The 57671-nt window shown below is 73.1% G+C and carries 46 protein-coding genes and 1 pseudogene (2 of these 47 cut by a window edge); 19 read left to right on the top strand and 28 right to left on the bottom strand.

The genetic code is table 11. The features are described from left to right. Positions 1-318 carry the final stretch of an RDD family protein gene (locus ACFYSC_RS09020; protein WP_389958777.1) on the top strand. 648 nt of this gene lie to the left of the window's left edge, so only the last 318 of its 966 coding nucleotides appear in the window; its start codon lies beyond the left edge, outside the window; its stop codon occupies positions 316-318. Between the two features lie 234 nt (positions 319-552). On the opposite strand, the gene ACFYSC_RS09015 is transcribed toward ACFYSC_RS09020, so the two are convergent. After that, positions 553-1965: an LVIVD repeat-containing protein gene (locus ACFYSC_RS09015; RefSeq protein WP_389958774.1), complete on the bottom strand. Its 1413-nt coding sequence runs from the start codon at positions 1963-1965 to the stop codon at positions 553-555. Positions 1966-2151: 186 nt separating this feature from the next. Here ACFYSC_RS09015 and ACFYSC_RS09010 point away from each other — a divergent pair, with 186 nt between their 5' ends. Then, positions 2152-2796 (top strand): DUF305 domain-containing protein, encoded by a 645-nt coding sequence (locus tag ACFYSC_RS09010; protein WP_389958771.1) that lies wholly within the window; start codon positions 2152-2154, stop codon positions 2794-2796. 7 nt (positions 2797-2803) lie between these two features. On the opposite strand, the gene ACFYSC_RS09005 is transcribed toward ACFYSC_RS09010, so the two are convergent. From ACFYSC_RS09005 to ahcY, 4 genes are all read right to left on the bottom strand, one after another. Further along, the gene (locus ACFYSC_RS09005; RefSeq protein WP_389958768.1) at positions 2804-4033 is read right to left on the bottom strand and encodes a cellulose binding domain-containing protein; all 1230 of its coding nucleotides are present in this window, start codon (positions 4031-4033) and stop codon (positions 2804-2806) included. A 112-nt stretch (positions 4034-4145) separates the two neighbouring features. Beyond that, a complete protein-coding gene (locus ACFYSC_RS09000; RefSeq protein WP_389958764.1) occupies positions 4146-5564 on the bottom strand; it encodes a cellulose binding domain-containing protein in 1419 nt (472 codons plus the stop codon). A 586-nt stretch (positions 5565-6150) separates the two neighbouring features. Beyond that, the gene (locus ACFYSC_RS08995; protein WP_389958762.1) at positions 6151-7437 is read right to left on the bottom strand and encodes an adenosylhomocysteinase; all 1287 of its coding nucleotides are present in this window, start codon (positions 7435-7437) and stop codon (positions 6151-6153) included. Between the two features lie 181 nt (positions 7438-7618). Beyond that, positions 7619-9046, bottom strand: a complete 1428-nt coding sequence (gene ahcY / locus ACFYSC_RS08990) for an adenosylhomocysteinase (protein WP_389958759.1) — start codon at positions 9044-9046, stop codon at positions 7619-7621. Positions 9047-9238: 192 nt separating this feature from the next. Here ahcY and ACFYSC_RS08985 point away from each other — a divergent pair. Continuing rightward, positions 9239-9568 (top strand): annotated as a pseudogene (locus tag ACFYSC_RS08985) (MerR family DNA-binding transcriptional regulator); the annotation flags it as partial. Positions 9569-9775: 207 nt separating this feature from the next. Then, positions 9776-11251 (top strand): Fic family protein, encoded by a 1476-nt coding sequence (locus ACFYSC_RS08980; RefSeq protein WP_389958757.1) that lies wholly within the window; start codon positions 9776-9778, stop codon positions 11249-11251. Between the two features lie 214 nt (positions 11252-11465). Here ACFYSC_RS08980 and ACFYSC_RS08975 read toward each other — a convergent pair whose 3' ends face one another. From ACFYSC_RS08975 to ACFYSC_RS08955, 5 genes are read right to left on the bottom strand one after another with little or no spacing between them, the layout of a single operon-like run. After that, on the bottom strand, positions 11466-12470 hold the full coding sequence (locus tag ACFYSC_RS08975; RefSeq protein WP_389958754.1) for a cation diffusion facilitator family transporter: 1005 nt from the start codon (positions 12468-12470) through the stop codon (positions 11466-11468). Between the two features lie 49 nt (positions 12471-12519). Then, a complete protein-coding gene (locus ACFYSC_RS08970) occupies positions 12520-13626 on the bottom strand; it encodes an SIS domain-containing protein (RefSeq protein WP_389958751.1) in 1107 nt (368 codons plus the stop codon). Further along, a complete protein-coding gene (locus ACFYSC_RS08965; RefSeq protein WP_362929114.1) occupies positions 13623-13796 on the bottom strand; it encodes a Trm112 family protein in 174 nt (57 codons plus the stop codon). Before ACFYSC_RS08965 ends, ACFYSC_RS08970 begins: the two co-directional genes overlap by 4 nt. Before the next feature lie 4 nt (positions 13797-13800). Further along, positions 13801-15153 carry a phosphomannomutase/phosphoglucomutase gene (locus tag ACFYSC_RS08960; protein WP_389958748.1) on the bottom strand — a complete coding sequence of 451 codons (1353 nt, stop codon included), beginning with the start codon at positions 15151-15153 and terminating at the stop codon, positions 13801-13803. 49 nt (positions 15154-15202) lie between these two features. Then, positions 15203-15571: a DUF3499 domain-containing protein gene (locus tag ACFYSC_RS08955; RefSeq protein WP_179819439.1), complete on the bottom strand. Its 369-nt coding sequence runs from the start codon at positions 15569-15571 to the stop codon at positions 15203-15205. A gap of 402 nt (positions 15572-15973) precedes the next feature. On the opposite strand from ACFYSC_RS08955, the gene ACFYSC_RS08950 reads away from it, so the two are divergent. After that, positions 15974-16369 (top strand): metallopeptidase family protein, encoded by a 396-nt coding sequence (locus ACFYSC_RS08950; RefSeq protein WP_389958745.1) that lies wholly within the window; start codon positions 15974-15976, stop codon positions 16367-16369. A 98-nt stretch (positions 16370-16467) separates the two neighbouring features. On the opposite strand, the gene ACFYSC_RS08945 is transcribed toward ACFYSC_RS08950, so the two are convergent. The 4 genes from ACFYSC_RS08945 to ACFYSC_RS08930 form a co-directional block, all read right to left on the bottom strand. Beyond that, positions 16468-17892: a DUF5719 family protein gene (locus ACFYSC_RS08945; RefSeq protein WP_389958743.1), complete on the bottom strand. Its 1425-nt coding sequence runs from the start codon at positions 17890-17892 to the stop codon at positions 16468-16470. Continuing rightward, positions 17889-20999 carry a glycosyltransferase gene (locus ACFYSC_RS08940; RefSeq protein WP_389958740.1) on the bottom strand — a complete coding sequence of 1037 codons (3111 nt, stop codon included), beginning with the start codon at positions 20997-20999 and terminating at the stop codon, positions 17889-17891. The genes ACFYSC_RS08945 and ACFYSC_RS08940 overlap by 4 nt, the downstream gene beginning before the upstream one ends. A 453-nt stretch (positions 21000-21452) precedes the next feature. Further along, positions 21453-21713 (bottom strand): WhiB family transcriptional regulator, encoded by a 261-nt coding sequence (locus ACFYSC_RS08935; protein ID WP_179819442.1) that lies wholly within the window; start codon positions 21711-21713, stop codon positions 21453-21455. 229 nt (positions 21714-21942) lie between these two features. Further along, positions 21943-24210, bottom strand: a complete 2268-nt coding sequence (locus ACFYSC_RS08930; protein ID WP_389958737.1) for a hypothetical protein — start codon at positions 24208-24210, stop codon at positions 21943-21945. Between the two features lie 237 nt (positions 24211-24447). Between ACFYSC_RS08930 and cofD the strand changes: the two genes are divergently transcribed. The 5 genes from cofD to ACFYSC_RS08905 all read left to right on the top strand — a co-directional run bounded on the left by cofD (position 24448) and on the right by ACFYSC_RS08905 (position 29353). Next, complete coding sequence (gene cofD, locus ACFYSC_RS08925) at positions 24448-25506, top strand: 2-phospho-L-lactate transferase (RefSeq protein WP_389958734.1); 1059 nt, start codon at positions 24448-24450, stop codon at positions 25504-25506. Continuing rightward, a complete protein-coding gene (locus ACFYSC_RS08920) occupies positions 25503-26825 on the top strand; it encodes a coenzyme F420-0:L-glutamate ligase (RefSeq protein WP_389958731.1) in 1323 nt (440 codons plus the stop codon). Before cofD ends, ACFYSC_RS08920 begins: the two co-directional genes overlap by 4 nt. 180 nt (positions 26826-27005) lie before the next feature. Continuing rightward, positions 27006-27836, top strand: a complete 831-nt coding sequence (locus ACFYSC_RS08915; protein WP_389958728.1) for a formate/nitrite transporter family protein — start codon at positions 27006-27008, stop codon at positions 27834-27836. 129 nt (positions 27837-27965) lie between these two features. Beyond that, positions 27966-28595: a helix-turn-helix domain-containing protein gene (locus ACFYSC_RS08910; protein ID WP_362929096.1), complete on the top strand. Its 630-nt coding sequence runs from the start codon at positions 27966-27968 to the stop codon at positions 28593-28595. Beyond that, positions 28595-29353, top strand: coding sequence for an SRPBCC domain-containing protein (locus ACFYSC_RS08905; RefSeq protein WP_389958725.1), 759 nt, complete (start codon positions 28595-28597; stop codon positions 29351-29353). Before ACFYSC_RS08910 ends, ACFYSC_RS08905 begins: the two co-directional genes overlap by 1 nt. A gap of 121 nt (positions 29354-29474) precedes the next feature. Here the strand turns inward: ACFYSC_RS08905 and ACFYSC_RS08900 are convergent, their stop codons facing one another. Beyond that, positions 29475-30191 (bottom strand): RloB family protein, encoded by a 717-nt coding sequence (locus tag ACFYSC_RS08900; RefSeq protein ID WP_389958722.1) that lies wholly within the window; start codon positions 30189-30191, stop codon positions 29475-29477. Between the two features lie 130 nt (positions 30192-30321). Continuing rightward, complete coding sequence (locus ACFYSC_RS08895) at positions 30322-31596, bottom strand: ATP/GTP-binding protein (RefSeq protein WP_389958719.1); 1275 nt, start codon at positions 31594-31596, stop codon at positions 30322-30324. Between the two features lie 152 nt (positions 31597-31748). On the opposite strand from ACFYSC_RS08895, the gene ACFYSC_RS08890 reads away from it, so the two are divergent. From ACFYSC_RS08890 to ACFYSC_RS08880, 3 genes are all read left to right on the top strand, one after another. Beyond that, positions 31749-31892: a hypothetical protein gene (locus tag ACFYSC_RS08890; protein WP_389958716.1), complete on the top strand. Its 144-nt coding sequence runs from the start codon at positions 31749-31751 to the stop codon at positions 31890-31892. Positions 31893-31987: 95 nt separating this feature from the next. After that, positions 31988-32530, top strand: a complete 543-nt coding sequence (locus tag ACFYSC_RS08885; RefSeq protein WP_389958713.1) for an RNA polymerase sigma factor — start codon at positions 31988-31990, stop codon at positions 32528-32530. Further along, complete coding sequence (locus ACFYSC_RS08880; protein WP_389958711.1) at positions 32527-33396, top strand: hypothetical protein; 870 nt, start codon at positions 32527-32529, stop codon at positions 33394-33396. The genes ACFYSC_RS08885 and ACFYSC_RS08880 overlap by 4 nt, the downstream gene beginning before the upstream one ends. An 89-nt stretch (positions 33397-33485) precedes the next feature. On the opposite strand, the gene ACFYSC_RS08875 is transcribed toward ACFYSC_RS08880, so the two are convergent. The 6 genes from ACFYSC_RS08875 to ACFYSC_RS08850 form a co-directional block, all read right to left on the bottom strand. Next, positions 33486-36077 carry a bifunctional FO biosynthesis protein CofGH gene (locus ACFYSC_RS08875; protein ID WP_389959257.1) on the bottom strand — a complete coding sequence of 864 codons (2592 nt, stop codon included), beginning with the start codon at positions 36075-36077 and terminating at the stop codon, positions 33486-33488. A 324-nt stretch (positions 36078-36401) separates the two neighbouring features. After that, positions 36402-37478, bottom strand: coding sequence for a DNA-3-methyladenine glycosylase family protein (locus ACFYSC_RS08870; RefSeq protein ID WP_389958708.1), 1077 nt, complete (start codon positions 37476-37478; stop codon positions 36402-36404). A 30-nt stretch (positions 37479-37508) separates the two neighbouring features. Next, positions 37509-38603, bottom strand: coding sequence for a sugar phosphate nucleotidyltransferase (locus tag ACFYSC_RS08865; protein WP_389958706.1), 1095 nt, complete (start codon positions 38601-38603; stop codon positions 37509-37511). A 17-nt stretch (positions 38604-38620) separates the two neighbouring features. Further along, positions 38621-39751, bottom strand: coding sequence for a glycosyltransferase family 4 protein (locus ACFYSC_RS08860; RefSeq protein WP_389958703.1), 1131 nt, complete (start codon positions 39749-39751; stop codon positions 38621-38623). Between the two features lie 213 nt (positions 39752-39964). Beyond that, positions 39965-40960 carry a YbhN family protein gene (locus ACFYSC_RS08855; RefSeq protein WP_389958701.1) on the bottom strand — a complete coding sequence of 332 codons (996 nt, stop codon included), beginning with the start codon at positions 40958-40960 and terminating at the stop codon, positions 39965-39967. 79 nt (positions 40961-41039) lie between these two features. After that, positions 41040-41927: a methyltransferase domain-containing protein gene (locus ACFYSC_RS08850; protein ID WP_389958698.1), complete on the bottom strand. Its 888-nt coding sequence runs from the start codon at positions 41925-41927 to the stop codon at positions 41040-41042. Positions 41928-42160: 233 nt separating this feature from the next. Here ACFYSC_RS08850 and ACFYSC_RS08845 point away from each other — a divergent pair, with 233 nt between their 5' ends. Next, positions 42161-43144 (top strand): lysylphosphatidylglycerol synthase domain-containing protein, encoded by a 984-nt coding sequence (locus ACFYSC_RS08845; protein WP_389958695.1) that lies wholly within the window; start codon positions 42161-42163, stop codon positions 43142-43144. Here the strand turns inward: ACFYSC_RS08845 and ACFYSC_RS08840 are convergent. The 5 genes from ACFYSC_RS08840 to ACFYSC_RS08820 form a co-directional block, all read right to left on the bottom strand. Next, positions 43099-44172 carry a glycosyltransferase family 4 protein gene (locus ACFYSC_RS08840; protein ID WP_389958692.1) on the bottom strand — a complete coding sequence of 358 codons (1074 nt, stop codon included), beginning with the start codon at positions 44170-44172 and terminating at the stop codon, positions 43099-43101. The genes ACFYSC_RS08845 and ACFYSC_RS08840 overlap by 46 nt on opposite strands. Then, positions 44173-45066, bottom strand: a complete 894-nt coding sequence (locus ACFYSC_RS08835) for a glycosyltransferase family 2 protein (protein ID WP_389958689.1) — start codon at positions 45064-45066, stop codon at positions 44173-44175. A 202-nt stretch (positions 45067-45268) separates the two neighbouring features. Continuing rightward, positions 45269-45505 carry a type II toxin-antitoxin system Phd/YefM family antitoxin gene (locus ACFYSC_RS08830; protein ID WP_389958686.1) on the bottom strand — a complete coding sequence of 79 codons (237 nt, stop codon included), beginning with the start codon at positions 45503-45505 and terminating at the stop codon, positions 45269-45271. 52 nt (positions 45506-45557) lie between these two features. Beyond that, a complete protein-coding gene (locus ACFYSC_RS08825) occupies positions 45558-46391 on the bottom strand; it encodes a permease-like cell division protein FtsX (RefSeq protein ID WP_389958683.1) in 834 nt (277 codons plus the stop codon). Positions 46392-46459: 68 nt separating this feature from the next. Continuing rightward, positions 46460-48655 carry a hypothetical protein gene (locus ACFYSC_RS08820; RefSeq protein WP_389958680.1) on the bottom strand — a complete coding sequence of 732 codons (2196 nt, stop codon included), beginning with the start codon at positions 48653-48655 and terminating at the stop codon, positions 46460-46462. A 336-nt stretch (positions 48656-48991) separates the two neighbouring features. Here ACFYSC_RS08820 and ACFYSC_RS08815 point away from each other — a divergent pair, with 336 nt between their 5' ends. From ACFYSC_RS08815 to ACFYSC_RS08795, 5 genes are all read left to right on the top strand, one after another. After that, positions 48992-50581, top strand: a complete 1590-nt coding sequence (locus tag ACFYSC_RS08815) for a hypothetical protein (RefSeq protein WP_389958677.1) — start codon at positions 48992-48994, stop codon at positions 50579-50581. Between the two features lie 155 nt (positions 50582-50736). Then, complete coding sequence (locus ACFYSC_RS08810; RefSeq protein ID WP_389958674.1) at positions 50737-52314, top strand: LCP family protein; 1578 nt, start codon at positions 50737-50739, stop codon at positions 52312-52314. Between the two features lie 420 nt (positions 52315-52734). Further along, on the top strand, positions 52735-54939 hold the full coding sequence (locus ACFYSC_RS08805) for an acyltransferase family protein (protein WP_389958671.1): 2205 nt from the start codon (positions 52735-52737) through the stop codon (positions 54937-54939). Positions 54940-54988: 49 nt separating this feature from the next. Further along, a complete protein-coding gene (locus ACFYSC_RS08800) occupies positions 54989-56107 on the top strand; it encodes a glycosyltransferase (RefSeq protein ID WP_389958669.1) in 1119 nt (372 codons plus the stop codon). Between the two features lie 269 nt (positions 56108-56376). Then, a complete protein-coding gene (locus ACFYSC_RS08795) occupies positions 56377-57141 on the top strand; it encodes an acetoacetate decarboxylase family protein (protein ID WP_389958666.1) in 765 nt (254 codons plus the stop codon). On the opposite strand, the gene ACFYSC_RS08790 is transcribed toward ACFYSC_RS08795, so the two are convergent. Next, on the bottom strand, positions 57138-57671 hold the 3' portion of the coding sequence (locus tag ACFYSC_RS08790) for a hypothetical protein (RefSeq protein ID WP_389958664.1). Its footprint extends 897 nt past the window's final position; 534 of the gene's 1431 nt are visible here — the last part of the coding sequence; its start codon lies beyond the right edge, outside the window — the gene reads right to left on this strand; it ends in the stop codon at positions 57138-57140. The two genes, ACFYSC_RS08795 and ACFYSC_RS08790, sit on opposite strands and share 4 nt — an antisense overlap.

Genomic DNA, 57671 nt, shown 5'->3' with positions numbered 1-57671 from the left:
TCCCCTCCCCCGCCGCCCGGCGTCCCGCCGTTCGCCTACCTGACCGCCGTCCTGGCCGAGCGCCGCCGCCGCGACCAGGCGCGGCTGTCCGGGCGGGGCGGCGCACCCGGGCACCCGCCGCACGCCGCGCCCTTCCCAGCCGCCTATCCGCCCGCCGCCTATCCGCCGCCCTCCGCCCAGCCGCCCGCCGCGCCGTACGGCCCTCCGGCCGCCGCGCCGTACGGCCGGCCGCCCGCGGTGCGGGACCGGCCCCCGGCGCCGCCTCAGGGAGGTCCGGCTTCCGGGACGACCCCCGGCGGGTTCGTCCCTCCGGCCTGACCGGGCCGGCACACCGCCGTACCACCGGCGTCCCGCGCGAGGGCCGTACGGCACGCACGGACCGGGGCCCGGCACGCGCGACCCGAGGACGCGGTGCGCCGTACGGCACGTGCCCCGCGGGTGCGGTGCGGACGGCCCGCGGGCGCGGCGCGCCGTACGGCGCGCGAAGGGGGCGGCGGGATCACTCCCACCGCCCCCTCGGCGTTCGCTCAGGAAGAGCCGTCAGGCACGCGGTCAGTGACCGTGACCGTAGGAAGGCTGGGTCTGGGCGTTGAAGATGTCCATCTTGACGCTCCTGGCCTGGTTCGTCCGCGGGTCGTTGAGCCGCAGGACGTCGAAGCCGAGGTTGAAGTCACTGCCGTAGATGTAGCCGTTGTAGTAGTAGGCCGACCAGAAGCCGCCGCTCAGCGGAGGAGCGGTGTTGTCGGGGCCGCGCTCGAAGAACGCGATCTCGTGCGGGTTGGCCGAGTCGGTGAAGTCGACGACCGAGATGCCGCCCTGGTACCACGCCTGGACCATGATGTCCTTGCCCTTGACCGGGATCAGCGAGCCGTTGTGCGCGACGCAGTTCTCGGTGTCGGCCTGGTGACGCGGGATCTTGAAGTAGCTCCGGAACGTCAGCGCGGTGCCGGAGATGTCGTAGTAGGCGTTGGCGCCGCGGTTCGGGCCGATCGCCTCGTTGCAGGTGGCCGCGCCGCCGCCACCGAGCTCGTCGGTGAAGATGACCTTGGTGCCCTCGTTGTTGAAGGTCGCCGAGTGCCAGAACGCGAAGTTCTCGTCGTCACGGACGGTCGAGGTGACCTTCGGGTTCACCGGGTCGGAGATGTCCATCAGGATGCCCTCGCCCATGCAGGCGCCGGCCGCGATGTTCTTCTCCGGGTAGGAGGTGATGTCGTGGCAGCCGGTGGTCGCCGACGTGCGGTAGGGGTACTGCTTGTCCGGCTCGCCGGGGTTGCCTCCGTCCGGGAAGAGCACCGGGGTGTTGACGACCGCCGCGTCCGCCGGCTTCTCCAGCGGCACCTTGATGATGGAGATCTTGTCGTGCGGCGTCTTGCAGTCCGGGAAGTTGTCGTTCGGGCCGTAGGAGGAGACGTAGACGTAGACGTTGCGCCGGTCACGTCCCTTGCCGGGCACCAGGGTCAGGGTGTGCGAGCCGCAGTTGGTCTCGACCGCCTTGACGTATCTGGGGTTCTTCTTGTCGCTGACGTCGAAGATCCGGATGCCCTCCCACGAGTCCTTGTTCGCCGCGCTCTGGCCGGTGCTGCTGCAGGAGTCGTTGTTGCGGGAGGAGTCGACGGCGCCGAAGAGGAGATTCCCGTAGACGGCCATGTCCATCTGGCCACCGGGGCAGACCACCGAGCTGACCACCGAGGTCCGCTTGGGGTGCTTGACGTCGTAGATGGAGAAGCCGCTGTAGTTGCCCACGTAGGCGTAGTCGCCCTGGAAGGCGATGTCGGTGTTGATGTCCGTCAGCGCCGCGGGCTTCGGAACGTTGGTGACATGCTCGATGTTCGAGCTCATGACGATCTCGCCAGGGGCGGGGATGTCAGCGGCCTGAGCGGGCACGGTGGACAGCGACAGCGCCGCCGCCGCGCCCACCGCGACGAGGAAGCGGCCGGTCAGACCCTTCCCACGGGGGGTGAACACTGATGAACCTCCTTGCCATATGCGCCATAAAAGTCGCATAAATGCCTGAATCGTTCATCCCAGACCGATGATCGGACAAGCCTTCACAGTGTCAGCAAGTTTTTCCGTTTTGCTCTATTTACCTACCCCTTATGGGCATATTAGGGTGTTCCGACGTTGCTACCGGGATACGTTTGAGGAGGTCGGGTGCGCGGAGCGCTGGTCGCCGTGGCCGCCGTCCTGTGCCTGAGCGCGTGCAGCGTGGGCGCCGACCGCCCCTCCGTCCAGGCGGCGCAGCAGACGGCGCCGATCATCGCGCCCGGCCGCCCCGGCGAGCCCGCCCGGACGCTCAGCCCCGGTGAGGCCGCCACCGCCGTGCCCTCCCCCACCGCCAACGCCGCCGACGTCGAGTACGTGCAGGACATGATCGTCCACCACCGGCAGGCGCTCGACATGGCGTCCCTGGCCCCCGAGCGGGCCCGGAACGCCAAGGTCAAGGGACTGGCCGCGCGCATCAAGGACGCCCAGGGCCCGGAGATCCAGTACATGGCCGCCTGGCTGCAGCAGCAGGGCCAGCGGGTCCCCGACCAGCACGGCGACCACGCCGCCATGCCCGCCATGCCGGGGATGGCCACCCCCGAGCAGATGGCGGCACTCAGGGCCGCCTCCGGAGAGGACTTCGACCGGCTCTTCCTGGAGCTCATGACCGCCCACCACCGCGGCGCCCTCACGATGTCGGAGCAGGTCCTGGTCGACGGCTCGCACATCAAGATCGAGGAGCTGGCCAACGAGGTCTCCGTCGGCCAGACCGCCGAGATCAACAGGATGCGGGAGATCCTCGCCGGGCTCTGAGCCGCCGCTATCGCAGGTACGCCGCGAGGCCGAGCCGCTGGTCGCGCACCGCCCCGGCGACGAGGCCGGCGATCTGCCGGGCCCCGGCGGCCTCGAAGTGGGTGTGGTCGTCGGCGAAGAAGGCTCCGACCGGGCCGGAGGTGTAGTCGCCGTTGAACGGGCAGAAGCGCAGGCTGTTGTAGAGCGTGTAGCTCAGCCTGTGCAGGTCGACGACCGGCGCGCCGGTGGCCGTGCCCACGGCGAATGTGTCGGTGACGAACCCGCGGTTGGGTGTGGCCGTGCTTCCGCTGCAGGTCAGGGCGGCCACGGGGGTCACGAGCACGGGGTTGGCGCCGCGCTGCCGGGCCGCGCCGACCATCGCGGTGAGCAGCTCCCGGTACCTGGCGGCGCCGACGTGGCGGGGGCAGGTGGCGGAGCCGTCGTTGATGCCGAACTGGATGAACAGATAGTCGCCGGCCTTCATCCCGGTCGACGCGTCGAGCATGGCCTGCCAGCGGGAGGCATAGGCGGTCGAGCTGAGGACGCACTCGCCGGCGGAGTTCATGCGGTCGGTGACGGCCGACTCGTACAGCCAGGTCTGGACGCTCCGCCCTCCCACGGCGCTGTTGACCACGGTGGCGTTCGCGGTGAGGTACTGGCCGAGCTCCCTGCCCCAGCCGACGATGGAGGCGCTGGAGCTGTTGGCGACGGTGGAGTCACCGGCCAGCCAGACCGTGATCCGGCTCGATGTCGGGGTACTGCTCGGCGTCGGGGTGCCGCTCGGCGTCGGGCTGGAGCCGGGGCCGGAGGGGCTCGGGGACGGTGAGGCCGTACCGGCCGCCCCGGTGCAGGGGCTGCCGTTGAGCGTGAAGGAGGCGGGCACCGGATTGCCGGCGCTCCAGGCGCCGTTGAACCCGAAGTTGACCGATCCGCCTGTCGCGATGGTCCGGTTGTAGTCGACGTTCCTCGCGGTGACGCCGGCGCCGCTCTGGACGACCGTGGCGTTCCACGCCTGTTCGACGCGCTGGCCCGCCGTGAAGGTCCAGGCCAGCGTCCACCCGTTGACGGCGTCACCGAGGTTGGTCACGGTCACGTCCGCGCCGAACCCGCCGGTCCACTGATCGGTGACGCGGTAGCTGACGGCGCATCCGACGGCGGCACCGGCGGCCGGCGCCCCGGCCGCCCAGGTCAGCGCTCCGGTCAACGCCGCCAGAGCCGAAGCGATCAGGGCGGTGGCCCGTCGCCGGAACATGTTCATCCGCGGTCTCACTTTCCGGGGGTCCGCCGGCTCCGGGCCGGTCCGCGTGGCCGAAACCGTGCACTCGGGTGGTTCGGTTCGCCGGGCCGGCGGGCGGCCCGCGGAAGCGCCGTCAGGTGACCCGGCACCCGGCGCCGTCGAGGGTGAAGGAGGCCGGTACTCCGTTGACGCCGTTCCATGTCGCGGTGAAGCCCACGGTCGCGGAGGCGCCGGGGGCGAGTGACGTGGCCCAGTCCGGGCCGCTGACGGCGACGGACGCCCCGGCCTGGGCGAACGTGCCGTTCCAGCCCTGGCCGATCTGCTGGCCGTCGGCGAACGTCCAGCGCAGCGTCCACGGGTCGAGGGTGCGGCCGCCGGTGTTGGTGACCCGTACATCGCCCTGGAAGCCGCCGGCCCACTGGTTGGTCACGGTGTAGCGCACTTCGCAGCTGAGCGCCGCCCCGCTCGGCGTGGGGGTGGGTGACGCCGAGGGCGTGGGGCCGGGCGGTACGGAGGGCGTCGGGGTCGGGGTGGGGCTCGGAGCGAGGTGCCCGGCCACGATCGGCGCCAGCGCGGCCGCGATCGCGCGGTGCCCGGCGTCATTGGGGTGGACGCTGTCGGACAGTCCGTCGGGCGGCACCCATCCGTCCGTGTCGACGAAGAAGACGTTGCGGTCACCGGCGTCGTTGACGGTCTGGACCGCGGCCTGGGTCTGCGCGGCGTACCGCCCGCGGAAGGTCCGCAGGGCCAGGATCGCGGCCCGCGGATACCTGCTCCGGACGGTGCGCAGCAGCCCGGCGTAGGACGTCTGGAACTGCGTCGAGGACACGCCGTGCCCGACGTCGTTGGTGCCGAGGTTGATCACGACGACGTCCGCCTGGTATCGGGAGAAGTCGTGGTCGGCGGCCCCGTCGACGGCGCTGACCTTCACGAAGCGGCGGTCCAGGCCGACACAGCCGTCGGCGGTGGTGACCAGGCAGGCGCCTCCCTGGGCCACCTGCGTGTGATCCAGCCCGAGTCGCTCGCCGACGAGCCATCCGTAGGCGGTGAGGGCGTTCTTGGAGGTGGTGGTCCCGACCGTGATGGAGTCGCCGACGAACTCCACCATGCCGCGGGCCGGCCGGGCCGGCAGGGTGTGCGCGCCCGGGTCGAGCACCAGCCCCTGGAACACCGCGTCGCCGTGGTAGGAGCCGGCCACCACGCGGTAGGACACGCGCAGGGTGTGGTCGCCGGCGGGCAACGGCTTCGGCGTCAGGTCGACCGTGCCACGCACGTTCTGCAGGTACACGTCGGGGCCCGCGTCGATGCTGTAGTAGAGGTCGATGGTGTCGCGCTGCCTCAGCTTGACGGTGGTGCCAGTGAAGCCGGTCGTGAGGTAGGCGCCGGCCCAGCCCGGGACGTAGGCGCCGGCGGCGCGGGTGTCCCAGCGGCCGACGAAGCGGATGTTCGGATCGGCCGGCGTCCCGTCCCCGGTGGCGGCCCCGGCGCCGGGCGACGCCGCGAGCACGGCCGCGAGGGTGGTGGCCACGGCGGCGAGGCGCATGAGTCTCATCGCGGTCCTTTTCTCCTGCGGCGGGGTGACCGCACGGCGACCGCTCCGGGAACCACCGCGCACGGCGCCGCCGGGCACTGCCCGGCTCCGCGCCGGATGTTCGGACCGCCTCGTCGACGGCCCCGCGGTGTGGCCGGTTCCGCGTGGTCCTCCGGGGCCGTGCCATCGGCCCCGGTCGCATGCCGGCCGCTCTTTTCCGAACGTCGCACAGCGATTACCGAATCGCTACCGTAAAACGATTCAGACCGTAAGAACGGAAAAGCACCCCGTCAACCCACCCGTCGGCCCACACTCGGATTTCATCACCGCCGTCAACGGTGTTCCCGCAGCTCAGGAGAATGGCGATCCCGCGGGGACCGGCCACGGTGAATGTGAAAATTTCACGGTCCGAACGCCTGCCGAGGCTTTTCGAAAAGCGCTGGAAATCGAGATGCCGCGCGTCCCGCCGACGGACGAGCCAATCGGTGACGACGCGTGGACGGCGGCGGCATGGCGCGCCGTCACCGCGTCGGGCGGACGCCTCCGGCCGACGCGGCCGTCCGTCCGCGGGCCTCCTCCCGAAAGGAGATCGTGGCCTCGTGGAACGTCAGGAGCCGAGCCGCCAGGAGTGGAGATACTTCTCCTGTTCGCCGGTGAGGACGTCCACCTCGATCCCGGCGGCGGCCAGCCGCAGCCGCGCCACCTCCACGTCCACCTCCTCCGGCACGTCGTAAACGCCGGGCGCCAGTTCCGCGCCCTCCCGGGCCAGCCACTCGACCGCGAGTGCCTGCGCGGAGAAGGACATGTCCATGACGGCGGCCGGGTGCCCCTCGGCGGCGGTCAGGTTGACCAGGCGGCCCTCCGCCAGCAGCAGGAGCCGCCGGCCGTCGGCGAGGACGTACTCGTCGGTGCTGGGCCGTACGCCGTGGTGCACGGCCATGGCCATGTCGTCCAGGGCCCGCACGTCGATCTCCACGTCGAAGTGCCCGGCGTTGGCGAGGATCGCGCCGTCCTTCATCGCCGCCAGGTGCTCGCTCCTGATCACGTCGCGGTTGCCGGTGACGGTGACGAACACGTCTCCCGCCGGGGCCGCCTCGCGCATCGGCCGCACCTCGTAGCCCTGCAGCGAGGCGTCCAGCGCCTTGACCGGGTCGATCTCGGTGACCACCACCCGGGCGCCCAGCCCCTTGGCCCGCTCGGCCACGCCCCGGCCGCAGTAGCCGAACCCGGCGACCACCACGGTCTTGCCTGCCAGCAGGGTGTTGGTGGCGCGCATGATGCCGTCGATCGTGGACTGGCCGGTGCCGTAGCGGTTGTCGAACATCCGCTTGGTCCGGGTGTCGTTGACCGCGACGACGGGGAACCGCAGGGCCCCCTCGGCCGCCATCTGCCGCAGCCGGATGATCCCGGTGGTGGTCTCCTCGCAGCCCGCGGTGACCCCGTCGAGCAGTTCCGTCCGCTCGGTGTGCAGGATGTTGACCAGATCGCAGCCGTCGTCGAGGACGATGTCCGGGCCGATGTCGAGCGCCCGGTGGATGTGCCGGTAGTACGCCGCGCGGTCCACCCCGGCCAGCGCGTGCACGGCCACGTCGTATCCGGCCAGGGCGGCGGCGACGTCGTCCTGGGTGGACAGCGGGTTGGAGGCGGCCAGCGCGACCTCGGCCCCGCCCGCCCGCAGCGCGCCCATGAGCACCGCGGTCTCGGCGGTCACGTGCAGGCACGCGGCGATCCGCAGGCCGTCGAGGGGCCGCTCGGCGGCGAACCGCTCTCCGAGGGCGGTGAGCACCGGCATCGCCCGCGCCGCCCAGCCGATCCGCCGTTCTCCGGCGGCCACGAGCTCGCTGTCCACGTCTCTCCCCACCTGCCCGAAACCCCGTGCGTCCCGGAACCCCATGCGCCCTGGAGCCCCGTGTGCCTCGAAGCCCCACGCGCGCAGAGCCCTGTACGTCCGGATCCCCGTACGCCCGGAGCCCCATGTGCCCGAAGGCCCCCGCGGTTCGCCGCGGGGGCCGGAGGACCTGTCACCGGATCATCTCCGCCCGGCCCCGGGGGCCGGGGAGGGAGTCCCGGAAGTCCTAGTAGCGGTAGTGGTCGGGCTTGTAGGGGCCCTCGACGTTCACGCCGATGTAGTCGGCCTGGGACTTGGTGAGCGTGGTCAGCTTGACGCCGAGCGCGTCGAGGTGGAGGCGGGCGACCTTCTCGTCGAGGTGCTTGGGCAGCACGTAGACGCCGATCGGGTACTGCTCGGTCTTCGTGAACAGCTCGATCTGGGCGATCACCTGGTTGGTGAAGGAGTTCGACATCACGAACGAGGGGTGGCCGGTGGCGCAGCCGAGGTTCATCAGGCGGCCCTCGGCGAGCACGATGATGGCGTGGCCGTCGGGGAAGGTCCAGGTGTGGACCTGCGGCTTGACCTCGGTCTTGACGATGCCGGGGGTCTTCGCCAGCCCGGCCATGTCGATCTCGTTGTCGAAGTGGCCGATGTTGGACACGATCGCGTTGTGCTTCATCTTCGCCATGTGGGCGGCGGTGATGATGTTGAAGTTGCCCGTCGTGGTGACGAAGATGTCGGCGATCCCGACGACGTCGTCCAGCGTGGTGACCTGGAATCCGTCCATGGCCGCCTGCAGGGCGCAGATCGGGTCGATCTCGGTGACGATGACGCGGGCGCCCTGGCCGCGGAGGGCGTCGGCGCAGCCCTTGCCGACGTCGCCGTAGCCGCACACGACCGCGACCTTGCCGCCGATGAGGACGTCGGTGGCGCGGTTGAGGCCGTCGATGACGGAGTGGCGGCAGCCGTACTTGTTGTCGAACTTCGACTTGGTGACCGAGTCGTTGACGTTGATCGCCGGGAAGAGCAGCGTGCCGGCCTTGAACATCTCGTACAGGCGGTGGACGCCGGTCGTGGTCTCCTCGGTGACACCCTTGATCTGCGAGGCGATCTTCGTCCACCGCTTCTCGCCGGAGACGGTACGGCGGAGCAGGTCGAGGATGACCTGCCACTCCTCCGGGTCGTCCTCGGCGGCGCTGGGAACGGCGCCGGCCTTCTCGTACTCGGCGCCCTTGTGGACGAGCAGGGTGGCGTCGCCGCCGTCGTCGAGGATCATGTTGGGGCCGTCACCGCCGGGCCAGGCCAGCGCCTGCTCGGTGCACCACCAGTACTCCTCCAGGGTCTCGCCCTTCCAGGCGAAGACCGGGACGCCCTTGGGGTCGTCGACGGTGCCCTCGGGGCCCACGACGACGGCCGCGGCGGCGTGGTCCTGGGTGGAGAAGATGTTGCAGCTGACCCAGCGGACCTCGGCGCCGAGCGCGACCAGGGTCTCGATGAGCACGGCGGTCTGGATCGTCATGTGCAGCGAGCCCATGATCTTCGCACCCGCCAGGGGCTGGGCCTCGGCGTACTCCTTGCGGATCGCCATCAGGCCCGGCATCTCGTGCTCGGCGAGCTGGATCTCCCTGCGCCCGAAGGCGGCAAGGGAAAGGTCGGCGACCTTGAAGTCCATGTGTTACCCCTTTGATCAGTGGTCGCGTTCGTCCCGGGCCCCGCCGCGCCCGGCGGCCCCGCTTCGCTCGGGGGCCCGGCTCGCCACTCGGTCGGAAAGCCGTCGGTCCGAGTTTAGGCGGCCGATCCGGCCGGGCGCATCTTCCAAACGGGTAACCTGACAGAAGAATGTAAGAATCGGTGGGAGGCCGGGATGCGGATCACGGAAGCGGCCCGGCGGCTCGGGATGTCCCCCCGGATGCTCCGCTACCGCGAGGCCCTCGGGTTGCTGCCCCCGGTCAGGAGCCGCGGCTCGCACCGGCGGTTCGGCCCCGAGGAGCTCTCGGCGGTGGCCCAGGGGGTGGAGCTGGAGAGGCGGTTCGACGTCTCCCCCGCCGAACTGGCCTTCGGGCTGCGGGTGCTGAGCGACCCGGCGGTGGCGCAGGCCGTACGCGACCTCGGCCTGCGGATCGGCAGGCTGCAGGCCCCGCGCCGGGCACTGGACTTCGAGAAGGAGAAGGCACTGCGCCTGCTGCAGGGCCGCCCCCCTGGCGCGACGGAAGCCCCGCCCCGGAGCCGCCCCCCGGGTACGGCGGAAGCCCCGCCGACCTCCTCAGCGGCGCGGCGCGGCACGCGGGTCCCACCGGCGCGCCCACGCGGTTGACCAGGCCGCGCGGCGAAGCATCGGTCTGCCTTCCCCCGATGGGCCGAACCTCCGGTGAGGCATCATCCCGGGTCTTATCCTTGCCTCATGCGCTGGCAAGACGTCGAACCGCTCCCTGATCTCAATGGTGGGATCTCGGCGATCCTCGCCTCGGCCGACGCGCTGAAGGGTGCCTGGGAGGACTGGCTCGAACACATCGACGAGCAGGAGTTCCGCCGGACACGCCGGCGCAGCCTGCGCAGGCACGCCATCGAGACCGGCATCATCGAGCGTCTCTACGACGTCGACTGGGGCGTGACGCTCGCGTTGGTCGCCGAAGGCCTCACCCAGGAAGCGGCCGCCCGCGAGGGAGGCATCAGCGATGACACCCTGGCGGTGATCCGCTCACAGTACGACGCCCTGGAGTTCCTGGCCGACGCGGCCAGAGGAGGCAGGGACCTGAGCGTGCACTTCGTGCGTGAACTCCACCAGGCGATCACCCGACGCCAGCTCACCTACGGCGCCACCGACACCCTGGGACGCGTCTTCGAAGCCCCGATGCGGCACGGCGAGTGGAAGAGGCATCCCAACCACGTCGTCCGTCCGGACGGCACACTCTTGGAGTACACCCCGCCCGAGCACGTGCAGGCTCAGATGGACCAGCTGATCGCGATCTACCAGAAAACGGAGGCGGCGCATCCGATCACGCGAGCGGCGTGGCTGCACCACCGTTTCATCCGCATCCATCCCTTTGAGGATGGCAACGGCAGGGTGGCGCGCGCGTTGACGCTGCTGGTTCTCCTTCGTGACAACTACGCCCCGCTGGTCGTGGACCGCTCGCAACGGGCCCGGTACATCGACGCGCTCGACCAGGCGAATGCCGGTGACCTGGCCCCTCTGATCCGACTCTTCGCCCGCCTGGAGATCAGTGCGTTGCGGTTCGAGCTGGAAGCCCCCTCCGTCCTTCGGGAGACCGCCGGTGGAGCGGCCGAGGTGGCTCGTGCGCACGCCGACCGGCTACGCCTGAACCTCGTGGCGAAGGACTCCGCAGGTCGTTCGGGTCCCGCCGTCCGGCTGGCGGGCTCGCTGCAGACCAAGATCACCCACTACCTGCGCAAGCAGGGAGACGCTCTGCGCGACGCCTTCGCGACCATCGCCCCGGAGACGGTCGTCCACGTTCACCACGCCGAACCGCCGAGCCAGCGGTCCCTGCTTCACAGGGACCGCTTCCGGGCCATGGCCAACAGCGCCGGATTCCGTCCCAACCTGAACGAGGGCGTCTGGTGGGCCACTCTCTACATGGAGATCGTGGGATACGCGCTTCACTTCCACACGGCCATCATCAAGGCGGGTCCGCCGAACACAGGCGCACTCGTCTTCACCGTCTCGGCCGCCGTGTCACCACCGGGAGAGATCGAAAGCAACGACCTCCCGGTCCCTGTCTGGGCCTGTGATCCGACTCCGGACGACAGCGTGACGCTTGTCTTCAGCGACGCCCCTGACGCGCGCTGGCCCGAGATCACCGAGGTGATCGACCAGGTGCTGACCGCTGCCGTCGATCAGCTGGGCCAGCAACTCGGCTGATCACATCCGCCCGAGAGCAAGGAACCCGCGAGCAAGGAACAGGGTGTTCCCACGGCACAGGGAACCGGTGAGGGGCGACCCGGCGGCGTGACCTCCAGGACCTCGCGCTTCCTACGGTGGGACGAGCGGCTGGATCCGCCGGAAAGAGCACCCGGAGACGCCGAAGGGGCCCGGCGTGACGGCCGGGCCCCTTCCGGGACGAGCGCTGCGGACGTTACGGGCGGCTCAGCGACGGGTCGTCGGCCGGAGCAGGCGAGTCACCGGCCGGAGCCGACGAGCCGTCAGCCGGGGCCGGCGAGCCACCTGCCGCCGCCCGGTCGAGGTCCGGCTCCAGGTAGATGACGCGGGCCGTCGGCACGGCGGCGCGGATGCGCTGCTCGGCCTCGTCGATGCCGCGCGCCACCATCGCGGCCGTGTCGTCGTGGTCCACCGCGATCTTGGCGGCGACGAGGATCTCCTCGGGCCCCAGGTGCAGAGTCCGCATGTGGATGACCCGGGCGACCTCCGGCGTGCCCTCCAGGGCCGCGCAGATCTTCCGCTCGACCTCCGGACCGGCGCTCTCACCGATCAGCAGCGACTTGGTCTCGACCGCGAGGATCGCCGCGATGACGGCGAGCAGCACGCCGATCGCCATCGTGCCGACGCCGTCCCACACGCCGTTGCCGGTGATCACGGCCATCGTCACGCCGGCCAGCGCCAGCACCAGTCCGACCAGCGCGCCGAAGTCCTCCAGCACGATGACCGGCAGCTCCGGCGACTTGGAGCGGCGGATGAACTGCAGCCAGGACTGCTTGCCCCGGATCGGGTTCGACTCCTTGATGGCGGTGCGGAAGGAGAAGCCCTCCGCGATGATGGCGAAGATCAGCACGCCGAACGCCACGACCGGCGTCTCCACCGGGTGCGGGTCGGAGATCTTGTGCCAGCCCTCGTAGAGGGAGAACAGCGCGCCGATCGTGAACAGCACCACCGCCACGACGAAGGCGTAGAAGTAACGCTCGCGTCCGTAGCCGAACGGGTGCTCACGGGTGCGCTTGCGCTCGGCCTTCTTTCCGCCCACCAGCAGCAGCACCTGGTTGCCCGAGTCGGCCACGGAGTGGATGGACTCCGCGAGCATCGACGACGACGTCGTGATCAGGAAGGCCACGAACTTCGCCACCGCGATCGACAGGTTGGCGGCCAGCGCCGCGATGATCGCCTTGTTACCGCCGCCCGCGCTCACGCCGGCCTCCCTGCTGCTTCCACAATCGATCCCATTCGGTCCGTCCCGCCTACTGCGGGATCCTCGCCTTCAGCTCCGTGATCGCCCCCACCGGGGACGGGTCGATCCCGTACCCGAGAGCGAGGTACGTACTCGCGTAGTCTCCCAGCCCGATCAGAGAGGCGAGCCGCTCCAGGGGGTGCGTCCCCTCGGCGGAGACCTGCGTGACGGGCACCCCGCGGTCCTCCGCCAGCCGTACCGAGACCTCGCGGCGGCGCGCCGCCTGGGGGTGCTCCTCGGTGTCGCGCAGCACGACCAGCCGCAGCGACCGCGACTGCTCGTCGGCGAAGATGTCACGGGTGGCCAGCGGACCGTCGAGCGCCATCACCTGGTTGTGGCCGACCTCGGGGATCTCACCCCAGACCGCCGGATACTTGGCGTTCTCGTTGAGCTGGCAGGCCCAGCGGTAGGCGGCGACCGCGGCGAGCGGCGACGACCCCCAGACCATCGGCACCGTCTCGGCCAGCTCCATGGCCAGCGACTTGCCGGGGTTGATGAACGACTCGCTGGCCGGACGGCACCGGTGGGCGATGTCCTCCAGCCGTGCGGCCACACCCTCGAACAGCTCGTCCGGCGCCTCGACCAGCCGCATCCGGGCGGCGGCGACGACGAGCGGCACCGACAGCGCCCAGACGGCGGCGCGCGGCTGTCCGCCGACGGTGACGGGCACGAACGGCGCGCCCGCCTGCCGGGCGACCGACGCGAGCGGCGAGTCGGGCGCGCCCACGGCGAGCAGGCGGCATCCGCGGCGGACGGCCTCCATCGCCGTCGCGAGCGTCTCCTCGGTACGGCCCGAGCAGGACACCGCGATCACCAGATCGGTCGCGCCGACCCAGCCGGGCAGCCGCAGGGACCGTACGGTCACGATGGGAAGCGGGACGCCGGGGCCGCACACCGCGCCCAGGATGTCACCGGCGATGCCGGATCCGCCCATGCCCACGACCACGACGGCCCGGGGCCTGCCGTCGTCGGCGAGCGACGACAGGTCGGCCTCGGCGGCGGCCCGGTGGTAGGTCCGGACCTGCGCGGCGGAGGAGGCCACCGCGGGCAGCATCCCCGAGGGGTCGCCCGCGGTCAGCCACTCCTGGTCGTCGAGCCGGTCCGGCTCCCAGCTCACGACTTCCGGGCCTCGTCGACGAGCAGCACCGGGATGTCGTCGCGGACCGGGTACACCAGGCCGCAGGACGGCGAGGTGCAGGAGAGCTCGTCGGCCTCCGGCTTGGCGCGCAGCGGTGACTTGCAGTTGGGGCAGGCCAGGATCTCAAGCAGCCAGTCGTCGATCTTCACTCGCTCAGCTCCTCACGACAGCGAGGACTTCGTCCCTGATCGCTGCCATCTGAATGTCGTCGGCCGCCTCGGCGTTCAGCCTGAGCAGCGGCTCGGTGTTGGACGGACGGAGGTTGAACCACCATCCGGGGCCGGACACGGTCAGGCCGTCCAGCTCGTCGAAGGTGACGCCGTCACGGGCGGCGAACCGCTCGCGGACCCGCTCGACGGCCGCTCCCTGGTCGGCGACCGTGCTGTTGATCTCGCCGGAGGCGGCGTAACGGGTGTAGGCGGCGAGCAGGTCCGACAGCGGACGGTCCTGCTCGCCCAGCGCGGCCAGCACGTGCAGCGCGGCGAGCATCCCGGTGTCGGCGGACCAGAAGTCCCCGAAGTAGTAGTGCGCGGAGTGCTCGCCGCCGAAGACCGCGCCGGTCCTGGCCATCTCGGCCTTGATGAACGAGTGGCCCACCCGGGTGCGGACCGGCTCGCCGCCGTGCTCGGCGACGATCTCCGGCACGCTCAGCGAGGTGATCAGGTTGTGGATGATCCGGGCGCCGGGCCGCTTGGCCAGCTCGCGCACCGCGACCAGCGCGGTGATCGCCGAGGGGGAGACCGACTCGCCGCGCTCGTCGACCACCCAGCAGCGGTCGGCGTCGCCGTCGAAGGCCAGGCCGATGTCGGCGCCGACGTCGAGGACGGCCTTCTGCAGGTCGCGGAGGTTCTCCGGCTCCAGGGGATTGGCCTCGTGGTTGGGGAAGGCGCCGTCCAGCTCGAAGTAGAGGGCGGTCAGCTCCAGCGGCAGCCCGTCGAACACCGTGGGGACGGTGTGGCCGCCCATGCCGTTGCCGGCGTCCACCACGACCCGCAGCGGCCGGATGCCGGACAGGTCGACCAGCGTGCGCAGATGGTCGGCGTACCCCCGCAGCAGGTCGCGCCGGGACACGCTCCCGCCGCCGGGCCCGCCGACCCCTCCGGCCAGCAGCTCGGCCGCCCGGTCGCGGATCACGGTGAGCCCGGTGTCGCCGCCGATCGGCACGGCTCCGGCCCGGCACATCTTCATGCCGTTGTAGCGGGCCGGGTTGTGGCTGGCGGTGAACATCACACCGGGCAGGCCGAGGCTGCCGCTGGCGTAGTACAGCATGTCGGTGGAGGCGAGGCCGATGTCGACCACGTCGGTCCCCCGCGAGGCGGCCCCGCGGGCGAACGCCGCGGCCAGCGGCTCGGAGGAGTCGCGCATGTCGCGGCCGACCACGGCGGTGCGGGCCCCGGTCACCTCCGCGAACGCCGCACCGACCGCCTCGGCGGTCTCCTCGTCGAACTCGTCCGGCACGACGCCGCGAACGTCGTACGCCTTGAAGATCCTGGCGAGGTCGCCCACTCCAGCTCCGCCCCTTTATGTCGTGTCTGCCGACCCCAGCCTAGTAGGGTCAGCGGTCACGCTGGGGCTGAGCCGATCGGAGCACCCTGAGATGACCGCGCCGCCCGACCTCGACCCCCTGGCCGACCGGCTCGGTGCCGCCGCCCGGGGCGGGCCTGGCGGCCTCGCGCACCGCGTTGGCCAGAGCCTCCAGGTCGTCCGTGCTCGGCGGAGCGCCCTCGCTGGGCAGGCGGACGACCTCCCAGCCGCGGGGCGCTGTCAGCCGCTCGGCGTGCTCGGCGCACAGGTCGTAACAGTGCGGCTCGGCGTACGTCGCCAAGGGTCCGAGGACGGCGGTCGAGTCGGCGTAGACGTACGTGAGCGTGAATACGGCAGGCTGACTGCACGCGGTGCGGGAACAGCGGCGGACGGGGCTCACGGTGGGACCGTATCCGGTAAGCGTCCGGGGCGCCACTACCTGAGCGCTCTTAACGAGCGTGTCGCCACAATTCGGACACGTGTCCCGGCTTTCACCCGCCTGTACGGCTTGCCCCCGGCCGCGGCGGGACCGGGGCGTCACGACGGGAGCGGGACAGGGGGCGAAGCGGACCTCGGGGGATACCGGGGACGGGATGGCACAGCGGGAGCGGGACAGGGGCCGGAGCGGACATCAGGGGGGACATCGGAGGCGGGATGGCACGACGGGAGCAAGACAGGGGCCGGAGCGGACATCGGGGGAACACCGGGGGAACGCCGGAGGAACACGGCCTAAGCTTGGCCCGTGAGCTCGGCACCCGGTAGACCCCGCCCTCCCCGCCGCCGCGACCGGCACGGACGCGGCATGCGCGGCCCGCTGGCGCCCTCTCACGTGCCGATCGCCAAGTCCCGCGGCGAGCGCTTCGACGACCTCGTCCTCGACGCCGTGGACCGGCTCAAGCCCCGCTGGGGCAAGCAGCTGGCCGCCGTGCGGTTCGCGGTCGAGGAGGTGCCCCCGGCGGCCGATCTGAGCGACGGCCCCGGGCTGCTCGACGGCGAGCCCATCCCGTTCGGCCGGTCCGAGCCGGCCTCGGGGAAACGGCCCGCCGTCGTCGTCGTCTACCGGCGCCCCCTGGAGGCCCGGGCCCGCGACCGCGAGCAGCTCGGCGCGCTGGTGCACGACACGGTGGTCGAGCAGGTCGCCGGGCTGCTGGGGTTGTCGCCGGAGACGGTGGACCCGGGCTACGAAGGCGAGGACTGAGGGGTCCCGCCTCCGACGGGTTCCCGGGGCGGGCCCCTAGCCTCAGGGCCTCAGGGACTCAGGGCCTCCCAGCCTCAGCGTCTCAGGACCTCGGCGTCTCAGGGCAGCACGGCCGCCGCGGACTCGGCCATCGGCGGCACCAGCGCCCAGACCCGGGCCGCGGCCAGCGGCTGCACGGTCAGCGCCCGCCCGTCCGCCAGGCGCTCGTCCATCACCCGCGCGCCGTACACCGGCCCCGACCCCGGCAGCGGCTCCGCGACCACCGCGAAGGCGCCCTCCACGTCGGGCAGCTCGACCTCCTTGGTGCGCGCGGCGGGGATCTCCACCTCGATCGGCTCTGGCGCCTTCCCCTTGCGCGGCAGCATCGTGACGCTCACCCTCCCGGCCGCCTCCGGCGCGCTGAACACCAGCCGGGAGCTCTTCTTGCCGCCCGTACGGTTGCCGGCGACCACGCTGCCCAGGTCGATCGGGGCGGCCCCGGCGGTGAAGCCCACATCGACCCGCTTGCCCGTCCCGGTGGCCGCCACCGCGGCCACGACCGGCACCGGGGAGGTGAGCAGGACCGCGGCGGGCCTGCCGTCCAGGCCGGCGGACAGGTCCATGACGGCGACCGACCCGGCGGGCACCTCGATCGCGTCGTGACCGTCCAGGGCGTAGGTGCCGTCGGGCGTGACGACCCGGACCTCGACGATCACGTCGGTCCCGGCGGGCGAGGCGACCAGCAGGTCGCGCCGGCCCCCGCCGCCGGGGACGCCGGGCACCACGACCCGGGTGGCCGGACCCGCGGAGAGCGGCAGCCAGTCGACGCCCCGCCCCCCGCTCATGACCGCGTGGGCCGCCGCGGTGACCCGGCCGAAGGCGGTGCTCACCTCGACGGCCATGACCAGCGGGGAGGGGGCGATGTCACGCAGCCTGATCGCGCGGCTCTCACCCGGCTCGATCATGATCGTGTCGCCGGAGCCGCCGGCCACCGGGCCCTCGCCGGAGTAGACCGTGATCTCCACGCCGGCCGGGGCGAGGTCGGCGTTGGCGAGGTGGAGCGTGACGTCGGCCGCGGCCGGGCCCGGTCCGACCAGCCAGGCGCTCGCGCCCGGTTCCACGCACCGCACCCCGGCCAGCCCCCGCTGCTCGCCCGAGGTCTCCCGGCGGGTCTGCGCCGCCTCCAGCCCGGCCGCCATGTTCCCGGAGGCCGTCGCGACGATCGGCGGCGATCCCGCCTTCTGTCTCTCCTGCCACAGGCCGCCCGGAACGGTCAGGGTGGCCAGCGTCCTCTCCCCCGCGACCAGCGCGGCGGCGCCCTGCCCGCCGCCGCCCGGCGGGGTGACGACGCCGACGTCGGAGCCGCCGGGGTCGGGGCAGACGACCGTCACGGAGGCCACCGGCACCTTCCGCGGCACGGGGGCGGGCGCGGCGGGGGTCCCGGGCCGGGTCGCGGCGGCGAAGCCGTACAGGACGGCCAGGCCCGAAAGGACGATCAGCACGAGCCGGGGCGGGCCGGAGCGGCGTTCGGCGGAGGCTCTCAACGGGCCACCGCCTTCCCGCCCGCCCGGGAGACGCCCCGGGAGGCGTCCCGTGAGCCTCCCCGGGCGGCGCCCCCGGGATCCCCCGGAGGCTCGCCCGCGGCGGGCTCGTCACGCGCCCCGGGCGCGGCCATGATCGCGACGGCCGCGGCCGTCACCGCCTGGACCCAGAGCCAGGGACCGTGCCACGGATCGTCCGGGGCCGCCGGAAGGGGGGTGACCGGGATCGTCACCTGCCACACGCCCACCCTGCGCGACAGGCTCATCCTGGCCAGCTCGGGCTGGGAGTCCAGCGCGCGGCTGACCCGCGGGTCCACCGGCGAGGCCACCGCGACGAACCGCACCCCGTGGGCGGCCAGCACCCGGACGTCGTCGCCGCCCCGGCCCGAGACCAGCCCGGCCGCGGCGACGGCGACGCGGTCGCGCGGCCCCGCGGGCACGGGGACGTCGGCCTCGCCGACCAGCGGGGTACGGCGGTGCAGCACGGTGAAGGCGAAGCCGCCGCCCCGGGCGCGCAGCAGCAGGGTCAGGTCGCGGTCGCCGGAGTTGACCGCGGCCAGCGCCGGCATCGCGTCCGGAACGTTCCCGCTGATCGGCCCGTCCGCGCCCCGGGCGACCCAGGTGACGGCGGCGAGCAGGGGCGCGGAGCAGGCGGCCGCCACGACGGCGAGCGCGGCGACCCGGCGCGCCCGGCCCGCCGTACCCGCCGTTCCCATCCGGTCCGCCGCGCTCGCCGTACCCGTCCGGCCCGCCGTGCCCGCCGTCAGGAACCTCGCGGCCCGGCGCGCGGCGAGGACAGCCACCGTCAGCATCCCGACGGCGGCGAAGGCGAGCGGCACGCCGGGCCAGGCGGGGCCCTGGACGTCGCCGTTCGGGGAGGCGACGGTGGTACGGCTGACCAGGATCGCGACCAGCAGGCCGAACAGCGCGACCCCCCAGCCGATCGCGGCGACCGGGCGGTCACGGCGCATGACCGTCGTGGCCGTCACGACGACGCAGGCGGCGACGAGCCCGCAGGTCACCCAGGCCGGCGGCACGCCCGGCCCGCCGGGGCCGAGCGCCAGCAGCGTCCCGGCGGGCAGCGCGGGATCGGCGAGGTCGGACCGGTACAGACCGGCTTCCAGCAGCAGCCGCCCCGGATTCGCGGCGATCCCGGCCAGCCAGGGAAGCAGCAGCGCCACGGGGACGCCGGACACGATCGCGACCGAGGCCGCGATGCCCCGGCGCGGGAAGGCCAGCGCGGCCAGCGCGCCGAGGACCAGCACGAGGGGGTAGAGCAGCGGGGCGAAGGCCGTGCCGACGGCCAGCAGGAGGCCGAGCGCCCACGCGGCCCGGCGGGCGCGGCCGTGCTCGCCCGCGAGCACGGTGACGGCCAGCGCCGCGCAGGCGGGCAGCAGCACGAAGACCACGGCGGTGCCGAGCCGTCCCGCGGCGATCGCGCCGGTGGCCACCGGCAGGAGCGCGTAGCAGGCGGCCGGCAGGGCCCGGGCCCACCGGCCGGGGACGAACGGGCGGGCCGCCGCGTAGGCGCACACCCCGGCCAGCGGCACGCAGCCGAGGAGCAGCAGCCAGACCGCGAGCCAGGTCTTGCCCAGCAGCACCGTGGAGACCGCGGCCAGCACCGCGACGTACGGCGGGGCCCACGCGTCGCCGCCCAGCGCCGCCGGACGGGGCCCGCCGGTGTAGAGGTCCCACAGGTCGGACGCCCCGCCGATCACCGGGACGAGCGCGCCCCCGCCCAGCCGGGCGCCGCCGAGCAGGGAGCGCTCGGCGGCCAGCGTGACCGCGGTCAGCGCCAGGAAGAGCAGAACGCCGGGGTTGCCGAGGAACCGCTGCATCCCCCCGGCGTCGGCGAGCAGCTCGTCGCCCTCCTCGGGTGTGGACACCGCGTGGTGGCGGCCCGCGGACTCCGGGATCCCGGCGCCCGACAGGCGGCTCTCCAGCCGCTCGGCCATCCGCCGGTAGCCCGCCCCCGGCGGGGTGAGCAGCCGGGCGACCGCCCGGTGGGACCGCCGCCGCCCCGCGGCGCGGGCCCGCCGGGCCTCCGCCAGCCGGGCGGGGCGGGCGAGCACCGAGCCGAGCGCGGCGATCTCGTCCAGCGCGGCGGCGGGCCGCTTGCCCAGCAGGAGCAGCAGGGCGCGGCAGACGGAGTCGGCGAGGTTGCGGGCCAGCGCCCACGGCAGCGACCGGGACGGCAGGTTCGCCATGACCACGAACACGGCGTTGCGCCGGTCCAGGCGGCGGAGTCGGCCGCCCCTGCCCGGACCGGTGCCGGAGCCTCTGGTGAAGCCGGAACCGAAGCCGATGCCTCCTCTGGTGTCTCCTCCGGTGTCTCCGCCGAACCCGGAGCCGGAGCCGGAACCGGAACCGGAACCGACGCTGACGCGGCGAAGGCGCCGGGTGGCCGCCTCGGCGTGCCAGGCGACGGCGCCGGAGACGTTCCGGACCCGGTACCCGGCGGACCATACCCGCCAGCACAGGTCGAGGTCGTCGCGGAACAACGGCAGGAAGGGGTCGAGCCCGCCCACCTCCTCCCAGACGTCGCGGCGGACGAGCATCCCGGCGGTGGAGACCGACAGCACGTCGCGGTCGGCGTCGTGCTGGCCCTGGTCGTACTCGCGGGGGTCCAGCCCGGTGTCCCTGCGTCCCGTCAGGTCCACGGTGACGCCGATCTCCAGCAGGACCCTCCGGTCCGCCCAGTCGAGGAGCTTGGGGCCGAGCACCGCGATCTCCGGGTCGTCGCCGGCCGCCCGCAGCAGGGCCCGCAGCGCGCCGGGGTCGGGTGCGCAGTCGTCGTGCAGCAGCCAGAGCCACTCCCGCCCGTCCGCCGGGCCGAGCCGGTCGAGCACCGCGGCGACGGCCTCGCCGAAACCGGTCCGGCGGGGCAGGGGAAGCACGGCGTTCGGGCCGAGGACGCCCCTCATCAGCGCGGCGGCGCCGTCGCGGCTGCCGGTGTCCACCCCGACGACGCGGTCCACCGCGCGGGTCTGCCCGAGCAGCGCGTCGAGGGTCTCCCCCAGCCATCGCGCGCCGTCGTGGCAGACGATGATCGCGGTCACGGTGTCGGGGGGCGAGGGTGCGTCGGTGACGGACATGCGTCTCGCGTCCATGAGGGGGTGATGATCGGCGACAACGATACGACACGGCCGTCAGGCCATGTCAGGGGCGGAGAAAAGGTCATGCCCGCCGGGGAAGGATCATGTGCCCGGAAAGGAACACCGGCCTCCCGCACACGACGGCGGGCCGTACGGCGGACGGTCAGGGGGCCCGCGGACGGCGGAGCGCCGTATGGGCGGGCAGGACGAGGACGGGGGCGGAGACGACGCGGACACACGCGGACATGAGCGGAGAGGACGTGAGGGCGGAGAGGACAGAGGGCGGAGGCGTGAGCGGAGAGGACGTGAGCGTGGGCGCGGGCCTGAGAGGAGATGACGTGAGCGGGCAGGACGCGGGCGCGAAAAAGGGCCACGCGCCCCCCACGGTCACGTGACCCTTCGTCATGTCACCGGACGCCCTTTCCGGACGCCCTCGTCGTCTGCCGGAACCCTCAGACCGCCTCGCGCTCAGACCGCCTCACGCTTGATCCGGCGGCGCTCGCGCTCCGAGAGCCCTCCCCAGATGCCGAACCGCTCGTCATGCTCCAGCGCGTACTCCAGGCACTCGGCACGCACCTCACATGAGCGGCAGACCTTCTTGGCCTCCCGGGTGGAGCCCCCCTTCTCCGGGAAGAACGCCTCCGGGTCGGTCTGCGCGCACAGCGCGCGTTCCTGCCAGCCGAGCTGCTCCTCGGCGATGCCGTCTTGTGCGATGACCAGGTCGGCCACTGCACACCTCCCTGCCGCCCGCCCGCGAATCCGAGCCCCCCTATGAACGCCTCCCTCCTACCCAGCAGGCGGAAGGCGTAACAACACGTGTGTAATTACACGCGCGTGGCCTGTGTGACGTCAAGCGGCATGCCGATGTCCGGGGAAAGACCCGCTCTCCCCGGTCGGCGTGTCACGGCTCCTCGCCACGAGGGCGAGCGGCAGGCGATCATGACGATCGCCTGGTCGTTCAGTGCTCCCGGCGGTCGGAACCGTACCAGGACATGTTCTGCTCCTGACCGGGGCCCACCCTTTCTCTATCCGTGTTTTCCTCCCCCGTGACCTGCCCCGAGCGCTCCGGCTTGTAGATCGCGGTCGGGTCGATGGTCGGGCGGGAGTCCCACGGCCTGATCCCGGGGTCGGGATCGTTCAGCGGGTCTCCCCGGTAGGCGCCGGAGCCGAGGCGCATCGTCGACTCCTCCTGCGCGTCCCACTGCTCGCCGCCCTGCTGCTGGTACGGCTGCTGCCCCTGCTGCTGGTACGGCTGCGCCGCGGGCGGCGTCTGGTGGGTCTGCGGGTGCCCGAAGGGGTCGTCGTAGCCGCCGGTCTGCGGGCCCGGGGAGCCGGGAGAGGAGCTGTACTCCGGGACGCGCAGCTGCGGCTCGGTCCCCTGCGCCTGCTGGGCGTAGCTCTCCGCCTGCTGGTATGCCTGGGCGATCTGCTGGGAACGGGGGTCCACCGGGGCGGGCGCCTGGTAGGGCGTGCCCTGCTGCTCGGCCTGTCGGGCGAACTCGCCGCCGGAGTATCCGGTGAGCGGCTGGCCGTAGTTCTCCGGCGGCTGCGGGAAGGACTGCTGCGGCCGGCCGTCGAAGGCGGTGTGCGCCCCGGCCTCGGCCGGCGGGGAGTAACTCTCCTGCGGGGGCGTGTAGAACGGCGTCTGCTGCTCGGCCTGCGGAGCGTGGCCGCCGCCCGTCCCGCCCTCGGCCTGTTGCCGGTCGTAGCCGGGCAGCCCGCCGTCGGCCGGGCGGTCGTAGCCGGGGAACCGCTGCTCGCCGTGGGCCGGGAGCCGGCCGTGGTCGGCCTGGACGGCGTAGGGGGCGGGCTGCTCGTACGGCGCGGCCGTGTGCTGGACGTCGGCCGCCACGTACGGACCGGGTGCGTACGGCTGCTCGGCCGGGGCGGCGGAGGCCTGCGGGGGCAGGGAGGGCTGCGTCGGGGCCGGGTTGTAGACCGGAGGCTGCGCGCCGTACCCCTGGTCGCCGGTCGGCGGCGCGTAGGCGGCCGGGGCGTGGCCGTCGCCGGAGGGGGCCCCGTAGGAGGAGGCGTAACCCTCACCGCCCTGCGACGCGTAGGCCGGGGCGTGCCCGTCGCCGGACGGCGACGCGTAGGAGGGGGCGTGTCCCTCACCGGCCTGCGGGTAGGCCGACGCGTGTCCCTCGCCCGGCTGCGCCGGGTAGGCGGTGGTCGCGGCGGACCGGAGATGCTCCTCGGACCCGTGACCGCCGCCGTGCCCCTCGGAGGCCATCGGGTTCTGGGCGTCCTGGGAGCCCTGGGTGCTCTGCGCGGGCGGGAGGGCCGGCAGGCCCCGGAGGTGCTGGGGCTGGACGTGGGGGCCGGGCTGGGCCTCCTGCGGGCGGAAGCCCTGCTGCGTGCCCTGGTCCGGGAAGCCCTGGTCCGGGAGGCCGTGCTGGGCGGCGGACATCTGCTCGGCGGGACCCTGCGGAACCCCCGGCCCCTGGAAGCCCTGCCGGCCCTGGGGGAAGCCCTGCTGACCCTGGTGCCCCTGGCCCTGGTGCCCCTGCTGGCCCTGGAAGGCGGCCTCCTGCGGCTGGAAACCCTGCTGGGGGGCCTGCGGGAAGCCCTGCTGGGGGGCCTGCGGCGAGCCGGGCTGCTGGGCCGGGTTCTGCGGGAAGCCCGGCGGGAACGGCTGGTCCTGCTGGACCCCCGCGTGCCCGGCCTGCGGAGGCGCCGGGAAGGACTGCTCCTGCGGGCGCTGTTCCTGCATGCCGCCCAGGCCGCCGACGGCGCCGAGGCCGTTCCCCTCGGTGAACCCGGCGGGCCGGGTCCTGGGAGCGGCGGCGGTCATCCGGGGCAGCAGGTGGAGCAGCCCGACGGCGGCGAGCGCCAGCGCCGGAACGCTGAGGAGGAGGAACTCCAGCAGGCCCATCACGCTGTCACCGGCGAACAGCCCGCCGATCAGGCCGATCGCGCCGAACAGCGTCATCAGGCCGAGGGCGGCCACGGCCACCTGGGTCATGAGCTTCAGCCGTGCGACCGGCGGGCCGAAGTGGCTTCCGAGCAGGACGCCGCCGACGAGGAGCGCGACGAGCACCGGGGAGGTGAGGCCGCTCAGGACCGCCTGCGCACGGACGGCGAAGGTCGCCTCGCTGGAGCCGGAGAATCCGAACAACAGCCGTATGACGCCGAAAAGGACGCTCAGGGCCGCCGTGGCGACCATGAGCCACGCGGCCGGTCCGCGGAGCCGGTCAGCCTCGACGTTGTTCACAACTACCCCCACCGGGTCGTCAGGTAAATCCGAGCCAGTTTTGCACATGGCCGACTTACGTGTCGGAACTCTCCGCAACCTCGCCAGCCCCACAAGCCAACCATTAAGGACACTGTCATATATTTCGGACAGCCATATCGGCCCTCCCGCCTGCGCGGACGGCCCTCGCAACGATCACGACAAGGCGGCCGCCGCCCCGCGCAGATTTTGCCGGACCGGCGGCCACGAGGCAGTGGAAGACTGGACGTCATGCGCATCGTGTCCCTCGCCGGCGGTATCGGCGGCGCCCGCTTCCTGCGCGGCCTGCGCGCCGCGGCCCCCGACTCGGAGATAACGGTCATCGGCAACACCGGTGACGACATCGTCCTGTACGGCCTCCAGGTCTGCCCCGACCTGGACACCGTGATGTACACCCTCGGCGACGGCATCGACGAGGAGCAGGGCTGGGGCCGGCGTGACGAGTCGCACGCCGTCAAGGAGGAGCTGGCCGCCTACGGCGTCGAGCCCCAGTGGTTCGGTCTGGGCGACCGCGACTTCGCCACCCACATCGTGCGCACCCAGATGCTGCGGGCCGGGTATCCGCTGTCCGCGGTCACCGAGGCCCTGTGCGCCCGCTGGGAGCCGGGCGTGCGGCTGATCCCGATGACCGACGACCGCGTCGAGACCCACGTGGTCGTCTCCGACGAGCAGGGCCGCCGGGCGATCCACTTCCAGGAGTGGTGGGTGCGGATGCGCGCGTCCGTCCCGGCCGAGCGGATCGTCCTGGTCGGCGCCGACGAGGCCCGGCCCGCCCCCGGTGTGCTGGAGGCCGTCGCCGAGGCCGACGCGGTGATCCTGCCGCCGTCCAACCCGGTGGTCAGCATCGGCACGATCCTGCAGATCAAGGGCATCCGGGAGGCTCTTGAGGGCAAGACGGTGGTCGGTGTCTCCCCCATCGTCGGCGGCGCCCCGGTCCGCGGCATGGCCGACGCCTGCCTCACCGCGATCGGCGTGGAGACCACCGCCCAGGCCGTCCTGGAACTGTACGGCTCGCCGCTGCTGGACGGCTGGCTGGTCGCCGAGGAGGACGCCGGGGTCCGGCTCGACGGCGTCCGCGTCGAGGCCCGTCCCCTGATCATGCACGACATCGAGGCGGCGGCCGCGATCGCCCGCGCCGCGCTCGACATGGTCACCGGCCTCGCGGCCTCCCGCGGCCAGGCCGCCGGAGCACCGGACGACGCCGGGACACGAGACGAAGTCGCCGGAGCACCGGACGACGCCGGGGCACGGAGTGAGGCCGCCGGGACGCGATACGAAGAGGAAAGATGAGCAGGACCCGCCGCAAGCAGGACGAACAGCCCGTCGAGACCAGGTTGGAGATCTTCCCCGTCCCCGGGCTGCCCGAGGTGCGGGAGGGGGACGACGTCGGCGCGCTGATCGCCGCGGCCATGCCCGACCTCCGTGACGGCGACATCCTCGTGGTCACCTCCAAGATCTCCAGCAAGGCCGAGGGCCGGGTCCGCCGCGGTGTCGGCCGGTCGGAGGCCATCGCCGACGAGACCCGGCGGGTCGTCGCCCGGCGGGGCGAGACGGTGATCGCCGAGACTTCGCACGGGTTCGTGATGGCCGCCGCCGGGGTGGACGCCTCCAACTCCGAGCCCGGCACCGTCGTGCTCCTCCCGGTCGACCCCGACGCCTCCGCCGTGGCCGTCCGCAGGAGCGTCCGGGAGCGGCTCGGCGTTTCGGTCGCGGTGATCGTCTCCGACACCTTCGGCCGCCCCTGGCGCAACGGCCAGACCGACATGGCCGTGGGCGTGGCCGGGATGCCCGCCGTACTCGACTACCGGGGCCTGTCCGACGACTACGGCAACCCGCTGGAGGTGACCCTGACCGCGATCGCCGACGAGTTCGCCGCCGCCGGCGACCTGGTCAAGGGCAAGATCGCGCAGACCCCGGTGGCGGTGATCCGCGGCATGGCGGAGTACACCACCGAGGAGGACGGGCCGGGCGTGCGGGAGCTGGTCCGCCAGTCCGAGGACGACATGTTCCGGTACGGCTCGCGCGACGTGGTCTTCGCCCGCCGTACCGTCCGCGGGTTCGCGGCCGAGCCGGTGGACGGCGCCAAGGTCCGCCGGGCGGTGGAGGCGGCGATCGCCGCCCCGGCGCCGCACCACACGACGCCCTGGCGGTTCGTGCTGCTGGAGTCGGCCGGGGCCCGCCTGCGGCTGCTCGACGCCATGCGGGAGGCGTGGATCTCCGACCTGCGGGGCGACGGCTTCTCCGAGGCGTCGATCGAGCGGCGGATCAGGCGCGGGGACGTCCTGCGGGCCGCGCCGTACCTCGCGGTGCCCTGCCTGGTCATGGACGGCTCGCACACCTACCCCGACCCGCGCCGCGCGGCGGCCGAGCGGGAGATGTTCGTGGTCGCAGCGGGCGCGGGGGTGCAGAATTTCCTGGTCCAGCTCGCGGTGGAGGGCCTGGGGTCGGCCTGGGTGTCGTCCACCATGTTCTGCCGCGACGTGGTCCGCGAGGTGCTGGACCTGCCCGCGACGTGGGATCCGATGGGCGCCGTGGCGATCGGCCGCCCGGCCGCGCCGCCGCGCGAGCGGGCGCCGAGGAAGGCGGACGACTTCATCGCGGTCCGCTAGGTTCCGTGGATCTTCGCCACGGCGAGGAGGTCCGCGGAACAGAGCCTCGACGAGCAGGTCCGGCGCCCCCCGTGGCGCCCGTGGCCCGCACGGACTCGGATCCACCCGCCTGGACGGCGCACCGTGCGCCACTCATCGCACACGAGGAGTAGCGGCCGCCGCAGGGGGCATGACGTCTCGGTGAGTGAGTCCCCGGAGTCCGGCTACCGCCATGGTGACGGGCTGACGCAGCCCCCGGTGGAGCCGGAGCCCGAGCTTGAGGACGCCTTCGACCGCCTGGTCGACGAGGGTTCGGGGCGGCTGGCGCGGCCGTGGTCGACGCTGGTGGTGACCGGCCTGCTCGGCGGGATCGACATCGGCACCGGGGTGCTGGCGTACCTGCTGGTCGAGGAGGCGACCGGGTCCACGATTGTGGCCGGGCTGGCGTTCAGCATCGGTTTCGTCGCGCTGGTGCTGGCCCGTAGCGAGTTGTTCACCGAGAACTTCCTGGTACCGGTGGCCGCGGTCGCGGCCCGGCACGGATCTCTGGGCGGACTGGCCAGATTGTGGGCGGTGTCGCTGGTGGCCAACCTGGCCGGTGGGTGGGGAATCGCCTGGTTGATCATGCAGGCCTTTCCCCGGCTGCATCTGACCGCCGTGAAGGCCGGCACCCACTTCGCGGAGCTGGGGGTGAACCTGCGTTCGTTCTCTCTCGCGGTGCTGGCCGGCATGGTGATCACGCTGATGACCCGGATGCAGCACGCCACCGACGACATCGGGGTCCGGTTGGTGCCCGCCGTGCTGTTCGGCGCCCTGCTGGCCGGCGGTCAGCTGTTCCACAGCGTGCTGGACTCGATCCTGATGTTCGCCGCCCTGATCACCGGCCGGGCCCCGTTCGGCTACCTGGACTGGCTGGCGGCGTTGGGCTGGGCCATCCTGGGCAACCTCGTCGGCGGCGTCGGGCTGGTGACCTTCCTGCGGCTGGCGCGGGTGCCGCACCGCCTCGCCGAGGAACGCGGCCACCGGCATTGACGACGCGCCGCGGCGGAGTCCGCGGCCCGGGGCCCCGGGCCGGGAGCGGAACCGGTGTTCCGGGCCCGGAACACCGGGGCTGGGAATCCCGCCCTTCCGACAAGAAAGATTGTCGGATACAGTGGTGGCATGCTTGATGTGGCGGTGATCGACGACCCGGCCGCGGCCGAGGTCTCCCTGGACCCGATCCGGGTCCGGCTGCTGGCCGAGCTGGCCGAGCCGGCCTCGGCCACCATGCTGGCCGCCAAGGTCGGCCTGCCCCGCCAGAAGGTCAACTACCACCTGAAGACCCTGGAGCAGCACGGCCTGGTGGAGCTCGTCGAGGAGCGCAGGAAGGGCAACGTCACCGAACGGGTGATGCGCGCCACCGCCTCCTCCTACGTCATCTCCCCGGTCGCGCTGGCCTCGGTGGCGCCCGACCCGTCGCGCGCGCCCGACCGGCTGTCGGCCCGCTGGCTGCTGGCCGTCGCCTCCCGGCTGGTGCGCGACGTGGGCGAGCTGATCAGTGGCGCGACCAGGGCGAACAAGCGGGTGGCGACGTTCGCCATCGACGGTGAGGTGCGCTTCGCCTCCGCGGCCGACCGCGCCGCCTTCGCCGAGGAACTGTCCGGCGCGGTCACCGCGCTGGTCGCCAAATACCACGACGAGACCGCCGAGGGCGGGCGGCCCCACCGCCTCATCGTCGCGATTCATCCGCGCGTCGACCCAGAATCGGTGCAGACTCGGACCACCGGGTCCGACGGCACCGAGGAGAGTTGATGCTGCACGAGTTCGATCTGCACAAGGAGATCACCCTTCCCGCCACCCCCGAGGAGGTCTGGGAGGCCATCGCGACCGGTCCCGGCATCGACTCGTGGTTCATGGGACGCAACGAGGTCCTCGGGGGTGAGGGCGGCAGCACACGGCTGACCGTCGGCGGCATGACCGAGGGCTCGACCATCACCGCCTGGGAGCCGGGCAAGCGGTTCGCCCACCGCGGCGAGGAGGCCCCCGACGGCAGGTTCATGGCCTTCGAGTACCTCATCGAGGGACGCGACGGCGGCAGCACCGTGCTGCGACTGGCGCAGAGCGGCTTCCTCGGCGACGACTGGGAGGCCGAGTACGAGGCCATGCAGGAGGGCTGGGACATGTACCTCCACACCCTGGCCGCCTACCTGCTCCACTTCCCCGGCCGCACCGCCACGGCCGTCGTCTCCGCCTTCCGCCCGGGCTCCGCCGACCAGGACCGCGCCTGGTCGCTGCTCACCGGCGCGCTCGGCCTGCCCGGCGACCCCGCCGCCGGCGACCCGGCCCGCGTCACGGTGGACGGGCTCGCCCCGGTCGAGGGCGTGGTCGACTACGCCGCCGGACCGTCCCTGCTGGGCGTGCGCACCGCCGACGGCCTCTACCGGTTCATCCACTCCGGCCCGACGCGGGGCGACGCGATGGTCCTGGGCCACCACCTGTTCGCCCCCGACGCCGACGCCGCCAAGGCCGAACGCGCCTGGCAGGACTGGCTCACCGCCCTGTTCTCCTGATCACCGGCCTGTCCCACCCGGAAGCCGGCCCATCCGCCGCTGGGTCCTCTCCCGCGAGAGGGCTCGCGGCGGATGCGTATCACGGTCGCCTATCCGTGTCGCGATCTGGACGGGCGTGGAGTCACCCGTTTTCGTCCCTGGACGCGTCCGCTTCCCGCTCACCGATGCCCAGCGCGACCAGTAGACGCCACACGTCGGTGGACGGATCACGATGGAGGATCGGGCAGTCCGGGGCGTGCCCGGAACGGGCCGTCCACATCCGTGGTGACCACGGCCCGGCATCGCGGCCGACCGGCTCGAACCGCGCGCCATCGGGATCACAGTCTCCCCGGGCACAGGAGCCGACCAGGCTCCGGGCGTGTTTCACCGCTCTCCCCTCCTTCGAATTCAGGGCGTCACGCCGGGCTCCTCTGACATTCTTGTCGCCTCTCCTGTCGTAGTCCTTGAAGGCGTCGGCGCCCTTCGCCCGCCGTAGCTTCTCGACCACGAGTCCGCTGCTGCCGCTCTGTGCCCCGGCGAACGGCTGGAAGTGAAGCAGAAGCCACAGATCGAACGACGGATGCGAGAACGCAACCTCGACTTTCGACTCGGCCGCGACTCTGATCGCCTGTGGGATGTCATCCCACTGATCGCGGTCGAAAAGCGCCCATGCCTCGTCCTCACGGGCGACCTTCCGGGCGGCCTCGACGACCCCAGAAGGGGTCATCCCGTTCTTACGGAAGACTGGCTGGATCTTGAAAGACCGCCTCTTCCGGTCGTCGCCGTCTCCGAACCGCTCGTTCAGGTACTCCAGGTAGTCCGGCTCCGTGGACTCACCCTCGCAGGCCACATACAGCACTCGTACCCCGCGCGAGCGCGAACCGGATCTCGGAGCCAGTGACCGCTCGTCCTCCAGGCGTCCACGCCTTCTCCGTGCCGTCCGCCTCTCGCCCTTCCCCATCGGTCCGCTCACGTCCCCATCGGTCCGCTCACGCCGTCGCCTTCGTCTCACGTCCGGACAGCCCGCGGACGATCTTCCCGGCGGTGACCCGGGGTACTCCGCCGTAACGACCGCGCAGATAACCTCGCTCCAGGTTCTCCTCCTTGCGGGGCTTGGCCTCCGTAAGCGGGTAGATCTCCGTCTCCCCCGAGCCCCGCTTCGCTGTGATCCACACCTGGTCACGGTTGAGCGGCCGGTCGAGCACCTCACTGCCTAGCAGGGTCGCGTCATGCGTCGTGAAGATGAGCTGGGCTCCGTGCGGGTTGGATGCGGGATCCTGGAAGACCCGCACGACCTCGGCCGCGAGCGCCGGATGAAGGCTGGAGTCCAGTTCGTCCACCAGCAGGACCGATCCCTGGTCGAGCGCGGTGAGCATGGGCCCCAGGAAGGCGAACCAGGCATGGGTTCCCATGGACTCCTCCGCGTGGAAGTCCAACGGCGTCTCCCCGCCGTCCGGAGTACGGTGCCACAACCTGACCTCGCCGGTCTCGGGGTCCGTGTCGAGGCGGGTGATTCCCAGATCTGCCGCTTGCAGCAGCTCCGCGATCCGTTGACGGTGGTCTCCCTCCTGGCTCGGGTGAGCCAGGCGCCATCTGGTCCAGCGCAGCCGGGTCTCGATGTCTCTGCCCGGAGACACCGGCCACAGATGGCTCAGAAACCACCCGTGCACCGCCGACAGCTGGGGATCGTTGAGAGTCGCGCCAACCGACAGGAACAGGGCGTTCGGACGGGTCAGCCGGACCAAGGCGTCCCGCTCTCCCCTGAAACCCTCCCCTCGGAAGACGAACTCCCCGCCCTCCGCCTCCGGGCGGCCCGCCTCCCGGTCGAACCAGACATTGCGGCGGCCGTGCGGGTACGCGTGCAACCATTCCGCCTCCACCCGCTCGTCCGACAGTTCGAAGCCGTAGGTGTAACGGACGGGGTCCCGGCCCATCACGAGATCGATCTCGAACAGCGTCGTCTCCCTGCGGGAGGCGGGATCGAGCTTGAAAGGCTGGCGGGGAACCGCCTCCGGGATCTTGGCCCAGTCGGCGAAAGAGTCGCGCACAGCGTCACGCATGAGCTGGAAGCCGCTGAGCAGGTTGGACTTTCCCGACGCGTTGGCCCCGAACACGCCTACCACCGGCTGCACCGAGACGTCCCGCCCCCGGTACTTGAGACCGGTCTTCCGAGCCGAGCCCTCGTCGAACTCCGTGGCGATCAAGGACAGTTCGTGCTCGTCGCGGACGGACCGGTGGTTAGCCAGCCTGAAGCGGATCAGCACCGTTGAACCTCCCTACCAGAACAGGGAATTCCGTCCCGTCATCTACCCTCTAACGCAGAAAACCTGCACAGGAAATCATATGGCAGCTACTTATCGGATGTCAGCGAGTGACTCGCGGTCGCCAAGGTCCCGTGGCGCCGTACCATCATCCGGTGCCGAGCTCTCACCGGTTCATCCACTCCGGCCCGGAGGGGGGCGACGCGATGGTCCTGGGCCACCACCTGTTCGCCCCCGACGCCGACGCCGCCAAGGCCGAACGCGCCTGGCAGGACTGGCTCACCGCCCTGTTCTCCTGATCGGCCGGGGATCTCCTCCTCATCACTCCCGACCCTGTAATAGATCCGGAAATCCGGACATGGGTGGGTGTTGACCACTCAAGTGAGGAGACCGGATGGGAAGGGATCCCGAGCGCCGGTTCGTGGAGATCTACGAGTCCGCCTACGCCTCCATCCTCGGATACGCCCTGCGCCGTTGCCCCGACCCCGACGACGCCGCCGACGTGGTGGCCGAGACGTTCACGGTCGCGTGGCGGCGGATCGACGAGGTGCCCCAGGGGGAGGAGGCCAGGCTGTGGCTGTTCGGCGTGGCCCGGCGGGTGCTGGCCAACCACCGGCGCGGTGAACGGCGGCACGGGCAGCGGACGGCGGTGCTGCGCGGGCAGCTCGCCGCCTCACCGGTGCTCGATGAGCCGTCCGTCGAGGACTACTCGCGGGTCGGGAACGTCCTGCGCGGCCTGTCGGACGGCGACAGGGAGCTGCTGACCCTCGTCGCGTGGGAGAACCTCGACACGCGGGAGATCGCCCGCGTCCTCGGCGTCTCCCGCAACGCCGCGGCCGTCAGGCTCTACCGCGCCCGCAGGCGCTTCGCACGCGACCTGGCCAAGGCCGGGATCGACCACCCGGGCCTCATCGCCGTCGAAGGGAGACCGCTGTGAACATCGCCGACCTCGCACGGGTGCGGAACGACGACCTGGCCCGGGATCCGGCAGGGCAGGCCACGGGCGCCGGGGCGCGTGCGCTGATGGAATCGATCATGTCGGAGGAGCGGGCGCCGGCCGGGCGGCCGCGCCGGAGCCCGCCGATCCGGCGCGGCCTGACGCTGGGCGCCGCCGCCGGGCTGGCGGCCGCGCTGGTCGTCGGAGTCGGGCTGCCCTGGGGCGGCCCCGCCACGGAGTACGCCAACGCGGCCGTCTCACTGAAGCGGACCGACAGGTATCTCACCGTCTCCGTCACCGACCCCGACGCCGACGCGGCGGCCTTCGCGGAGGCGTTCAAGGCCGTCGGGCTGGACGCCACCGTGGAGAAGATCCCGGTGCCGCCCCGGATGGTGGGCAAGATGTTCGGCCCCGACCTGGTCGGGGACCTCCCGCCGGGCACGGGGGTGACCTACGAGCCGGAGGGACCCTGCGGATCCGCGTGGTGCGGAAAGGTGACCTTCCCCGCGGACTACACCGGGAAGATCTCCGTGAGCATCGGCCGCCCGGCCGCGCCCGGCGAGCCCTACGCGGGCCTGTCCACCGTCAACGAGGCCGTCGACACCGCGTCCGTGGACGGCTATCCGGTGAAGGGCAGGACGGTCGCGGAGGTCAGGGCCGAACTGGCCCGGCGCGGGCTGAAGATCCGGTACTTCCTGATGGAGAACAACGCCGACGGCAGCGGCGTCAGCTCCCCCGTCGGCCCGGACCGGATCAAGGACGACTACATCGTCGCGATGGCCACGCCGTACAGCTCCGACACCGTGGAACTGCACGCCGGCCCGGACTCCAACCCGTTCCTACGCGATCTTCGCCGCGGGGACTGAGCCGGTCGGGCCGGGCGCCCCATGCCGAGCCGGTCGGGCCGGGCGCCCGGTGCCGATCCGGGCGTCCGGCACCGAGCCGAGCGTCCGGATCAGCGCGTCTCCAGCGGGAGCGGGGACCGTACGCTGCGGCAGACGCCGTCGCTCGCCGCGGCGGCGGCCAGCCGTTCCGCGTCCGGCACGCCGTAGGAGGTGGTGCGCTGGCGGACCGGGCGGCCGGTGGGGGCGACCATCGCCGCGATCTCGGTGATCGTCTTGAAGGAGCCGTTCTCGGAGCCGGCCATGCGGCTGATCGTCTCCTCCATCAGCGTGCCGCCGAGGTCGTTGACGCCGCCCTGGAGCACCTGGCGGCACAGGTCGTCGCGGAGCTTGACCCAGGAGCACTGGACGTTGGCGATCGCGCCGTGCAGCAGGACGCGGGCCAGCGCGTGCACGGCCCGGTTCTCCCGCGCCGTCGGGCCGGGCCTGGCGATCCCGGCGAGGTAGATGGGGGCGCTGGTGTGGACGAACGGCAGCGGCACGAACTCGGTGAAGCCGCCGGTCTCCTCCTGGATGCGGCGGATCAGCCGGATGTGCCGCACCCAGTGGGCGTGGGTGTCCACGTGGCCGTACATCATCGTGGCCGTCGTCGGGATGCCGAGCCGGTGGGCGGTGGTGATCACCTCGACCCACTCGGCGGCGGGCAGCTTGCCCTTGGTCAGCACCCACCGCACGTCGTCGTCGAGGATCTCGGCGGCGGTCCCCGGCAGGGAGTCCACGCCCGCCTCCCTGGCCCCGGCGAGCCACTCCTCGACGGACACGTTCAGCCGGCTCGCGCCGTTGACGACCTCCATCGGCGAGAAGGCGTGCAGGTGCATGTCCGGCACCCGGGCCTTGACCGCGCGGGCGAGGTCGAAGTAGGCGTCGCCCGGCATGTCGGGGTGGATGCCGCCCTGCATGCACACCTCGGTCGCCCCGGCCTCCCAGCCCTCCCAGGCGCGGTCGGCGACCTGCTCCAGGCTGAGCGTGTAGGCGTCGGCGTCGGTACGGCGCTGCGCGAAGGCGCAGAACCGGCAGCCGGTGTAGCAGACGTTGGTGAAGTTGACGTTCCGGTTGACGACGTAGGTCACGTCGTCCCCGGCGGCCTGGCGGCGCAGGTCGTCGGCGATCCGGCACAGCTCGTCGAGAGCGGCGTCGTCCGCGCCCGCGCCGTCGGCGTCGCCGGCGGTGTCGAGGAGGACGAGCGCCTGCTCCTCGGTCAGCCCGGCGGGGTCGGACGCGGCCCGCCGCAGCGCCTCCGACACCTCCCCCAGCAGCGCCGCGGGCGCCCGCCCGGCGCGGTCCCCGGACGGCGGGCCCGCGGGCAGGCGGTCCCTCAGGGCGTCCCAGTCGCCGTAGACGTGGTCGAAGTCGTCGCGGCGGTCGCGGCTGCGCCCCTCGGTGTCCACGGCCGTGTGCAGGTCGGTACGGCCCGCCGCGGCGAACCCGCCGTCCGGCTCCTGCCAGGGGCGGCCCGCCGGCGTCACACCCTCGCGGGCCAGGCCGGTCTCCGGGTCGGCGAGGGCGGCCACGTGCCCGGCGAGCCGGGGGTCGAGCCACGGCTCGCCGGCCAGCACGTACTCGGGGTAGATCGTCAGCCGCTCGCGCAGGGCGAACCCGGCGGCGGCGGTGCGGGCGGCGAGGTCGTCGATCTGCGGCCAGGGGCGTTCGGGGTTGACGTGGTCGGGCGTCAGCGGGGAGACGCCGCCCCAGTCGTCGATGCCGGCCCGGATCATCAGGGCGTGCTCGCCGTCCACCAGGTTGGGCGGGGCCTGCAGCCGCACGCGCGGCCCGAGCACCAGCCGGGCCACCGCGATCGTGGCGGCGAGTTCCCGCAGGTCGGCGTCGGGCATGCCGCGCATCGCCGTGTCGGGCTTGGCGCGGAAGTTCTGGACGATGACCTCCTGGAGCCCGCCGTACTCGCGGGCCACGGCGCGCAGCGCGAACAGCGACTCGGCGCGCTCGGCGACGGTCTCGCCGATGCCGATGAGGACGCCGCTGGTGAACGGCACGTTCGTGCGCCCGGCGTCCTCCAGGACGCGCAGCCGTACCGCGGGGTCCTTGTCGGGCGAGCCGTAGTGGGGGCCGCCCTTCTCCTCGAACAGCCGCCGCGAGACGGTCTCCAGCATCATGCCCATCGACGGCGCGACCGGCTTGAGCCGCTGCAGGTCGCGCCAGGACAGCACGCCCGGGTTCAGGTGCGGCAGCAGCCCGGTCTCCTCCAGGACCCGGATCGCCATGGCGCGGACGTAGGAGAGGGTGTCGTCGTAGCCGTGGGCGTGCAGCCACTCGCGGGCCTGGGGCCAGCGGTCCTCGGGCCGGTCGCCGAGGGTGAACAGCGCCTCCTTGCAGCCCAGCTCCGCGCCCCGCCGGGCGATGTCCAGCACCTCGTCGGGGCCGAGGTACATGCTCTCCAGCCGGTGCGGGGCGACGGCGAACGTGCAGTAGCCGCACCGGTCGCGGCAGAGCCGGGTCAGCGGGATGAAGACCTTGCGGCTGTAGGTGACGACCCCCGGCCGCCCGGCGGCGGCGAGGCCCGCGTCGCGGACCCGCCCGGCGTGCTCCAGCAGGGCGTCGAGGTGCTCTCCGGTCGCGTGCAGCAGGACGGTGGCCTCGGTGACGTCGAGGGTCTTGCCGTCCCGGGCACGGGCCAGGGCTCGCCGCATCGCGGTGTCGGTGGGGTTCACGCTCATGGGGGCACATTACGGCCCGGCCCCCGGCCCGCCCGCCGCGGGTCCGGATCACCCCCTCGACTCTTCAGCAAAGCTGAATCGTCAAGCCAAGGAACTCTCGATAGACGTAAATGCATGCGTAAACATATATTGGAGGAGTTCCCCCCGGAGATCCCTCACAGGAGTCGATGATGATCTGGTTTCTTCTCGCCCTCGGCCTCGTCGCCGTCCTCGGCCCGCTGGCCGGAGCCGACTCGCGCGACGGCCGTGACTGGCAGCCCACCACGGCCTTCGCGGACCGCCTCCCGGCCAGAACGCTCAGAACGAGCGGAAGTCGCGCGCGGCGAGCCGCGGCCCGCGAGCGGGCGGCCGCTCACCGCACAGCGCCAGCAGCCGGCTGACCCGGTGCCGGTGGCCCCGGTAGGGGGCCAGCAGCCGCAGCATCCCCGCGTCGTCGGTCCGCTCCCGCGCCAGCGACCAGCCGACCAGCGACGGCAGGTGGAAGTCGCCCACCGACACCGCGTCCGCGTCACCGTGCGAGCGCTGCCGCACCTCCGCGGACGTCCACACCCCCACCCCGGGCAGCGCCCGCAGCAGCCGGTCGGCCCCGGCACTGTCCGAGACCGCCTCCAGCTTGGCGGCGTGCCACGCGGCGTTCGCGATCGTCCGCGCCCGTACGGCCTCGGCCCCCGCCCGGTGCCAGTCCCACGAGGGGATCGACCGCCACACCTCGGGGGCGGGGAAGACCCGCATCCCCTCGGGCGCGGGGCCCGGGGCGGGCTCGCCGTACCGGTGCAGCAGCCACCGCCACGCCCGCCACGCCTCGGCCGTCACGACCTTCTGCTCCAGTACGGCGGGCACCAGCGCCTCCAGCACCCGGAACGTGCGCCCGATCCGCAGTCCCGCGTGCCGTCCGGCGGCGACGCGGACCACCTCGTGCGCCGGGACGAGCCCCTCGGGGTCGTCGCCGTCGCCGAGCAGCGCCGGCAGGGTCGAAAGCAGCCATCCGGCCCCCGCTCCCCACGCGGCGCCGCTGACCCGGCCGTGCCGCAGCGAGACCCGGAGGGTGCCGGGCCCGTCGGGGGTACGGGACGTCCGCCAGACCGCCCCGTCGGGGGTCATCCGCCAGGCGGGGTCACCGGCGCCCCGCCGGTGCGGCGCCAGGGTCAGCTCCAGGTCCAGCGGCCGGTCCAGCGGCCACTCACGCCGCTTCGGCCCGCCGCCCGCCGCCGGCCCGGTCCGGACCGGAGCCCCGGTCCCGGAGGGCCGGAGCGCGTCGCCGGCCGGGGCGGGCACCTCGCCAGGAGCCTCCACTGGCCGGACGGCCGCCCCGGAGCCGCCCGCGCCGCGCGGCGGCCAGGCCGAGCCGGGGCCCCTGCGGAAACGCCCTCCCATGCCGCTTCCCGCCGCTGCCCGTGGACCGGGTCAGACGTCGCTGGAGAAGCGGACGGCGCACTCCGGCAGCACCACGCCCGGCCAGAGGCGGCTGCCCGTCAGAAGCTCGTTGCCGGGGCCGACCACCGCGCCGTCGCCGATCACCGCTCCCCGCAGGACCGCGCCCGGGAAGATCTCGGCGCCGATCCCGATCACCGAGTCGACCACCGTCGCCCCCTCGTGGACCACGCACTCGTCGCTCAGCACGCTGCCGGAGACCTGCGCGCCGGACTCCACGACCGCGCGGGCGCCCACCGTCGAGCCGCCCTCGACCTTCGCCTCGGGCGAGATCACCGCGCCGGGCAGGGCGAGGAACTCACCGGTGGGACCGGGCAGGGCCGGCGAGTGGAGGCGGCCGAGGACCAGGTCGCGTGAGCCCTTGACGAACGCGGCGGGCGTGCCCACGTCGAGCCAGTAGGAGGCGTCGGCGTACCCGAGCACCGGAGCGCCCGACTCGATCATCGAGGGGAAGGTCTCCCGCTCGACCGAGACGACCTCGCCGGCCGGAATCGTGTCGATCACCGACCGGGTGAAGACGTAGCAGCCGGCGTTGATCCGGTTGGTGACCGGGTTGGGGGTCTTCTCCAGGAAGGCGGTCACCCGGCCCTCGTCGTCGGTCGGCACGCACCCGAAGCGCGTCGGGTCGTCCACCTCGGTCAGGTGCAGGGTGACGGCGGCCTGCCGCTCAACGTGCAGGGCGACCTGCGCGCCGATGTCGTGGCCGGACAGGATGTCGCCGTTGAGCACCAGCACCGGCGCGTCGGGGCCGCAGGTCAGCGCCTCGGCGGCGTTGCGGATCGCGCCGCCGGTGCCGAGCGGCGTCTCCTCGGTCATGTACTCCAGTGAGAGGCCGAACGCCGAACCGTCCCCGAACGCCTCGGAGAACATCTCCGCCCGGTAGGAGGTGGCGAACACGATGCGCCGCACGCCGAACGACCGGGCCCGCGAGAGCTGGTGCGCGAGAAAGGGAACCCCCGCCGTGGGCAGCAGCGGCTTGGGCGTGCCGAGGGTCAGCGGACGGAGGCGCGTGCCCTGTCCACCGACAAGGAGGATCGCCTCAAGATCCGGCAAAGGGGTTTCCATCATCCCGCGAGGTTAGCTCACTATTCGGCCGCGCGCCGATACGACACGACATGCGCCTCGGCGGAGGCCTCCCAGGTGAACTCCCTGGCACGGGCCGGTCCGGCCGCCGAGAGCGCCCGGCGGCGCTCCCCGGAGGCCAGCAGCGCGCGCAGCGCCTCACCGATGCTGACGTCGTCCGGCTCCGTGTAGGCTACCGCGTCGCCTCCCACCTCCGGCAGCGAGGTGCGGTGCGTGGTGAGCACCGGGGCGCCGCAGGCCATCGCCTCCAGCACCGGCAGGCCGAAGCCCTCGCCCCGGGAGGGGAAGGCCGCCACCGCCGCCCCGCCGAAGAAGCCGCACAGGTCGGTGAAGGCGAGATACCCCGGCATCAGCACCCGCAGGCGCGACGGCGCCTCGCGCACCGCGTCCTCCACGCCGGAGTCGCGGGCGCCGGCCGCGCCCCCGGCCAGCACCAGCGCGGGGGGCGAGGGCAGGTCGCCGACGGCGCGGACGAAGCCGCGGACGAGGTTCGGGACGTTCTTGCGCGGCTCCAGCGGGCCGAGGAAGGCCACGTAGGGGGTGCCGTGCAGGCCGAGCCGGTCGGCGGCGTGCCTGACCTCCCGTGCGGACGGCGGGTGGAAGAGGGCGGGGTCCACGCCGTGGTAGGCGACGTCGATCCGGGTCGGGTCGGCCGCCAGCACCCGGACCAGCTCGTCCCTCGTCGCCTTGGAGGGCACGATCACCCGCGCGGCGTGCCGTACGGCCGTGCGGGTCGCCGAGCGGAAGAAGGACGCCTTGAACGGGTCGTGCTGGGCGGGCTCGGTGAAGCAGGTGACGTCGTGGACGGTCACCACGGTCGGCAGGCCCGAGCGCAGCGGCATCGAGTAGTAAGGAGCGTGGATCACCGTGGCGCCGACCTGCCGGGCCAGGAACGGCAGCCCGGTCTGCTCCCACGCCAGCCTGGCCGCGCGGTTGGCGATCCGCAGCGGGCCGGTGAGGATCCGCGCCGACGGGGCGAGCGCGGCGTACCGCTCGCCGTCGGCGCGCTGGCAGACGATCGCGAGGTCCGCGCCGCCCCGGTCGAGCGCCGCGACCAGCCCGTCGACGTATCTGATCAGTGCGCCGCGATCCGCAGGGACCGCGGCCGCGTCCACAAGCACCCGGAACGTCACCGAGGATCACTCCCCCCAACGGGTTCGGTGGGATGCGCGCGGAAGGGCCGCCCCTCTCCAGTCCCTCACTCTATTGCCAGAGCCTCGGGAAACGTGCGACGAATCACACGAGTCCTCCCCGTGCGGCTCACCCGGATCCTCCCGTACGGCCCACCCGCGCTCACCCGGCTCGGACGGTTCCTCCCTGCCCGGCCCACCCGGGTCCCATACGGCTCAGGCGGGTTCTTCCCGGGCGGCGTCGTGCGGGGAGGGCACCTCGCGCCGCGCCGCCAGCCCCGCCGCCCCCGCGCAGACGAGGTCGCCGATGATGATCACGACCCGGGAGCAGAGCGCCACCGCGATGGCCGACCCCCGGTCCAGGACCGGCGCCATGACGGCCACCATCGCCACCTCGCGCACCCCCGCGCCGGCCGGGACCACGAACGTCATGATGCCCAGGCACCACGACAGCGCGAACGCCCCGATGGAGAACAGCACCGCCGGGATCCCGGAGGGGCCGAGCTGCGTCACGAGCACCGCCAGGTGCAGGCCGTAGGCGACCCAGCCGAGCGTCGCCCAGCCCAGCGCGGTGAGCATGCCCCGGCGGGTGAGCGGGCGCTCCAGCGGCCCGCGGCCCAGCTTGCGCAGCCCGAACCCGAGGACCGCGTTGACCACGCGCGGCTCGAACGCCACCGCCAGCACCGGCACCAGCAGGAACACCCAGGCGTACGGCATCGCCGCCCCCGGCAGGGCGACCAGCAGCGTCACCGCCGAGACGACCAGCCCGCTGGCCAGTTGCACCGGCAGCGTCAGGAAGAACGCCGCCGCGCTGCGCGGCCGGGGCACGCCCAGCTCCCGGCCCATCTCCATCTGCGCGAGCACCGGCCACAGCGAGCCGGGGATGTACTTGCCGAGCTGACCGACGAAGAAGACCTTCGCCCCGGCGCGCACCGGCAGCGGCGAGCCGAGGTCGGCCAGCAGCGCCCGCCACGTCATCATGCCGCCGCCCAGCGCCGCGACCACCGCGACCAGCGACAGCACGAGCGACGGCCAGGACAGGCGCGCGAAGCCGGCGCTGATCTCCGTCCACTGCTTCGCCACCGCCCACGCCCCGAACCCCAGGGCGACGAGCAGGAACGCGACGCGGACCAGCCTGCGCAGCGGCCTGGCCCGCCCGGCGGGCCTGACGGCGTCCTCTTCCCCGCGGCCCTCGGGCCTCTCCGTCGGCATGCGGCCTCCCCCGGCCGTCACGGCCCGGCCACGGGACTCGCAGGGTCCCCCGTGGGACTCACGGGGTTTCCCATGGGGCTCACCGGGTGGCCACCGGGTCGGGCGGCTGGGGCAGCGACGACCCGGCCGGGCGGCGGCCGCCCTTGGTCGCCACCCACAGGTAGGTCGGCACCACCGGCAGCAGCGCCCGCAGGACGGGGCGGGGCAGCCGGGACAGCACGGCGGTGGCCGCGCGGCCCGCGACGCCCGGGAACAGCTCCGACCCGGCGAAGGCGGCGGGGGTGGCGAGCACCGGGAAGGTGTAGTCCCACACCGTGAACCCCCGGACCATCCTCCGCAGGCCGCGGCGGGTGCGGTAGCGCTCGTAGTAGCTGTCGGCCCGGCCGGAGAGGCGCACGTAGCGGTCGGCCAGCGCCGGCGGCAGGTAGGACAGGAACGGCAGCTTGTAGTGCGGCTCCATCACCCCGAGCCGGTTGCCCAGCCCGAGGTACAGGACGCCGCCGTCGGCCAGCACCCGGTGCATCTCGGCCATGATCGCGTCAGGGTCGACGACGTGCTCGTAGATGTGGTTGAACACCAGCACGTCGACCGAGGAGTCGGGGAACGGCAGCGCGGTGCCGTCGGCGCACACGAACCGGACCCGGTCGCCGAACCGCTGCGCCGCCCGGCGCAGGCCGGGCACGTCGATGTCGACGCCGAAGGTGCGGCGCGCGCCCGCGGAGGCCAGCTCATCGGCGATGAACCCGGCGGAGCAGCCGATGTCGGCGACGGTCAGCCCTTCGAGGACGTCCTTGTCGCGGCCGAGGAAGTGGCCCAGCACCGCCACGATCTTCGCGGCCTTGCGGCGGCGCTTCTCCTCATCCAGCATCGCCGCCTGGAACTCGGAGTACTCGAGCTGGGCCTGACGCTCCCCGCTCGCCCCGCCTCCCGGCCTCCCGCTCGCCTCTCCGCTCACAGAGTCGTCCACCGCTTCCCACTCGCCCCGCGCCGTCACCCGGCGCGCCCGGCCCGTCGTCCGTCGGCGTCCGTCGCCTTCAGCCGCCCGGCGGCGCGTCCGACTCCTCGTCCGTCCCCGCCCGCCGGCGGCCGTCGTCTCCGGTCGCCCGGCGGCGCGTTCTCGTCCGCGCCGCCATGCCGCCCAAGCGTACCGGCGCGCCCACTGCCTACCGCCCGGTACGGTCCCGGCCGTACTGTGTGCGCATGCTCCACCGAATCCGGACAAGCCGCCTGCTGCGGGTCCTTCTCGCCCTCGTCGCCGTCGGTTTCCTCGGCTACGGCCTGGCCCGGAACTGGGACGACACCCGCCGCGCGCTGACGGAGCTGTCGTGGTGGTCGGTCGCCGGGGCCTGGGCGTCGGTGATGGCCGGGGCGGGCTGCATGCTCGTCGCCTGGCAGCGGGTGGTCGCCGGGCTCGGCTCGCCGCTGCCGATGCGCGTGGCCGCGCGCGTGCTGTTCGTGGGGCAGCTCGGCAAGTACGTCCCCGGGTCCGTCTGGGCCTACGCGGCGATGATGGAGCTGGGCCGCGACCACGGCTGCCCGCCCCGGCGCACCTTCAGCGCCACCTCGATGGCCCTGCTGGTCTCGCTGGGCTGCGCGGTCGGCCTCGCCGCCGCCACGCTGCCGTTCACCGCCCGGTCGATGGCCGGGCGGACGTGGTATCTCGTCCTGATCATCCCGGTGATCGCGGTCTGCCTGCACCCGAAGGTCCTCACCTGGGGGCTGAACCTCGCGCTGCGGATCGCCCGCCGGGAGCCGGTCGAGCGGGTCCTGCCCGGCCGCGCCCTGCTCTCGGCCCTCGGCTGGACCCTCCTCGGCTGGCTGCTGTACGGCCTGCACGCCTGGCTCGTCCTGGGCGACCTGACCGGCGACTTCTCCCTCTACGCGCTCGGAGCCGGGGCCTACGCCGCCGCCTGGGCCACCGGACTGCTGATCGCGGTCGTCCCGGCGGGGGTGGGCGTGCGCGAGGCCGCGATGGCCGCGGCCCTCATGTCGGGGCTGAGCCAGGACACAGGCGGCCTGACGTCGGCGCGGACGGTCGCCGTCGTCGCCGTCGTCGCCCTCGTCTCCCGGCTGGCCTTCACCCTCACCGACCTGGCCTGGGCCGGGATCGGCTGGCTGCTCGGCCGCCGGGCGCGGGCTCAGGCCCCGGCGGAGACCAGCGCGTCGGCGTACGCCGCCCAGTAGGGATCGGGGTCGACGGCCTTGACCCCGGCGCGCAGCCGCTCGGGCTCGCCCGGCCGGTAGAACCTCTCCAGCGCCGCGCGCAGCGCCTCCACCGACCCCGGCTCGACGAGCAGGCCGTCCACACCGTCGGTGACGTGGTCGGCGAGCGTGCCGACCCGGGTGGCGATCACCGGCACCCCCAGCTCGTGGCCGAGCCACACCTGCTGGCTGGCCGTACCGCCGCGGTAGGGCAGGACCAGCGCGTCCACGTCGGCGAACAGCGCCGGGAGGTCCTCGTCGGCGACGTAACCGGGCCGCAGCTCCACCCGGGTGGTCAGCCCCAGCTCGCTGACGAGCGCCTCGATCTTCTCGCGGACCCCCCAGAACTCCCCGGCCACCCGCAGCGACACGCCCTCGGGCAGCGCGCGGATCAGCAGGTCGAGCCCCTTGTACGGCCGGACCAGGCCGAAGAAAAGCAACCGGTTCGAGACACCCTCGACGTGGCCGCTCTCACGAAGCCCCCGCGGCAGGTGCGGCGCCATCTCGGCGACCTTCACCGGGGCGGACGTCAGCCCGCGGGCCAGCCCGGCCTGCTTCTCCGAGTGCGTCAGCACGCCGTCCACCCGGCGCAGCAGCGCCCGCACCAGCGGCTCGTCGTACGGCTTGCGCTCGTGCGGCAGCACGTTGTGGCACAGCGCCACCACCCGGGTGCGCCGCCGCAGGCCGGACAGGATGCCGAGGTAGGGCGGCACCTGCACCGAGCTGAGCAGCACCAGGATCACCAGGTCGGCGCCCGCGAGGCGGCGTCCGGCGCGGAACCAGCCGTCGGGCCGCCGCCAGTCGAGGTCGCGGCGGACGTTCGGGAACGGCCGCTCGTCCGGGGTGTCCACGGTCTGCTGCCCGGGGTAGAGGAACGACGGGTACTGCGCCCGCCACGTCTCGACCACCACGTCGTGCCCGGCGTCGCGCAGCCGGTGCGCCAGCTCGGCGGTGTGCGCGGCGCCGCCGCCCTTGTACGGGTGGACCGGCCCGACGATCGCGATGCGCATCTACTCGCTCCTGGACCGAACGATGAGGTCCGCCAGCAGCGCCAGCGAGCCGATGAGCAACCCGGAGATGAAGATCACGATGGTGTTGCTGGCGAGGTAGAAGGGGTGAAGGACGTTGTCGTAGATCCCCTTGACGATACCGATGCAGACCAGCCAGATGGCCGGCGGCATCAGGACCTTCAGCGGGTTGAAGTACATCACCATCCGCAGCACCTGCAGGATGTAGCGGTAGGCGTCGGAGATGAAACTGAACTTCGACTTCCCGGCCCGCTTGCTGTACTCGATCGGCAGGTAGTAGACGTCGTGCTGGTTCGACAGGAACGACAGCGTGATCGTGGTGACGCAGGAGAACCCGGGCGGCAGCAGCCGCAGGTAGGGCCTGGCGACCGACTTGCGGAACGCCCGCAACCCCGAGTTGAGGTCGGGGATCCGCTGCCCCGCCAGCCGCTCGGCCACCTTGCGGATGAACCACTTGGCCGGCACCCGCAGGAACTTGTGCGAGCCCTCCTCGGTGGTCCGGGCGCCCACGACCTGGTCGATCGTGGGGTCCTTCTCCAGGAGCTGGACCAGCTCGGGGATCCGCTCGTTGGGGTAGGTCATGTCGGCGTCGGTCCACACGACGATCTCGCCGCGGGCCTCCTGGGTGCCGATCCTGCGGACCGTGCCCGACCCGCCGTTGCGGTGGAACGCCCTGATCCGCATGTTCGGGAACCGCGGCGCGGCCTCCTGGAGCCTGGCCAGGGTCTGGTCGGTGGAGCAGTCGTCGACGGCCACGAGCTCGTAGGTGTAACCGCTGGCGTCCATGGCGGCGCAGATGCGCTCGACCTCGTCGATGACGTGGTCCTGCTCGTTGTAACAGGGCAGAACGATCGTCACGTACGGCGTTGCGTCCACGGCTGGTCCACTCTCGGAGGTCGTCTCGGGCGTACTCACGTCCGGCGAGGATACTCAGCCTAGCCGAGCCCCGTGGCACATCACCCGACCCGGGCACCTCCCGAAGGGACCGCCCCCGGGCCTCCGGGGGAGGTCACACCGCGGATGACGGGCGAGGACACCCACTCCGCCGAGCGATCCGGCCACGCGGAAACGCCGCTCGTCAGCCTTGCGGCTCCTCGTCGGCGTGGGACGCCCAGGCGGGATCCCCGCTGGAGACGTATCCCACGGCGGGCACGGCCGCCTTCACACCCGCGAGAGGAAGGATCACGGCGATCGGTTCGCCGTGATCGATGATGGTCAGCGCTTCCCCGGCTTTCACCCGTGCGAGAAGCCGACCGGCCCCTTGGATGAGATCACCCGCTTCGACGGGGTGATCCGCAGGCCGGGGTTCGCTCATGCGAGGACTGTACGCCTCGGACGGTCACGGAAGCAGGCGAACGCTCCGGCGCTCAGCCGTTGTCCGTCGGTTCGGCCTTGAGGACGCCCGGCAGTTTCCCGATCGTCTCCGCCAGCGCTTCAGCGCCGCGCGGATCGGTGAGCTTGACGTAGTACTGCTCGGAGAATCCCGCCGGGTCCAACCGCCTGCCGGGCCGCAGGAAGCCGGTCAGGGCGAACGACGTGACCCGCGCGGCGTGCTCGGCGTCCTCCAGGTAGAGGCGTTCGACTCCCCTGGCGCCCGCCGCCTCGGCCTCGATCATCCTTCTCTCCTCTGGGGTGGCCGGGCCGCGGCCCTCGCAGGCCTCCGTGTCCCCCACGGGACCGCAGAGGTCGATACGGAGATCGGCCTTGTCCTCCCAGAAGTCGCGCCCCCGGACGACGACGTTGCTCGTCCCCGCCTGCGGTTTCCTCTGGAACGCGGACTTGAACGGCATGATGTCGGCCCGGCGCCGCAACGTGCCCCCGAACGACTCGGGCATGTCCTCGACCCTGATCGCGGAGAGCAGGGTCTCGTTGTCGGCGTTCACCCTGCGGAACAGCTCCCACGCCTCCCGCCGGGACTCGAACCGCACCGTCGCCACCCCGGGCATGGCCTTCAGCCTCGCCCGCAGCGCGCGTTTCTGCTTCCCCGTGGTCGCCCGCTTGTGGCAGCTGGCGAAGACGCTGTCGTCCTCGCACAGGAAGACGGTGAACTCCCCGCCCTCGGGCCAGGGGCCGTCCGGCGGCGGGAGCACGTTCACCGCCGCGGGCCGGGGGCCGTCCCCCGGGAGAGGAGCCGCGGCCCCCGCCGTACCGAGCATCGTCGCGACGGCCACCGCGACCAGCGGCAGGGAGTGTGAGCGCATGGAGCCGACTATGACGATCTTCACGGATCCGGTCAATCCGTTTGGTCCCACCGGTCGGGGCCGAGGGTTCAGGGCTCGGCGGGAGGGTTCTCGGCGGGGACGGTCATCCAGGCGTCGATGGCGGTGGACCAGGTGCCGTCCGGGGGGCTGACGAGGGAGCGCTCGTCCTGGCGGGTGCGCAACGCCATCACCTGGACGGGCGTGCCGCCGTACCGGGTGAGCTGGCTCTCCTTGACGGCGAGCAGGACGGGGACGCGGCCGGCGGCGCGGATCCGGGCGGCCAGGCGCAGCACGTCGGCCTTCCCGGCGACGTCGGAGCCCCACAGCGGGGCGACCCGCCCGGTCGGGACGCCGCAGGTCCCCCGGACCACCTGGGTCAGCCGTTCGGCGGTGACCCGCTCGACGATCAGCACCGAGGCCCGTCCGGGCAGGGCCGCGCACATCGCCTCGACGGCCGCGCGCTCACCCCGCTCGATCGGGGTGAAGGCCGTGCCGATCGAGGTGACGGCGGCGGGGACGACGAGCAGCGCCATGCCCACGGCGGTCAGGTTCCGCTGCGCGGCCGGGCCGTAGCCCATCCGGCGGATCTTGTCGCGCGTCCAGCGCAGGCCCCACACGGCGAGCAGGATCAGGCCGGGCACGACGACCGGGACCAGCCGCCGGGAGGCCCAGGGGTGGTCGGGGGTGATGGCCGGGCGGTAGAGGGTCGTGACGGTGGTCCAGCCGATCACGGCCAGCGGCAGCAGCCAGCCGAACCCGGTGCCGCGGGCGAGCCTGCGGGCCAGGACGGCCGCGGCCAGCGTGGCGAGCACCACGGCGGGCACCCCGATGTACCACATCACCCAGTGCAGGGAGTCCTCGTAGTACAGGCGGGTGCCGTCCACCGGCAGGCCGTTGGCCCGCTGGGTGGTCCTGATGAACAGGGCGTTCAGCCGGTCGGCCTGCGTGGTCGGCACCCGGGTGACCTGCTGCAGCCAGGGCCGGGCGGCGAAGGCCGCCATCACCGCGACCACCAGGCCGGCGACGATCTCCGGCAGCCACCGCAGCGCCGCGACCCGGCGCAACGCGGCGGCGAGCGGCCGGGCCAGCAGCGCGGCCACGACGGTGAGGGCCACGACCGCGCCGCAGATGAGCAGCAGCGGCGTGAGCGAGCTGGACAGGTATCTCAGGTACGGCCGCGACAGCAGGTAGCCGGCGGCGACCCCCAGCCCGGTGCCCACGACGAGCCCGCCGAGCAGCGGGAGGCCGAGCCGTCCCTCGTCGCGCAGGCCGGTCCGGCCCATGGCGATGAGCAGCCCGGCGTAGACGAGCACCGGCAGCACGTCGCGCAGTCCGTCGATCCTGACCAGGACCGCCAGCCCGAACACCAATCCGGCCAGGGCCGCCCCGATCAGCGCGGCGCGCGGCTGGGCCTCCCGGACCGCTCCGGGCCGCTCGGCGGAGGGCGTGGCGGGCAGGTAGCCGATGCCGGTGACCCCGGCGCGGAGCCTGGTCCGGGCGTCGTGCAGCAGGACGAGGCCGCCGAAGATCAGGATGAGGGACGGGATCTCGCTGAACGTGGTGCGTGCGGTGTAGAGGAAGGGGAGGCTCACCGCGAGCAGCAGCGCCGCGACCGGCGCCCAGCGCCCGCCCGCCAGCCGGGCGGTCAGCCCGGCGACGACCAGCACCGCCAGCGCCCCCAGGACGGGCGGCGCGAGGAGGATCCCGGTCAGGCCGCCCAGCCAGTGGCCGAACGCGTACAGCAGCGGCGGCCCCGGCATGAACTGCGGCACGACCGCGCCGCCCGAGCTGTAGAAGCCCGCGCTGTCGAACAGGAGCGCCGGATCGGGGCCGCCGAGGGCCGCGGCGTCCCGTGGGATCGGCAGCGAGCCGTGGCGGGCCAGCCAGACCGTGGTCTGCGCGTAGGTGGCGGGGTCGCGGCGGACGACGAGCTGCTCGCTGTGGAAGACGGCGTTGAAGACCGCGGAGCCCAGGGCCACCGCGATGACCGCGCCGGTCTGCCGGGCCGTCGCCTCGACCGTCTCGGGCAGGCGTCGCAGGCCGTACCCGCACAGGACGACGGCGGCGAACAGGCCCAGCGGCACCGCGGCGAGCGGCCGGAACCAGCCGAGCAGCAGCAGCGGCAGCCCGGCCAGCAGCCAGCCCGCCAGCACGAGCGCGGGCGCGGCCGACAGCACGGCGAGCACGGTGCCCGCCGAGGGCCGGTGCGCGCGGTCTCGCGGGCCGGCGTCGGCGACCGGCGTCGAGGGTGGTGACGGGCTCATGGCTGGACCCGAGCGTAGTGGCGGCCGGAACCGGCGGCGACGGGCCGCCGGGCCGGGCGTCGTATCCCGAGCCGGGGCGGGCGTCGCGTCCGGTGTCACACCGGCCGCCGGCCCGGGGGTCGCGTCCGGCGTGACACCGGACACGGGGCCGGGTGTCGCGCCGGGCGCGGGGCCCGGGTCGGAGCCGGTAGCGTACGCAGCGCGCGAAGGGGGCTGGACGTGGGCGGGCGGGTGCGGCGATACCGGCGTTTCCTGCGGGAGGCGGGCGGGTGGGCGCGTGGACGGCTCCCGCGCGGCGTGACCCGAGGGGTGCGGCGTCACCGGTGGTTTCTGGGCGTGCTGGGCCTCGGGACCGCCCTGCGGGTGGTCACCGTGCTGGGATACCGGCCCGCGCTGTGGTTCCCCGACTCCTACACCTACGTCGTCACCGCCCTGCGGCCCCGGCCCGACCTGGTCCGGCCGGCCGGATACTCCATGTTCCTGCGGCTGTTCGAGCCCTTCCACAGCTTCGCCCTCGTCGCGTCGGTCCAGCACCTGCTGGGTCTCCTGGTCGGCGTGCTCGTCTACCTCACCGCCCGGCGGCTGGGCGCCCCGGGCTGGGCGGCGGTGCTCGCGTCGGTTCCTCCGCTCCTGGACGCCTACCAGATCGAGCTGGAGCACCTGCTCGTCTCAGACACATTGTTCGCCACTCTGGTCATGTCGGCCGTATGCCTCGCCGTGTCCCGGGCGACCGGACCGGTTCCGTCTGGTTCGTCCGACCCGGGCCGAGGCCCGTCCGGTGCGCGGAGCCGTACGGCGGGCGGGTCCGGCGTGCCGGGGATCCGGGCGGGAGGGCTGGTGGCGGCGGGCGGGATCGGCCTGCTGGTGGCGGCGGCGACGCTGACCAGGACGGTCGGCCTGCCGCTGGTCGCGCTCTTCGCGGCCTGGCTGATCTACCGGGCGCGGGGCCGGGTGCTCACCGCCGGGGTGATGGTCGCCGCGGCGCTGGTGCCGATCGCCGGGTACGGCCTCTGGTTCCACGCCACCTACCAGCGGTTCGGCCTGGTGGGCGCGAACGGCGTCTTCCTGTACGGCAAGACGATGACCTTCGCCGACTGCGCGGTGATGAGGCCGCCGGCCGACCTGGCGGTGCTGTGCGACCCGCGCCCGCCCGCGGAGCGGCCCCCGGCCCAGGAGTACGTCTGGAGCAAGGACTCGCCGCTGGTCAGGCTGCCCGGAATCACCTTCACCGAGGAGAACGAGGCGCTGGCCGGGCGGTTCGCGTCGCTGGCCATCGCCCGCCAGCCGCTCGACTACCTCGGCTCGGTGCTGTCGGAGCTGGCCCGCTCCTTCGCCCCGGGCCGCCCGGTCTACCCCGACGCGGAGGTCTACGGCTACTACGAGTTCCCCGCGACGCCGCCCCCGCCCCCGGGCCGTTACCCGGCCACGGTGGGCGCCGAGTTCGCCCGGCGCTACGAGCGGGGGCCGATCGACGTCCGGATCGCCGAGCCGTACGCGGGCTGGATGCGCGCCTACCAGCGCGTCGCCCGGCTGCCCGGCACGGCGGTGCTGGTGATCGTCCTCGTCCCGCCGGTGACGGCGGCGGCGCGGTGGCTGCGGCGGAGGCCGCGGGGCGGTGCGACGGATCCGGGGAGCCCGGCCGGGGGCCGTACCGGAGGGTCGTGGCGGCTGCGACGGGGTCCGGCGGGGCGCTCGTGGCGGCTGCGGCGGGGACCCGTGGAGGCGGCTGGGGAGGCGGCCGGGGCCGGGTCGGCGGTGTGGCCGCTGCCGTGGGCGACGGCGGTGTCGTTGCTGGTCATGCCCCCCGCGGTGGCGGAGTTCGACTACCGCTACGTGCTGCCCGCCGTACCGGCGGCCTGCCTTGCCGCCGCTTTTATGACCTCTAAACCTTCGTTACATAACATTCCAAGAAATGTCCGTATCTGAGTATGCTGTCCGCGGATCATTCACGGGGGCTGTCAGGGCTGTCATGACCAAGTTCACATCATCATGTCGTCCGGCACTCGTCTCGTGACCTACTCTTTGGGCGCAATGAGCGAGCTGAGACAGCACCGGACGTTGCCGCCAGGCGAGGAGATCGCATGAGCGACCATCGGCAAGTCGCTGTGAAGGACCGCAGGGCCGAGCCCACCGGGCCCGGCCGCAGGGCCGCGCGGCGGTCGGGCGGCGACGACCGGCCTCCGCCCGAGGAGCCCCCGGCGTCCCGCCGCTCGTCCGGAAGGTCACCGCGGCGCGGCGGGCTGGGCCTGAGCCGCTGGATCGGCATCGGGGTGACCGGCCTGCTGGTCGCCGGGTCCCTGGGCGGCTACAAGGTTTATCACGACATCGAGGGCAAGTTTCAGAAGCAGAACATCGACGACGAGCTCGGCAACAACCGCCCTCCGGAGACCGGCGCGCTCAACGTGCTCATCGTCGGCTCCGACTCCCGCGAGGGCGCCGGCAACAAGAGGTACGGCCAGCACATGCAGGGCCTGGGCGAGCGGACCGACACGATCATGCTGCTCCACATCTCCCCGGACCGCGACAGGGCGACCCTGCTCAGCTTCCCCCGGGACTCCATGGTCCAGGTCCCGCAGTGCCGCAGCCCCCAGACCAAGGCGCTCATTCCCCCCGGTCTCAAAATGATCAACGCGACGTTCAACGAGGGCGGCATCGCCTGCACGTGGCGGACGATCGAGTCGCTGACCCAGATCCACATCGACCACTTCGTCAAGGTCGACTTCTCCGGGTTCAAGAACATCGTGGACGCGCTGGACGGCGTGCCGATCTGCGTCTCCAAGGACGTGGTGGATCCCAAGGCCAAGCTGAACCTCAAGGCCGGCACCCACGTCGTGAAGGGCGAGACCGCCCTCGCCTACGTCCGGGCCCGCTACCAGATGGGCGACGGCAGCGACCTCAGCCGGATCAAGCGGCAGCAGGTCTTCCTCAACCAGGTGATGAAGAAGGCCACCAGCTCCGACCTGCTGACCGACCCGATCAAGCTGAACTCCTTCCTGCAGGCCGCGGCCGGCTCGCTCACCATGGACAGTCACCTCAACGTCAACCGCATGATGGAGATCGCCCAGAGCGCGAAGAAGCTCACCGCCAAGGGCCTGCAGGCCATCACCGTCCCGTGGATGCCCGACCCGGCCGACAAGAACCGGGTCGTCTGGAAGCCCGAGGCCGCCACCCTGTTCGAGGCGATCCGCGCCGACACCGAGGTGACCCCGCCGGCCAAGGACGCCGCCAAACCGAAGGTGAAGAACGAGCAGGTCCGGGTCCAGGTGCTGAACGGCACCGGCAGGTTCGGTGTGGCCAGCGAGGTCGCCACCAAGCTGGTCGCCCAGGGCTTCGTGGTGACCCAGGTCGGCAACGCCGGCCCGGCCACCGGGGTCCCCACCACCTCGGTCCGCTACGCCAAGGCCGAGACCGAGGGCCCCGCGTACGGCGACGCGCTGGCCCTGCGGCTCTCCGGCGACAAGCTCACCCCCGTCGCGGGCAAGATGCGGGGTACCAACGTGCAGAACTACGCGCCGACCATCCCGGTCACCGCGCCGCCCAAGGGCCCGATCATCCAGCTGGTCATCGGCGCCGACTGGAAGGGCGTCCGCGTCCCCGCCAAGATCCCCGACTCTCTCAAGGGCAACGTCGTCGACAGCAAGACCGACCCCTGCCAGTGACCCGTGGAACCCGCCTCCGGCGCGCGGGACGGCGCCGGAGGCGTGCCGCGCCGTGCCCGGCGCACCGTCGCCCGCGTCCGGTGCGCGGCACGGCGCCCCGTCGCGGGCGCCGCCCCGGACGCCGGGCTCCGGCCCGCGCCGGGCCGGACGCACGAGGCCACGCCGGGCGACGCGGACCGGGTCACGACGAGCTGGGCACCAGGTCACGTTTTCCGGAGAACCCTGTGTCCACCGGGGCCGTTGTGCGACATCGGCCGCGTTCCCGGTCTAGGGTTGTCGGGTCGGCGAGGCGGATCCCACTCTGCCGCATCCCTCGGCGATCCCCGGGCGTCCCGCCGGCACGACCCACCGCTCCCGCTTCAGAGAGACGATCGAGCCCACCGTCCGCCTTCCTCCGAGAGATAGCCGAGCGTTTGCCCCGTGAGTGATCCCCGATTCCCCTTCCAGGTACCGGCTCCCCGAGACGACGGCCCCGGCGGGTCCGGCGGCGGGCAGGACCGGGCGTCCGGCCGGCGGCCGGCGTCCGAGACGCCCCAGCCCTCCTGGCCGGAGCCGCCGGACGGGGGCGGCAGGGGCCGCCGTGGCGGCGGCCGGGGTCACCACGGAGACGGCCGGGACCCTCTCGGGGACGACCGGGACAACCGGAACAACCGGGGGGACGAGCGGGACGAGGAGGCCGGCGAGGTCACCATGTGGGGCTACCCGCCCTACCGTGAGCCCGCCCAGAAGCCGGACGCCCCCTCCTGGGGCTCCCCGGCGCCCGACTCCCCCCGGAACCCCTCCGGGTCCGCCTCCTCGTGGGGCTCCCCGGGCTCCGCGGCGCCCGGCCCGCACGAGGCCCCGGGCCGGCACGCCCACGGGGCGCACGAGTCCCCGCGCGGGGAGGCCCACGGCCTCCATGAGACCCCGGCCCGGGAGGCTCACGGCTTCCACGAGGCCCCGGGCCGGCACGCTCCGGCGTCCGGCCGCGGCGAGGCCCCCGGCTGGGGGACCGAGTCGCCCACTCCGCGGGACGGCTGGGCTCCGTCCGGGGCCGGGGAGCCCTGGGCGCCGTCCGGGGTGGAGGAGCCGTGGGCGCCGGCCGGCGTCGAGGAGCCGTGGGACCCGCCGCGGGCGCGGACGCCGTATCCCGGCCGGACGGCCCAGGACCCCTGGACGCCGGACGCCGCCCCCCGGGGCGGTCTCCAGGACGGCCGAGGCGGTGTCCCGGATTCCCGGCGCGGTCTCCCGGACCCTCTGGGCGGTGTCCCGGACCCCCGGGGCGCGCAGAGCACGCGGAGCGCCCCCGCCGGGCGGACGGCGGACCCGCTGGACCCGGCCTGGACGCCGGCGCCCGCGGGCGCGCACATCCCGGCGTGGGCGTCGGCGGCCTCCGCCCCGGCACCGCCGGAGACCGGAGCCGGCGAGCAGCCGTTCTCCTACTGGGACAAACCGCAAACCCGGCTGTCGCACTGGGGCCACTACCCCGAGGCGGACGAGGAGCCCCGGCCCGTGGAGGAGCCTCCCGCCCCTCCGGCGAAGAAGAAGCGCGAGCCGTACCTCGACAACGTCAAGTTCGTCCTGATCGCCCTGGTGGTGACCGGTCACTCGCTGGTGCCCACCCTGGCGGCGCACTCGTCCAAGGCCGCGTACCTCTTCATCTACACGTTCCACATGCCCGCGTTCGTGCTGGTCAGCGGCTATCTCGGGCGCAACTTCTGGAACTCCAACGCCAAGATCAACAAGCTGGTCGACACCATGCTGGTGCCGTACGCGGTCGTGGAGCTGGGGTACGCGCTGCTGCGCTTCGCGGTCGGCCAGAAGTGGTCCCTGACGATCATCGACCCGGCGTGGCTGAACTGGTACCTGCTCGCCCTGGTGCTGTGGCGGATCTCCACGCCCATCTGGAACCGCATGCGGCAGCCGGTGCTCGTCGCGCTCGTCATCTCCATGGTCGCCGGCTTCTCGGAGATCTCCGGTGACTTCAGCATCGACCGCTTCTTCGGCCTGCTCCCCTTCTACGTGATCGGCCTGGTGCTCAAGCCGGAGCACTTCGACCTGCTCAAGCCGCTGTGGGTGCGGATCACCGGCGGGATCGTGCTGGCCGGAGGCGCCGCGGGGGCGATCCTCATCGCCCCGCACGTCAGCCTCAAGCCGGTCTACTACCGCTACAGCTTCAAGTCCATGGACATGAGCTGGTGGCTCGGGCTCGGCGTGCGCGGCGCGATGCTGCTGGCCGGGCTGGCGCTGTCGGTGGCGCTGCTGGCGGTGGTGCCGCGGCGGCGGACGTGGTTCTCCGACCTCGGCACCCGCACCCTCTACGCCTACCTGCTGCACGGCGTCGTCGTACTCGTCGCCAAGGACCAGAAGTGGCTGAGCTTCCCCTGGCTGTACGGCCCGCTGGGCGTGATCGCGATCGCCTCCAGCGCGCTGGTGCTGGCGATCATCCTCTGCCTGCCGGTGACCCGCACGGTCTTCAAGTGGCTGCTGGAGCCGCGTCTGGTGTGGCTCTACCGGCGCCCGGCCGGGCAGCCGACGTCCCCGCCCCCGACGGTGCCCGCCGCGGACATGCCCGCCGCCGCGACGCCCGCCGACCCGGCCGCCGGGCCCGCCCGCGGGGAGAGTTCAGCCCGGCTTCCCCGGTGATTAACCCGGCACACCCGCCGACGACCGAAGCTCCATCCAGCATCGGCATATGAGGGTATGTGTCGGGACGATCATCCACCATCCCGAGGACGCCCGGATCATGCACAGGCAGATCCGGGCCCTCCTCGACGCGGGGCACGAGATCACCTATGTCGCCCCTTTCACCGACTGCAACGTCACCCCGATCCCCGGGATCCGCGCGATCGACGTCCCGCGCGCGCTCGGCGCCCACCGCGGCCGGGCGCTGCGGGCGGTGCGCGGAGCGCTGCGGCGCGGGGCCGAGGACGCCGACCTGCTCCTCGTCTGCGACCTCGCGTCGCTGCTCCGGCTGCCCCGCCGCCGCCCCGTCACCGTCTGGGACGTCCGCGACGACGCCGCCGGTCCGCGGGCGGCGGGCCCGTTCCCCGGGCTCCCGCACCGCCTCCCGCGCCCGCTGCTCCGCCTCGCCGAGTCCCGTGCCGAGCGCCGCGTCCACCTGATCCTGGCCGACGAATCCCTGCGGGAGCGGTTCGAGCTGTCCCACCCCGTGGTCCCCGGCGCCGCCCGCGTGCCCGGCCGGCCGCCGCGGCCGCCGGCCGGGGCACGGGTCGTCCACCTGGGCCGGCTCCGCGCGGACGGCGGCGTGGCCGAGCTGGTCGAGCTGGCCCGGCGGCTGGCGCCGTACGGGATCAGGACGGACCTGATCGGCGAGGCCGACCCGGAGGTACGCCCGGCGGTCCGCGACGCGCAGCGGGCGGGCCTGCTCGACTGGTACGGCCACGTGCCCGACCGGCACGCGACGCGGATGGCCGAGGGCGCCCTGGCCGGGCTCTCGCTCCCGCGCGACCTGCCCGGCGCCGGGCGGGCCATGCCCGTCGAGGTCGTCGAGTACATGGCCCGGGGGCTCCCGGTGATCACCACCCCGGCCCCGGCCGCCGCCGCGGCGGTCGAGCGGACCGGCTGCGGCGTGGTGGTGCCCTTCGGCGACGTGGACGCCGCGCTGCGCGCCGTGCTGACGCTTCGGGACGACCCCGGCCGGGCGGCGGACATGGGCGCGCGCGGGTACCGGGAGGCGCTGCACCGCCACGACTGGGCCGACCACTCGGGCGGGTTCGTCGAGCTGCTGGAGGGCTGGGCCGCGGCGGGCGCCGCCCCGGCGCCCGCCCGTCCCCACCCCCTGCCCGCCTGACCGCGTCCCCGCCCGCCTGACCGCCAATCCCCGCGCCTCCGCCCCGCCTGACCGCCCGCCCTCCGACCGCGCCGCCCCTGACCGCGTCCCCGCGCGCCTGACCGCCCGCCCCCTGCTCGTCTGACCGCTTGCCCCCGCGCCCCCGCCCGTCTGCCCGCCCGGTCGTCCGACCGTCCGCGGAGTTCGTCCCCCGACGCGTGCATGCCGCGTTCTTCGCGGGTATGCCAAACGGAAGCGACGGGAGAATCGAGGATTGGTCTAGTGGAGCCATGGCACGCCATCTGATCCAGGGCCGCGAGGTCGCCACACCGGTCCGCGTCCAGGACGCCATGGCCTGCACGGCTTCCTACCTGGTCCGTGCCGACGCGGCCCGCGCCGTGATCGCCTACTCGGGGCTCGACGTCGTCGAGGTGCTTCCCGGCAAGGCGCTGTGCACGCTGGCGTTCCTGGACTACACCGAGGGGGACCTGGGGGCCTACCACGAGTTCGGGATGACCTTCCTGATCCGGCCGCCGGAGGCGGGCCCGATGCCCCGCCGCCGTGGCCTGCGTCACGGCCTACGTCACGGCCTGCGTCACGGCCTTTCGGAACCGCTGCGGGCCGGGGCGGGGCTGTTCGTCCACTGGCTCCCCGTCGACCAGGGGTTCACCCTGGAGGCCGGCCGTACGATCTGGGGTTTCCCCAAGGAGCTGGCCGACATCGACCTGCGCGTGTCGTCCCCCTACAAACGGTGCGTCGTCCGCCAGGACGGCCGCCTGGTGCTGGATCTCCTGCTGCGTCCCGGCGTCCCGGTGCCCGCGCCCGCCCTGACCGCCTCCACCGACGCCTACACCCACCAGGACGGCGTCACCCGCCGCGTTCCCTGGTCGGTGACGCCGCGCGGCGGACGGGTACGGCCGGCGGGCGCCCTCATCCGCCTGGGCAACCACCCCGTCGCCAGGGAGCTGAGCGAGCTGGGCCTGCCCGGCGGCGCCCTCCTGACCGCCACGGCCGCACACGTGACCATGCGTTTCGAGGAGGCCAAGACCCTCTAGGTCTCGGGGAGGGACCGGCGGCGGCCGAAGCGGGTGCGCCACAGGCCGGCCGCGCCCAGGGCCGCGGCGGCGCACGCCACCGGGATCGCGGGCAGCATGTAGCGGTGGTCGAAGTCGAGCGCGGCGATCGGCCCGAGGAACAGGAACATCGCCACGGCCCACGGCAGCAGGGCGGCACGCCGCCGTCCGATCGCACCCAGCCCGCCGAGCAGCAGCAGCACCGCGAACAGCGGGCCGTGCAGGACCTCCGGGTAGCGGTACGCCGCGAGGAACGCGTCGTACGGCGCGACGGACGACATCCCCCGGATGGCGGGATCGTACTCACCCCGGACATGATCGATCAGCGGGAACGACGGCAGCGGCCAGGAACCGGCCGGGAACGTCAGGGCCGGGACGATCCGCTTCGGGTGGCGCACCGGCGTCCACGCGAACGCGAGCGACGCGTCGGCGGCGACCTCGCGCAGGTAGTCGAACGGCTGGGCGGCGATGGCGCGCAGCGCGAACGACCTGGCCAGATCGTTGTGGGAGAA

This window comes from Streptosporangium sp. NPDC004379 (assembly GCF_042873875.1).
In the GTDB taxonomy this organism is placed as follows: Bacteria; Actinomycetota; Actinomycetes; order Streptosporangiales; family Streptosporangiaceae; genus Streptosporangium.
The sequence above is the reverse complement of the archived record's forward strand: the minus strand, read 5'-3'. Positions and strand labels throughout refer to the sequence as shown.

Coding starts and splice junctions, on each gene's coding strand:
- ACFYSC_RS08795 (WP_389958666.1), top strand. CDS start 56,377: ATGGCACGCCATCTGATCCAGGGCCGCGAGGTCGCCACACCGGTCCGC.
- ACFYSC_RS08920 (WP_389958731.1), top strand. CDS start 25,503: ATGAGCAGGACCCGCCGCAAGCAGGACGAACAGCCCGTCGAGACCAGG.
- ACFYSC_RS08870 (WP_389958708.1), bottom strand. CDS start 37,478: ATGGGAGGGCGTTTCCGCAGGGGCCCCGGCTCGGCCTGGCCGCCGCGC.
- ACFYSC_RS08810 (WP_389958674.1), top strand. CDS start 50,737: ATGAGCGACCATCGGCAAGTCGCTGTGAAGGACCGCAGGGCCGAGCCC.
- ACFYSC_RS08995 (WP_389958762.1), bottom strand. CDS start 7,437: ATGGGGTTCCGGGACGCACGGGGTTTCGGGCAGGTGGGGAGAGACGTG.
- ahcY (WP_389958759.1), bottom strand. CDS start 9,046: ATGGACTTCAAGGTCGCCGACCTTTCCCTTGCCGCCTTCGGGCGCAGG.
- ACFYSC_RS08800 (WP_389958669.1), top strand. CDS start 54,989: ATGAGGGTATGTGTCGGGACGATCATCCACCATCCCGAGGACGCCCGG.
- ACFYSC_RS08875 (WP_389959257.1), bottom strand. CDS start 36,077: ATGCGGCGAGCCCTGGCCCGTGCCCGGGACGGCAAGACCCTCGACGTC.
- ACFYSC_RS08950 (WP_389958745.1), top strand. CDS start 15,974: ATGCGCGGCCCGCTGGCGCCCTCTCACGTGCCGATCGCCAAGTCCCGC.
- ACFYSC_RS08840 (WP_389958692.1), bottom strand. CDS start 44,172: ATGCGCATCGCGATCGTCGGGCCGGTCCACCCGTACAAGGGCGGCGGC.
- cofD (WP_389958734.1), top strand. CDS start 24,448: ATGCGCATCGTGTCCCTCGCCGGCGGTATCGGCGGCGCCCGCTTCCTG.
- ACFYSC_RS08865 (WP_389958706.1), bottom strand. CDS start 38,603: ATGATGGAAACCCCTTTGCCGGATCTTGAGGCGATCCTCCTTGTCGGT.
- ACFYSC_RS08820 (WP_389958680.1), bottom strand. CDS start 48,655: ATGAGCCCGTCACCACCCTCGACGCCGGTCGCCGACGCCGGCCCGCGA.
- ACFYSC_RS09000 (WP_389958764.1), bottom strand. CDS start 5,564: ATGAGACTCATGCGCCTCGCCGCCGTGGCCACCACCCTCGCGGCCGTG.
- ACFYSC_RS08940 (WP_389958740.1), bottom strand. CDS start 20,999: ATGGACGCGAGACGCATGTCCGTCACCGACGCACCCTCGCCCCCCGAC.
- ACFYSC_RS08830 (WP_389958686.1), bottom strand. CDS start 45,505: ATGAGCGAACCCCGGCCTGCGGATCACCCCGTCGAAGCGGGTGATCTC.
- ACFYSC_RS08855 (WP_389958701.1), bottom strand. CDS start 40,960: ATGCCGACGGAGAGGCCCGAGGGCCGCGGGGAAGAGGACGCCGTCAGG.
- ACFYSC_RS08905 (WP_389958725.1), top strand. CDS start 28,595: ATGCTGCACGAGTTCGATCTGCACAAGGAGATCACCCTTCCCGCCACC.
- ACFYSC_RS08845 (WP_389958695.1), top strand. CDS start 42,161: ATGCTCCACCGAATCCGGACAAGCCGCCTGCTGCGGGTCCTTCTCGCC.
- ACFYSC_RS09005 (WP_389958768.1), bottom strand. CDS start 4,033: ATGAACATGTTCCGGCGACGGGCCACCGCCCTGATCGCTTCGGCTCTG.
- ACFYSC_RS08980 (WP_389958757.1), top strand. CDS start 9,776: ATGCGCTGGCAAGACGTCGAACCGCTCCCTGATCTCAATGGTGGGATC.
- ACFYSC_RS08910 (WP_362929096.1), top strand. CDS start 27,966: ATGCTTGATGTGGCGGTGATCGACGACCCGGCCGCGGCCGAGGTCTCC.
- ACFYSC_RS08885 (WP_389958713.1), top strand. CDS start 31,988: ATGGGAAGGGATCCCGAGCGCCGGTTCGTGGAGATCTACGAGTCCGCC.
- ACFYSC_RS08825 (WP_389958683.1), bottom strand. CDS start 46,391: ATGCGCTCACACTCCCTGCCGCTGGTCGCGGTGGCCGTCGCGACGATG.